The following is a 46,200-nucleotide window of genomic DNA, read 5'->3' as shown; positions in this document are numbered from 1 at the left end:
GGCTGCGCTCGCAACTGAGCGCAGCCGACACCGTCGATGAGGACCGCCCAGACACAATCCCAGGCGCTGAACTCACCCTAGAGTCAGTCGGTCTACTTCGCGCAGCCACTCTCCTCGAACGCGAGCTTGGACGTATATTGCCCGTCCGGCAAGTACTGCGCCATCACGGCCTTCTCGTCACCGGGCGTCTTGGTATCGTGTGCGGCGTGACTGAAGTCCTTGGCCGGCAGCATGTTCCGCATGATCAGAAGGGAATCGTCGAGATGCCCCGCGCCATCACCGGCCGGCGAGAGCGACAGCCATGACACCCCACATTCCTTCGTAGCGTTTGCGGGTCGGTCTTCAGGCAGCGACGCGACAATCGTGTAGCGACCATCCGCATCAGTGGCCATCTGCTCGTCGAACAGACACGTAGCTACCTTCGTCGTTGCCAGCGATTCATTGCTGCACATAGACCAGAACCGCATGTCGACAGCGCTGTCGAGATTCTTTGCGCCGGTAGTCGTCTTCGGAGTCCTCGGCAACTCTCCCCTAAGTACCAAAATATCGCCGAACCCACGGTTGACTTCGGCTGTGACGTAGCTGTTGTCGATGTTGGAGTACTGCCCGCCCACCCGCTGGGGTGTGCCATCACATTTGCCGAGATAGGTACAGCCGAGCGTGAACTCGGCGCTGTAGTACGCCCGCCAGACAGGTGTCTGCTCGGAAGGGAATGTCGCAGGCTTGCCCGGTTGATCACGCAATGCCTTGTACGTGTCCAACGGCAGCGAAGCCGGCTTCAAGATTCCGTTGTCCGCACCGACCGCTGAACACAGATCCTGCCCCCGCAGCACCTGACCACCGGCAAGGTGCAGCTCTGGCTCCGGCAGTCCTACGCCCCCGGTGAGATCACGCCCATTGTCCGGCAGGTAGATGCGATAAAGCAGGCTTATCCGGTCCTGACCTGGCACACCGGCATACAAGGTGTTGGGTTTCGGCTCAGCAGGCGAGGCCTCGTTGAGGACGGAAGCCGTGTATGACCTGGCACCTTCGTTCGATCGATCGGCACCGGGAAGATAGGTATTGCGCGAGCCTGCGTCCGGAGCAGTCGAAATGTCATTGAGGACGGCGGTCGGCATAGCGGTTGCCGCGTTGTACGAGTTCAACGACTGATAGCGCGCATGCGCATACTGCCCTCGGATAACCAACTCGGCATCCTCGGGGATTGTGAACTGCGCAGCCCAATAGATCGCCGCGGTGTCAGGAAAGGCGTAGTTGAGCTGCGGGTCCGCGCGCTCGGGATTGATCGGCACGGACCAGAAGCAGGTCGACACCGGATGCTCGACGTCCGGTCCGCCGGATCCGAAATCGACAGAACCAGAATGGGACCCGCTCGACGAACCGGTTCCGGATCCGCTCGACGAACCGAAGTCGACAGATCCGATCGCCGGCGCGGCAACCGCGGACCCAGCCCCGGCAAATACAGTGATCGCGCTCAGCGCCACCGCAGCTACGAGTGTTCTTGATGAATGCATCGCGCTCCTTGTTAGATAGCTGACAAACAATGATCGAACGATCAAGAGCGAGTACTCCCGGTCCAACGACGAGACACCGTCGCGAGGTCCGTACTCCGCACTACTACTTGGTGGGTTGAAAGTTGTTCGTCAAGGCGCCGCGAATCGCGTCGGTGTCCGACTGCGACCAGTTCTCGGGGTGCAGGATCTGCGCCCACATATCCGCTGCCTCGGCTCCGTAGTTGTGCCCGTGACCAGGCGGCACGTCAGCCGAGAAGACCATGTCGAGTGTCACCTGCCAGAACGTCACGAACGGTATCCACGTCATTCCCGGATCGACATCACGGCCGAGAGGCTCGGCAAGCCAGTCCGGTTTGTTCAGAAGCAGGTCGAAGGACCACCAGACGATCGGGTCGCTGGCATGCTGCCAGTACACAACGCGAGAGTCGTTCCACGGCGCATCCAGTTCGAGATCCTCCGGATAGGCAGCGAAACGGATCGACTGCCCGTCGTCGATCACCGGCACGGCTTCCTGTGAGCCGGAGTCACGACTGCCCGTGATCTCCTGCCATTGAGCGGTGAAGTTCGGAGTGCCCGACCACAATGCCCCATCCACACGTGTCGCCATGTCCTGTGCTCCCGCGAACGCGGCCTGTCCCCCGTACGATCCGAGGCTCTCGCCGAAAACGACAAGCTTGGGACGCTTGTCGAGCGGCAGATCGATCCACTTCGCGTAGACAGAGTTGAACAGCGCCCGGCCTGCGGCCATCGGGGTTTCGCGGTCGGCGATGAATGCCAAGGGGCTGGGAAGGAACGAGTACTGCATCGCCGCGATGGCGGTGTCGCCGCCTTGGACGTATTCGAAAGCGGACGCCACGTCGTCGTTGACCCAGCCGCGGCCGGTGGTGGTCACCACTGCCAGGACGGCACGGTCGAAGCCGCCGGTGCGCTCGAGTTCGTCGACGACCCGCTGTGCGACGCCGTCGACGGAATCGGACGACTCGCGGCCGGCGTACACGCGGATGGGTTGCTTCGCGTCTCGGCCGGTCACCGCGGCAATCTTGTCCGCAGACGGTCCGCTACCCATGAAGGTACGTCCTTCCTTGCCCAGTGAATCCCATGCCTCGGCAGACATCGGCGAACCACTGCGTTCGGCGATCAAAGGCTGGTCGATACCATCCGGTGTGTCGTTGTCCGCGCCGGAGAAACTCCAGTTCGCGAACGCGATGAGCCCGTTGTAGAGGGCACCGTTGACGACGAAGATCGCCAACGCGAAGACGACGACCAAACTTGCGACTTTCGCCGCTTCCTTGGGAACAAACCGCAGAGCAACAGCAGCGAGACTTCTGGTGAGATACCGCAGACCGCGAACCGCCTCGAGCAAGATCAACCACACCGCTATCGAAATCAGCAGCACCAGAAGATAGTTCGCCCGGTTGACGCGAGGTGCCTCGACCAGATCACGGACGATCTGCTGCCACCACGAACCCAAGATCAGAAAGAGAGGTACCGATATCACTGCCAGAACGGCGAGTACGGCCCAACCAATTCTCTTGGTCCGATCCGACCATGTCGGTTCGACTCCGCATTTGCGGATCATCCACGCCACGCTCACACCGATGCCGTACCCCGTGGCGACGGAAATACCCGTTGCCACGCCCTGCAGGTACCACGCGCGCGGTAAGAGCGACGGGCTCATCGAGAGGACGAAAAACACCAAGCCGAAAGACAACCCGACCGAATGCAGCGTCTTGCCATAGCGCCGCACACCTTCCCACACACGTTTCATGCCGGAATCGTAAGCGCGTCAGAAAGATGGAATGAGCCTCTCATCCCTTTCGAATGAGGCGCGAACTACGGGTGCACGCTGTGGCGTCATGGCACCCGTCCTTCGGGGATCGAGCTATTCCAGAACTCGCTGCGACTGCTGCGGGAGTTGGGTGGCCGAACTCGTCGCGCTGGGCCTGACCACCGCGCATTCGCAGCGAGACCGGTCATTTGTCAGCGCCCCGAAAGGCACTCTCAGCCTTCACGATCGGTGATCTCCCAGTGCCCAACGCCGTGCAGTTCGAGTTGTCGGTTGTGAAAAACGTCGAGAGTACTGCGATGGCCGACGCTGACAATGATGCTGTCGGGCAGTTCACGGCGAACGATGTCGTAGAGCGTGTACTCGAGGCCTTCGTCGATTCCGGATGTCGCCTCGTCGAGAAACGCGGTTCGCGGTCGGATCAGGAGGACTCGGGCGAACGCCAACCGTTGTTGTTCACCCGGCGACAGAATTCGAGTCCAATCAGCAGCCTCGTCGAGTCGACCGATCAAATGTGCGAGGTGCACTTCGGCGAGAGCGTCGTGGAGCCTGCGGTCGTCGAAGCTCGAGCGCCCGATGTTCGGCTGACCTGAGGGCAACTGATCTGGATATGCCAAACCCGCGCGCAGAGAACCCAAAGGTAGGTACGGCCGTTGTGAGAGGAACAGGACGTCTCCGACCGGGGTGGTCACGGAACCGTTTGTATACGGCCACAACTGCGCGATGCTGCGGAGCAGCGTGGTTTTGCCGCTACCGGACGGACCCTTCACCAGCAGTGCATCGCCGGGCCCCAGTGACAAGTCGAGTTCGGAGATCAATGCCTCACCACCCGGCGTGCGCACGTCGAGTCCCCGAACAACCAAATGACTGCCAGAGGAGAACGCGTCGAGCACGGGAAGTGCGCGGGCACGCCGATTGGCATCGGCGAGCCCGGTCAAACGGATCAGTGTGGCCCGGAAACTTGCAAAATCGGCATAGGACTCTCGAAAGAACGACAACGAATTGTGCACCTGGCCGAATGCTTGAGCAGTTTGCATCACGTCGCCGAAAGTGATCTGCCCGCTGAACAATCGAGATCCCTGGACCAGAAACGGAAACACCACCGCTGTCTGATCCACTGCCAGATTGAAGCCACTGAATTTGAGAGTCCGGAAGACGATCGCCCACATATTGCGGATCACTGCAGCAAAACGTGTTCCGAGTGTGCGCCGTTCAGCATCTTCACCGCGATAGAAGGCGATGCTTTCGCCGTACTCCCGTAGTCGAACCAGCGCGTACCGGAAGGTCGCGCCGAGTTTCTCGTTCAAGAAATTCAGCATGATCAGTGGCCGGCCGACCCAGAAGGCCAGTGCCGTGGTCACCAACACGTAGATGTAGACGAGGAAGATCATGGCCCGCGGAATCTCGGTACCGAAAACGGTCAACGGCCCGGACAGATCCCACAGGATCTTGGTGAAACTGACGATCGACACCATTGCCGCGACGGCGCCCATGGACAACGTGCGGGACGAGGTCACGAACGCTGTTATGTCTGCCTGAATACGTTGATCCGGATTGTCGACCGGGTTCTCCAAGAAATTTCCGCGATAGTAGGCGCGGCCGTCGAGCCAATCGTCGGTCAGTGTGTCATTGAGCCAACTGCGCCAGCTGATATCGAGTGTTTGGCCCACCAGGTAGACGACCAGGGAACTCACGACGTGGACTGCTGCCAAAATCGCGAACACTCGCAGATAGTGCCAGAAAGCGGTCTCGTCGAGGTTCTGGATGGCGTCGTAGAAATCCTTGTACCAGTACGAGAACAACACTGTCACGCGGACACCGAAAATCGTCAGCAACAGCAGTGACGCGAGAATCAACAGTGGAAGGACTGTGCGCCGGGGATCGAAGTAGGGCCATGCCATTCGACGAAACTGGTTGCCCCAGCGGGTGTACCGGCTAAGTAGCAGCCCGGCGATCACGAGAGCCACAACCATGATCGCGAAGGCCTCTGCCAACCACAGTGCGCTGTCCGGTACCGCGTTGTTCCAATTCACCGCAGCCTCCGTCCGGGAGAGGAACCAACGATCACGTATCGGTCGACAGCATCTGGTTCGCGATCTGCAATGCCGAGTCTTCCGCGGCATCCAACGCCTGCGACTGCTCGGCAGTGATGTTGTCGCACAGCCAATCCCAGTGCATCGTCACCACGGCGCCCGGGACGGGCGTCGCCGCAAGTGAGTGGCCGTCAACGCTCCATCGCACTCGTTGCGTTACCGGCGTGCCGCGTGCGAGTTTCTCACCGTCGAACTCGAGCGGGGACGAAACCACCAACGCGTGCTCCTCGCCGACGTCCTCGACCACTCCCCATCTGATCCGGCAATTCTGGAGGACCGACAGTGGGACCTCACCGCGCTTCCGAAGCAGTTTGACCCACGGATACACCAGAAGTACGTGAAAGCTGTGGTGAGCGAGCGCGCGGTCCCGATCCCCGAGGACGGGGAGGAACCCGGTGTTCTCGCGTTTACCGAAGGCCGTCCTCAGGTGCTGCAACAACTTCCCCGAATCGAGAGAGTCGAGGAGATCACCTCCCACCCAATAGGCTTCGATCACTCGCGAATCCAGGGGGTCGTCGATGCCCGCACTTACGGCCAAGGCCTCGAGGTACGGCCACGCACCGTCGAATTGACGAGCGCGGTCACGGTCGCCACTCGCCGAGATGCCGTGGGCCTGTCGAAGCAGCACTGAAGGATCGTCGGGTCCGCAGTAACCCAACTCGTTCGGCGGATACGCGTAACGAGCAAACAACACCGGCCCGTCCATATCGACGGCAGTCATCAGCAAATCCGCGGAAGTTGTTCACCCGCCGGCAAATCCACTACCCGATTGCCTCCCAATGCTGTTCGCGCCACCACCATTCCGCGATGTTCGGCCACGCACTCCCCGATCACGGCAGCTCCCATACTCAGTGGATTGGCGCGCATCGCTTCCAGAACTCGGTCGGCATCTTCGCGTGGAACAAAAGCGATCAACTTGCCCTCGTTTGCGACGTACAACGGATCCAAGCCGAGTAGCCCACAGGCATCGCGCACGTCAGCGGGAATCGGCAGATCTCGCTCCACCAGCGCAATCCCGATGTTCGACGCCTGAGCGATCTCGTTGAGGGTCGCGGCAACTCCGCCCCGGGTAGGGTCGCGCAAGACATGGATGTCGACGCCCGTAGCAATCATGTCGGCGACCACGCCGTTCAAGGAAGCGCAATCACTGCGCACCTCGGTCCCGAATTCGAGACCTTCGCGACAACTCATCACGGCCACTCCGTGAACGCCGATGTCGCCGCTGACTATTACGACGTCGCCTTCTTGTGCGCGGGTGGGATTGATGTCCACACCATCGGCGACAATCCCGATTCCCGAGGTGTTGATGAAGACTCCGTCGCCGTGACCGGCATCGACAACCTTGGTATCACCCGTCACCAGTCGGACGCCGGCAACGTGCGCGGCCCGCCCGAGTGCCTTCGCGATTCCCGCGATGTCGGTCAGCGCCGTCCCTTCCTCGAGGATGAATGCCGTCGACATCACCAATGGCTGCGCTCCCGCCATCGCCAGGTCGTTCACCGTTCCGTTGACAGCAAGGTCACCGATCGTTCCACCGGGAAACACCATGGGTTTCACGACGTACGAGTCGGTCGAGAAGGCGAGCCGCACCCCGCCGACGTCGAACACGGCCGCGTCACCGAGTTCTGCATCGGCAGCGCTTCCGAACGAGGGCAGGAACAGATGCTCGATGAGCTCGGCGGACATCGCTCCCCCACCACCGTGCCCCATGACGATATTCGGCGAATCACGCAGCGGCAGTGGGCAGACCCACGCCGACAAGTCCACGACAGCGGTCTCCTCAGCCGGCATGACCCGCCTCCTGAAGTTCCAGGCGCCGGTACAGGTAGTACGCAGCGCATGCCCCCTCGGACGACACCATCGTGGCACCGAGCGGATTCCGCGGAGTGCATTCCTTCCCGAAGGCACTGCACTCGTGTGGCTTGATCAAACCTTGCAACACTTCTCCGGAACGGCAGACACTCGACTCGTCAGTATGGATATCGGTCACCGAAAAACGCTCTTCGGCATCAAAATACGCATACTTCGGTGCCAACTGCCAACCGCTGTCCGGGATCGATCCGATGCCGCGCCAGGTCCGATCCGACACCGCGAACACGTCCTCGAGCATCGCCTTCGCTGCGGTGTTGCCCTCGGCCGTGACGGCACGGGCGTAGGCATTTTCGACCTCGTATCGACCCGATTCCAACTGCAGCACCGTCTTTCTGATGCCCTCCAGCAGATCCAGTGGCTCGAATCCGGTGACGACGATCGGGACCTTGTACTTCTCGGCCAGCGCCGGGTACTCCGACGTTCCCATCACACTGCACACATGCCCGGCCGCCAGAAATGCCTGCACGCGGCACTCTGGCGAGTCCATAATCGCGGCCATCGCCGGCGGGACCAGAACATGCGAGACGAGTAGCGAGAAGTTCTCGATACCCAGGCGATTGGCCTGATAGACGGTCATGGCGTTGGCCGGCGCGGTGGTCTCGAATCCGATCCCGAAGAACACCACTTGCCGGTCCGGATTCTCCTTGGCAACAGTCAGAGCATCCAACGGTGAGTACACCACGCGCACGTCGCCGCCGGCGCTCTTGATCCGGAACAGATCCGACGAACTCCCCGGAACTCGCAACATGTCCCCGAAGGAGCAGAAAATGACATCGGGTCTTGCCGCGATTTCGAGAGCTTTGTCGATGATCTCGAGCGGGGTGACGCAGACCGGGCATCCGGGTCCGTGGATCATCTCGATCTGTTGCGGAAGTAGTTGATCGATGCCGTGTCTGATGATCGAATGTGTCTGACCACCACACACTTCCATGATCGCCCATCGCCGTGTGGCCAGCGCGCGGATCTGATCCAGCAGTTTGCCGGCCAGTTCCGGATCGGAGAACTCGTCCAGATACTTCATGATTCTTTCTCCTTCGGTTCGATCCCCGCGGCCCGGGCAGCCCTTTCGAACCCGTCACCGAATTCCTCTTCGAGTACGCCGAGGTGCTCGAATTCCGCCAGCGTGCTGCGAGCGGATTCCTCGTCGAGTCGCTGGATGGCAAATCCGACGTGCACCACGACGTACTCGCCGACTTGGGCGCCCGGAATGTACTCGAGGCACACTTCTTTTCGGACGCCGCCGAAGTTCACCACCGACATCGTCGTTCCGTCGCGTTCCTCCAGGGACTCGATACGTCCTGGTACGGCTAGGCACATGGCACAACTCCTGATCTCATGACGAACTCCCGACCAGCACTTGGCCGTAGGCGAGACCGCCGTCGTTCGGTGGTAGCTCCAGTCCTGTCAGCGGCGTGAATCCAGCGGCTCCGAGCAGAGCACACGCCCGAACGAGCAGGCGAGGGTTCTGGAAGACACCTCCGGTGAGTACTACCTCGTCCACTCCCGCCAGTTCCCGGCCACGAATTGCCCACTCGAGCACCAGGTGCGCTACGGATTCGTGGAAACGGGCGCCGATCACTTCGGCGGGCACCTTCTCCCGGAGATCGCGGACGACAGCCCGAATGACCGACCGCGGATCTGCTGTCCACGAATCGTCGTCCGACTGCACCGCGTCGAAGGTGTACCGCGAACCGGCGCTGTCGATTCCCCTCGAAATCCCCTCCAACTCGATGGCACCCTGCGCTTCGTAGTCGACCCTCTGTCGGACTCCGGTCAGCGAGGAGACTGCGTCGAACAACCGCCCCATGCTGGAGGTGTCCACACACCCGAAACCGGTCTCCAACTGATGAAGTAGGACCGACTGCTCTCGGGGCGGACAGGCTGCCACGGGCGCGAGGTCGGATTCCCAGTCCAACCCCGCATGCCACAGGTGAGCGAGCGCCATTCGGTACGGCCGTTCCACTCCGGCATCGCCCCCGGGCAGCGGTACGTATCCCAGATGCGCGAGACGGCGATAACCCTTGTACGTCGCCAGCAGTAGTTCCCCTCCCCACACTGCGCCGTCCGCCCCGTAACCGGTGCCGTCGAACGCCATTCCGAGAACTGGTTCGCTCCCGTCCCGGCCGTTCTCCCCCATCACGGCAGCCACATGTGCGTGGTGATGCCCGACGACGCGCACCGGTCGGTCACCACTATGACTGCGAGCCCACGAGGACGAGCGATACCGCGGATGCTCGTCGCAGGCAATCTGGTGCGGCACTACTCCCGTGATCGATTCGAAGTGACTCTCCGACGCAGCAAAACTGTCGATAACAGCAAGGTCGCCCATGTCTCCGATGTGCTGACTCGGCCACACATATCCGCCCTCTGCAAGACAGAAGGTGTTCTTCAGGTCGGCCCCGACCGCCAAGGTAGGCGGTAAGTCGAACGGCGCGGTGACGGGCAGCGGAGCATATCCGCGCGAGCGACGAAGCAACTGTCGTCGGCTGGCCACTATTCGCATCACCGAGTCGTCACACGGCATCAAGATCGGACGGTTGTGCGTCAAGACTCCGTCGGCCAAGTCACCCAATCGATCGAGATCGTTGTCGGAGTACAGAATCGGCTCGCCACCGATGTTCGCCGATGTCATGACCAACACCGCCGGGCCCGCAGCATCTCCGGCCAAACCCAGAAGAAGGTGCTGAATCGGGTTGTAGGCCAGCATGATTCCGATATCCGGAATGCCGGGCGCAACCGAGGGCGAAAGCGCATAGCCAGACGCTTTGGCAACCAGCACTATCGGACGCTCGCGCGAGGACATGGCATCGGCCTCGGCATCCCCGACCGCACCCAGCTCTCCGGCTTCTCGCACATCTCGCACCATCACCGCCAGCGGCTTGCTTGCTCGATGTTTGCGTTCACGCAATTCGTGGACCACGCGATCATCGTGGGCATCGCAGGCCAGGTGGAACCCTCCAATTCCCTTGACAGCAAGAATCTTCCCGTCTCGTAGTAGCGATCGGGCTCGTAGCAGTGCGGCCTCGCCGCTCACCGCGTCCGTGCCCCGTTCCACGAATGAGAGCGTCGGACCGCACTCCGGGCAGGCAATCGGTTGCGCGTGAAACCGCCGGTCCGAAGGATCCACGTACTCCGCCGCACAGGTCGCGCACAACGGGAACCGTTTCATCGTCGTGGCGGCCCGGTCGTAGGGTAGCGACTCGATGATCGTGAATCGTGGACCACAATTGGTACAGGTGATGAAGGGATGACGAAATCGTCGATCGGTCGGATCGGTCAGTTCGCGGAGGCAATCGTCGCAGATCCCGACGTCAGCCGGCGCCAAGGTTCGTCCGACCGACCCTGCATCCGTCTCGATTATGCAAAACCCCTGACGACCTACCGGCCGCGAGTCCTCGCGCTCTACCGACTCCACCCGGGCCAGCGGTGGGTGGCGGTTGCGCACCCGAGCGACAAATGCATCGATTGCCTCTCCGTCGCCTTCGACGTCGATCACGACACCGAGCGCAGAATTTCCCACCGAACCCGAGAGTCCCAGCTCGGTGGCGGTCGCATGAACGAACGGCCGGAATCCCACCCCCTGGACTACGCCGCGAACGATGACACGGCAGGCGATCATCATGTCCCGACCTCGCCCGTACGAGTATCGGAGTCGTCGATCTGACCGTCATGATCACCACGGCCCATCAGTTCGAGGCCGGACCGAGCGTGGCGTGCTCCCTGCTCGTCGACCTTCTCGACTGCAAAGCCCATGTGGATCACTACCCAGTCACCTGCCGTGACGGCGCCTTCGTCGAGCATTCCGATGTTGACCTTGCGTGGTGCACCTTCCACGTCGACGAGGGCGAGTTGACCGCCGTATCCGTCCAGTAGTTCGCGTACCCGTCCCGGAATCCCCAGACACATGACTCACACCTCCGGCCCCAATGTGGTGGCATCACAATCCACGTCGATCGACCGGACGAGTGCCATCACCGCAGAGGCGGCTTGCCCGACCGAATCACACATCTCCGCACTCAATCCGATTCCGTCGCTAATCGATTTCGCGTGTGCCCCCACCACGAACGTCCGCGGGAGAGTTCCGCCGAGGGCCTGCAGACTGGCAAACACCGAACTCGGATGCATCGAGTGCGCGTCGAAACCTCCTTGCGGACCTTCACTTTCGGGGTCCACTTCGATGATTGCGAGCTTCCCCGGGACTCCGGTCACCGGTAAGGCGTCGATCAGCACCAGCGCGTCCCACGACTCCAACAAGTCGTAGGCCAGATGCACGCCTCGAATCCCGTAGTCGACCAAGCGAGCTCCCGACGGGAGAATCTCATGCTGCAGCGCTCGAACAACTTCGGGGCCGAATCCGTCGTCTTCGAGAAATATGTTTCCGACACCTGCAATCAGCACGCGCACAGCGTTTTACATCTTTCGCATTCGCAGATAGCGCTGGATGTCCGGCATCGACACCACCAGAACGACCGCGGCTGCGATCGCGGTGGCGCCGAGAAGTGCCGTCGACAGCAATCCCATGTTCCTCATGTCGAGTTCTCCTCTCGATAGCTGTGAAGTCCGATAGCTCTGAAGTGCGTCAACTCGCGCTGTCTCGCGGCATCGGCTCTATCTCGTCCGGCGCGAAGTACAGGTAGCGGCCGTACCAGTTGTGCAGATCGGCGGCCGGATCGTCCAAGAGTGTCACCCCAACATGAATGTCGCCGTCCACGTCTTCATGAATGGTGGCGACGTGGGCGATCCGGCCGTCGAAGAACAGGTCCTGAGCATCGGCGCGACGTGAGGGGTGAAGCCGAACTGTACTTCCACCACAGACGCGGACGCCGTTGATCAGAACTGCATCGGTGCGTGGTTGAACGCTGGTGTCTGCTTCCGGGGTCCACCAGTCCACGCCGTCAGGCACCTCGGGGATCAGATCAGAACCGGCGTGCGGATCTCGCAGCACACCGTGCAGGCCGGCTAGATCAACGTCCGTCAAGCGCTCACATCGGTCGATGATGTCGGCAGCTTTGGAGTCGGTTGCCCGCGCCCGCGCCTTTTCCTCGTCGGTCATGGCGAGGATTCTCAGGGTGAGAATTTCGTCGATCTCCGTCGAATCGAAGAGAGATCCCTCGCTCTGCGGCGCAATCTCGGGAAAGTCGTACAAGATGATCGGGGACACCAGAACGGTGGGCGACGTACCAGGGTGAGAGGGGTCCACGGTCCCCGCAAGCACCGGATAACAGCGATTTTGCCGCAGCGACTCCGAGTGATCTGCGTCTTCGAACAACGACAGGAACCTCGAGCCTGTGCAGTTCACAATGACGTGAGTGCCGAGCATCGATTGCGCCGTGGCCGTGCCCTTGTCCCTTGCGTCGACGCTCGTGGCGTTCATGATCTTCACGGAAATCACCGTGCGTCCACCCCCGGTGGAGGCGCTCACTGCCAAGAAGCCATTCACCGGAAGCCGTGTCCGAACGATCCGTCCGACCACCCTGCCCCGAGAGTCCGACAGAGTCTCTCCGTCGACAACTCCCGCCGCACAGAAGGTTTCTTCAACGCCGGCCTCGAGCTCGTCCAGACCCCACGGACCCAACACGATCTCGGATTCGGTGGCTTCGTCCCACGAGATCGACTCGCGCTCGTCGACTACCAACCGATCGACCGGGATCCACGCCCCGCCGGCGCCGAGTCGTTCAACCGTCCGCGACTGGTGGTGCAGAAATCTCACAGTCGCAGTCACTTCGACGCCGTTCCGCTCGAATTCGCCGAGCAGGCATTGGGCGGACATCGACGGTTCCTCGCCGACTCCGACCTCGGCGGCGCCTGGCGGTCCGAGAACCCCGAACTGCCAACGGGATTGATTCTTCGCCGAGCCGGCCCGGTAAGGATAGAGGAGATATCCCTCGTACAGGACAGCGTCGGCCACGGCCCGGACGTCGTGATCCATCTCCGTTCGGGTCATCGCTGCACCTGGCTCGCCGTCAGCAACTGCCGCACGGCTGAATCGAGGTCCGTGAGGCCGTGAGCTGCCTTGAATCGCACGAGATCGGCAATCGTCTCATGGTCGAGGCGTACCCAACCAGAGGCCGGATAATGCGTGGCCATCAGCTGTTTCCACACGTCGACCGGCAATTCGTAGGCAGCAGATCTGTCCCACGGGATCTGCTGGACCGAGAAACCGCGCTGCCCGTCGGTGAATACGGTTCCGCTCAGTAGAACCACGATCGGAATCGTTCCGTCACCGAGTGCGTGCAGGTACTTCGACGCCGTCACCGAGAAGTCGTACGTACACGCCATGGGTAAGGCCGCGACCGTGGTTCCGGTGAATCCTTGAACGACCGTGGAACATTCCATCCACAGGAAGGTGCGCAGCGTACTCGACCAACGCTCCCGCGGACCGAAGAGATCGCGCAGACCTTCGCCTTCCGCGTCTGAGTACGGTCGGCGGTGCGGTTCGATTCGAACCTGCGCGCGCAGAGAAACCGCACGGACGGTCGCGCCGGTGGATTCCGACATCCTCAATCTCACCGTCAGATTCGGCGTAACCGCGTACGGTTCCACCTCCACGTCGTCGACCGAGAAGTCGAGAACAGTCATGCCGACCTGCTTCGCGCCTCGACGCGCCCGAAGAACTCGTCCACTGCGCGTGCGGCATCCTGGCCACCGTCGAATCCGCGCCACACGCTGCGCAACCGTCCCACCAGTTCGTAACAGGCGTCGATGGGAACAACAAAGCATCTTGGCGATTGTCCTGACGTGGGCACCGACACGATCAACGCCTCGACGTCGGCCCGCATCTGTGAGAGCCCCGGATTCTCCGCCAGCACAGTCTCGAACGAGTCGATGGGCAACTCGGATTCGGTAGCTCCGGCCGGCCCCGGGTAGAAGACTATGTACTTGTCGAGAAGTGAGTTTCGAAAGAAGAATGCCAGGCCGACGGGGATTTCCAGAGACTCCCACCGGCCAGGTCCGAGGTCGAAGTTCGGAAATTCGAGATACCGATCGGGAACCGCCTTGTATCGAAGGTCCGCGTCGACCGGCGCAAAAAGTAGATAGCAGGGACGGCACACGCACATCAGGCTCCGGACCTGTACGTCCACGACGTGTTGGTGTTCGTCGCCTATGCCCGCCGCACACATCTCACACCGCGGTCCGGTCGGAACGGCACGCGCCGAGGCGATTCGTGTGAGCACCTCTCCCACAGTGACTTTCATGACCGGGCTGCGTTCACGGCTAGGTCACCGATATCGCTGAATCGTCAGCAAGCGCGACCGAGAGCACCCCGTCGCGAATCAGCACCGGCACAGGCGCCAGGTGCTCGGAACCGGTACCCACCCGCGCTCCCGCTCCGTACACACTGAAATGGGCAGAGCACGTCGGACAGGTGAGGACGGCGGCGTCTCGGGCAGGTCGGCCCATCATGCGTTCGAGCACAGCCCCCGCCATCGAGTGCTCACACACTGGGCAATGGTCGCGATACGCGTACAGATCGTCACCGGAGCGACAGACCAACAGATCGGTGCCCGATACCCGGAACCCCGCGACCTCGCCCACGTCGACTTCGGCGAATTCGGGGACCTCCACCCAGTGCGCACCTCCCCCGCCTGCGTGTACGTGCGAGAACAAGGACTCGACCGAGATCACACCCGACTTCACTTCGTGCGGGTCGGGTGTTTCGACGTCTATTCCGGTGGTCTCGGGTGCCGCCGCCTGCACCGCATCCTGAACGGCGGTTTCGAGGGTGACCGAGGACGAAGGACAACTGTTACAGCTCCCGAGAAGCCGTAGTCGCACCACGCCGCCCGCCACCTCGATCAGTTCGACGTCGCCGCCATGCGAACCGAGGTACGGACGCACGCTGTCGAGCGCAGTACGGACGCGGGTCTCCACGTCGTGCGGGTGAAGTCCGTGCACCAGTAGCAGGCTGGACACCAGATCGTCGCGAACCATCGCATCCATCGTGGCCGGATCCGCCAGCGCGACGGTGCGTTCGAGTGCTGCGCCGTACAACTGCACGACCTCGCGCACCAGTTGCTCGGCGCGATCTTTGGCCACCGGGCCTGCACCGGCATTGGCCTGCAACAACGTCTCGATGCGCTCACCTGCTCCGCGCCAGTAGTCGGCCGATTGTTCCATCGATCACTCCCCGGTCACGGACTGCGTCGGCGAGTGCAACTTCTCCAGGGTCTTACCGCCGCCGAGGTACATGTGGACGCCGCACGGCAGGCAGGGATCGAAACTACGCACGGTCCGCATGATGTCGATGCCCTTGAAGTGATCTCGATCGTTCTCCTCGAAGATCGGCTGACCCTGCACGGCATCCTCGTACGGACCGGGGGTTCCGTAGCTGTCGCGCGGGCTCGCGTTCCACGGCGTCGGTGGGTACGGGTGATAGTTCGCGATCTTTCCGTCACGAATCACCATGTGATGTGAGAGAACTCCGCGGACGGCTTCGGTGAATCCGCAGCCGATACCCTCGTCCGGGACCTCGAACGACTCCCACGTCTTGGTGCGGCCGGCCCGGATCTCGACAAGCGCCTTCTCGGCGAAATGAAGGGCAGCAGCCGCTGCGTACGCCTGGAAATAGGTTCGCGCACGGTTCCTTTCGAGAGTGTTGCTGCCGTGTTCTGGAATGTTCCACTCCAGCGAGACCGGACCCTTCAACGCTGTTTTCGGAAGATTGATCTTCACACTGTGTCCGGTCGACTCGAGGTATCCGATGTCGACCAGGCCGGCAAGAGCGGTGCTCCACAGACGAGCCAATGCTCCCCCGCCGGTGTCCAGAGCGAGATTGTCTTTTCCGTCGAACCATCGCGGAGACATGACCCAGCTGTACTTGTCCTCGAGGTTCCGCTTCTGCGGGTGGGGGTTGGTGTGTTGATTCCACGGGTGCCTGCGATCGACCGGGTTACCCAGCGGATCGGTTTTGACGAACATCTCCTGATCACTCCAGTCCTCGTAATACGAGGAGCCCAGCATGATTCGGATACCGAGGTTGATGTCCACCAGATCTGTTGTGACCAGCTTGCCGTCGACAACCACACCGGGAGTGACAAACATCTTCCGGCCCCAGTCGGTCATGTCCTTGTACGAGAAATTGCAGTACTCGGGGTCTTGGAACGAACCCCAACAACCCAGCAGGGTCCGCCGCAGGCCTACCTTTTCGTAACCAGGCAGCGCCTCGTAGAAGAAGTCGAACAGGTCGTCGTGCATGGGCACGACCTTCTTCATGAATTCGACGTACCGCATCAGCCGCGACATGTAGTCCGTCATCAGTTCGATCGTCGCGACCGTGCCGACGCCACCGGGATAGAGCGTCGACGGGTGGACGTGCCTACCCTCCATCAGGCAGAACATTTCACGGGTCGAACGCGAGACTTGCAGCGCCTCCCGGTAGAACTCACCCGTGAACGGATTGAGGGTCCGCATGATGTCGGCGATCGTGCGATAGCCATGCTGATCCTCGTGCGGGCAGCGTGTGTTCTCCGCCTGCGCCAGCACACCGGGATTCGTTTCGGAGACCATCTTCTCGCAGTAGTCGACTGCGACCAGATTTTCTTGAAAGATGTTGTGGTCGAACATGTACTCGGCGGCCTCGCCGAGATTGACGATCCACTCGCCCAGATGCGGTGGCTTGACGCCGTACGCCATGTTCTGTGCGTAGCACGAGCACGTGGCGTGATTGTCACCGCAGATGCCGCAGATACGACTGGTGATGAAATGCGCGTCGCGCGGGTCCTTCCCCTTCATGAACAGGGAATACCCACGAAAAATCGACGACGTGCTGTGGCATTCCACCACTTCGCGATTGGCGAAGTCGATCTTGGTGTAGATGCCCAGACTGCCGACGATTCGGGTGATGGGGTCCCACGCCATCTCGACAAGACCGTCGCGGTCCGCAGTCGAGGTGGGTTCGGGAACGATGGCCGTCATTGCAGTGCCTCCCAGAGACGTTGCTCACGAACTGATTTGAATGTATCCGGTCGGTCACCACGTACGCGTTGCACCGGTGAGCAACTTCGACCCGCGCTCGCGCCAGTGCGGTTCCTTGTCCAACGTGTGACCGGTGATCCGGCGCAGACTGTGAATCACGGACCCGTACATTCCCACCGCATTGGTGGAGAGTTTGCCGCCGGGCGGTTCATCCATGAACGGCATGAACTTGTCGGGGAACCCCGGCATCGTGCACCCGATGCAGATCCCGCCGACGTTGGGACACCCGCCAACTCCGTTGATCCAACCGCGTTTGGGGACATTGCATTTCACGACCGGTCCCCAACACCCGAGTTTGACGATGCACTTCGGTGACCCGTACTCCGTCGCGAACTCGCCCTGTTCGTAGTATCCGCCACGGTCACAGCCCTCGTGAACGGTGGCACCGAAAAGCCACTGCGGGCGCAGGGATTCGTCCAAGGGAATCATCGGCGCCTGGTCAGTGGCCATGTAAAGAAGATAAGTCAGGGTCTCGGAGAGGTTGTCCGGCTGAATGGGACACCCGGGAACGCACACGATCGGGATGCCCGCCTTCGATTTCCAGGTCCACCCTAGATAGTCCGGCACGCCCATCGCACCCGTCGGATTGCCGGCCATCGCATGTATTCCGCCGTATGTCGCACACGTGCCGACTGCGACTACCGCAGTGGCTTTCGGTGCCAGCTTGTCGAGCCATTCGCTCGTGGTGACCGGTTGGCCGGTTTCGCGATTGTTCCCGAAACCACACCAGTACCCTTCGTCGTGAAGTTTCTCGTTCGGTATCGATCCTTCGACAACAAGAACAAAGGGTTCCAGTTCTCCCCGGTCGGCTTTCCAGAACCACTCCAGGAAATCGTCAGCGCCACCCTGCGGTCCGCATTCGAAGTCGATGAGCGGCCAATGAACCGCTACCTGAGGCAGGCCGGGCAACGCACCGAGCGCAATCTCCTCGATACTGGGTTGCGTGGCGGCAGTCAGCGCCACCGAATCACCGTCGCAACTGAGCCCGGCATTGATCCACAGCACGTGGATCAAGGTTTCTTCCGCTTTCGCCGCCGCGCTTCGGGAGGTCGCTGCGCTTTCGGAGGCAGGTTCCGCCGTGGTGCCAGCAGTCGATTTTTGTGTGTCCATGTCAGCAGCTTTCACGGGTGCACTTGCGCCTTGACTCTCAGCGCCGCGACTGGCCTGACACGCTATGGCCTCAAAACTCTGTGGCCTCGAATTGCCGCGGCACCGAAACGCTGACGCCACCGGAGTCGAACCTCGGCCCACTTGCGTGGCACCCACTCATTTCATTAACTACCCGAGCAGATCAGTTGTCAACGGCCACCGGAGAAATCGCCGAACGCCTACCGATCCACTCGTACCACTCGTCCATGCCCTCACCTGTCGTTGCAGACAAAACAACTACGCGCACAGCAGGATTGAGGATTTTCGCCTGTGCGACACAGGCATCGACGTCGAACTCGACGTATGGGAGCAAGTCGATCTTGTTGATCACAACCAGGTCCGCGACGGCAAAGATGTGCGGGTACTTTTTCGGCTTGTCATCCCCCTCCGGTGTCGAAATTAGGACAACCTTGCCTTCCTCGCCCAGGTCGAAGAGCGCGGGGCACACCAGGTTTCCGACGTTTTCGATCAGAAGCAGCGACTCGTCTGCGGGATCCAAGGCGCGCAGCGCGCGGTCGATCATCTCCGCATCGAGGTGACAGCCCGCCCCGGTGTTCACCTGGACCACCGACGCACCGGTCTCACGAATCCGTTCGGCATCGAGGCGGGTTTCCTGGTCACCTTCGATCACTGCGACAGGTCGTTGCCGTTCGAGTTCCCGGATCGTTCGCGCCAGCAACGTCGTCTTCCCCGCGCCGGGCGAACTCATGATGTTGAGCGCCGTGATTCCGCGCGCCCGCATCCCCTCACGATTGTGAAGTGCAATGCCGTCGTTCTTGGCAAGCACCTGCTGCTCGAGAATCACTGTGTGGTCGGGGTGGCTGTGCTCATGGTCATGCCCGTGACCGTGACCCTGTTCCTGCTCGTGTTGTCCGTCTGCGACTACCGACACCCGGGGTCCTGTGGTGTCCCCGCACCCACACGTCGCGCACATGCTCAGCTCACTTCCATCGACAGGATCCGCAACTCTCGGCCGGCAAGCACCTCGACATCAGCACTGCCGCATTCACACAGCAAGAACATGTCGGGCGGCGAGAACGTCACGCCGCAGCTTTTACATCGCGCGCTGGTTGCAATCTGATCGATGTGCAAGCTGGCACCTTCGGCGTGAGTACCCGCAGTGACGACGTCGAAGCAGAACAACAGGGAATGTGGAACCACCGCGCAGAGTTGCCCTACTTCCAGCCGCACGCTCGATACTCGTCGCTCGCCGGCACGCTCACACACGGCTTCGACCACACTCTGCGCAATAGACAGCTCGTGCACGGTGAAACCCACGATTCGTGATCCGGAAACCTCCCTTCCACGATAAGCACCAATGGTCGGCGTACGGAACCCGTACACGAAAACAGGCTGCGATCCGCAACTGATTGCGGATCGCAGCCTGTGACAGCGTTATTCGTGTGACGAACGGAAACCTGACGGTTACCCGGCCGCAGTTTGCGTCGTCGTCGTTGTCGTCGTCCCGGTCGCGGTCGCGGTCGGCGGCGCACTTGACTCGACTGAAGTCGACGGCGCCACGGTTGAAGTCACACTCGGCGACGCAGCCGGGGCAACGGATGTCGTCGTCGGAGCCGCGGGAACCGGTGCTGCAGATTCCGAACCAGCGGGTGCGGGTTGTACCGCTGCGGCCGTGGTTGTCGTGGTCTTGGCCGAGTCGGTAACCGAAGGTGAGGCAGCCAAGGCATCGATTGCATTCGCCATTTCTTCGGCGGTCGGCTTCGCCGACGAATCGACAGGCTTGCCGTCCTGAGCCTGCTTGGCCAGATAGGTCAGCCACGCGGCTGCGTACTCCGCTGATGTCAGGGGCTTTCCGTTTCCAACATCCGAATCACGCCAGTAGTCGAAGTGGTGGCCGACGTCCGGACCCAAGGTCAGGCCGTACGGGTCGTTCATGACTACGGGGATCGTGTTCTGGTTCGTGGCGATGAGCCCCACGATTTCCTTGAACAGCTTCTGCGGCAGGTACGCCAACGGCGACACTTCCTCAGTGGAAACCGAGTCCTTCGCGACTGGCTTGGTGGTGGCCTCGCTCGGCTTGTATGCCGGGTCGGACACCTTCAGCAAGACCTGGAGGAAGGTTTCGTCGCTCTGCATCCAGGTGGGATTGCTCGAGATGTCGTTGAACGCGTCGAACATCACGCGTCCCATCACCACCGCGATATCCATGCCGGTGGCCGGCGTCAGATTCTGCGCTTGCAACTGATCGACATTGAGCTGCCGACCGACGTTTGCCGCCATGATCAGAAGGGAAATGTTCTCGGGGGCTGCGCAGGTGAGGTCACCGTCAGAGCAGAAGGACGCAATTTTGCCGTTCAGGGCACCAAAATCTCCGCTGGTTCCTGGCAGTGCCCCGGATCCGGAAGCGGTGTTCTTTCCGTCCTGATACTTCTCGTTGAAACCGTCAGGGTTCGTGTAGGGGTTTTTCGCGCCGGGGAATGGTCCCTCACCCGCGAGTCGACCAGCGTCGGCGAAGATCACAACACCAACGACGTTGTCTGGATTGATGCCGGAGGTACTCGACTCCGAGCCGATGTCCATCGCGACGCGGCGCACGACGTCAGCGCCCTCGCTGTACCCGACAATCGAGAACTTCGTGTTCGGGCACGCGGCGCTGATCGCCTTCATGACAGCTCGCGTATTGTCCGCGCCCGTAGTCACGGCTTCTTCGTAACTGTCCATGTTGGCGGGGTACGCGATGTAGACGGAGGCGTACGAGCCGTCCTTGACCGAACCGGCGGGTGCCTTGAGCACCCCGTCTACCCAGTGGCTGCTGTAGTCGTCTGAGAGCGCTGCCGGCAGGAGTGTCTTTCCATCCGCACCGACGAGCATCTTCGTCGTGCCCTCGACCGGCGTGTCACCGCGACCGGCAACACCGATCCCGACCGTGTCGTGGCACTCGGTGACAGACGCGGTCAACTCGGTCTCGATCGTCTGTGATTGCGGAGAATCCACGGCAACTGCGACCGCCACCAACGCGGCCACGCCGAGCGCTGCAGGCGCTACTGCACCCGCCAGTATTCGATGTCGCGAAAAGAACCCACGAACCGGCATATCTTCTCCCCAATCAGCTTTTGGAAAAACGTACGACCGACCCCCGGGGCGTCACGCAACGTCATTCGAGTAGTCGTCCAGTACGAGATGAGCGTTACAGGAGGTAACGATTTTCCGGGGCGGCTCGCGTGGATTCTCATCTCGTTGCAGTCGCAAAACACTTGCATAACGCCAGCGTGGAGCTACTCCGATTCGAAGATAATGACCTGTCGGATTGCTTTTCCGTCGGCAAGTTCGTCCATGCCCGAATTGATGTCGGCCAATTCGATTCGCGAGGAGATCAGCTTCTCGACCGGTAGCTTCCCGTCGCGCCACAACTGCGCGTAGATCGGGATGTCGCGGGACGGGACCGCAGATCCCAGGTAGCTACCGATGATGGTCCGCGCTTCGGCGACCAGCCCGAGAGGTGAGATCGACGAGCGCGCGTCAGGCGCCGGCAACCCGACCGTGACGGTCGTGCCACCCGCTGCCGTCGCAGCCACCGCGGTCTCGAAGGCCCGAGCATTTCCCGCAGCCTCGACGACGATGTCTGCGCGAACGCCACTCTCGGACAGGCCGGACGGTGTGAAGACCTCGGTCGCGCCCAGTTCCAGGGCCTGGGCCAACTTCGACTCCAGTGCGTCGACGCCGATGACATTCTCGACCCCGAGTGCGCGCGCCGTCAGAATTGCGGCCATCCCGACTCCGCCCAATCCGACCACCATCACCGTGTCAGCCGGGCGAGGCCTGGCCGCGTTGAGCAGCGCTCCCCCGCCGGTCAACACCGCGCAGCCGAGTACGGCTGCAATTTCGGCCGGGATGTCGTCGTCGACGGGAACAACCGACTTGGCGTTGACCACAGCATGCGTCGCGAAACCCGAAACACCGAGATGATGTTTGACGTTCTCGCCGGAGCGCCGCAGTCGTTGCGCGCCACCGAGCAAACTGCCGTCGTTGTTGGCGGCGCTGCCCACCGCGCACGGCATCCGGCCGTCGGTGGCGCATCCCGCACAATCACCGCACCGCGGAAGAAATGTCATCACGACGCGGGCGCCAACCGACAGCGAATCGACTCCGTCGCCGAGTTCGACGATTCGACCAGCAGCCTCGTGTCCCAGCAACATCGGCACGGGACGCACGCGATTCCCGTCGACCACGGAGAGGTCGGAGTGACAAAGCCCGGCAGCTTCGATCTTGACGAGGATCTCGCCGGGGCCCGGGGATTCGAGATCAAGCTCCGAAATCGAAATCGGGGTCGACTCCGCAAAGGGACGCTCCCGGCCGATCTCTTCGAGCACTGCACCACGGATCTTCAACTGCACACCCCGATTTCGATTGTTCGAGCTACTTTCCCACGATCCCGCGTACCGACGCGGGGAGGTCACGAACCCGCTTGTACGGGCCGACGACGGCCGCTGCAAACGGCCTCGTCAAGAGCACCTGCGCCACCTCGAGCACCTCTTCGGAGGTGACTGCGTCGATGGTCGCGAGCGTCTGCGCAACACTGCGATGGTTGCCGTAATTCAATTCACTGCGACCGATACGGTTCATGCGTGAGCCTGAATCTTCCAGTGCCAGAACCAATCCGCCGCGCAGCGATCCCTTGGCGCGGGCGATCTCGGCATCGGTGATTCCGTCCCTCGCCACGTTCGCGAGCACCTCGCGGATCACCGTGGCGACCTCCCCGAGGTTCTCCGGCTGACAACCCGCGTACACGGAGAACGCTCCGGTGTCCGCGAAGGTGTCGACGCCGGAATAGACGGAGTACGCGAGCCCCCGCTTCTCCCGAATCTCTTGGAAGAGACGAGAACTCAGTCCGCCACCAACTGCGGCATTGAGAACCGACAGCGCCCAGCGATGGCCCTCGTGCCGGCCGAACGCACGAACCCCGAGCGCAAGGTGGACCTGCTCGCTGTCGCGATGGGTCAAGCTCAGTTCAGGCATCGTTCGCAAACGCAAAGTGCCTTCGCGCCGCGGCGCCGGCTTGACCCCACGCTCGAGATGCCCGGCAAATGCGCGGCGAGCGAGCGTCACAACCTGCTTGTGGTCGACGTTTCCCGCTACAGCCAGCACCATCCGCTGCGGCGTGTAACGCCGAACGTGGAAGGAATGCAACTGATTGCGCGACATCGACTCGATCGATTCGACGCTACCGATGATCGGACGGCCGACAGGATGGTCGCCGAACAACGCGGTCAGGAACGCGTCGCCGAGCAAGTCTTCCGGATCGTCGTCACGCATCGCGATCTCTTCGAGCACTACTTGCCGCTCGACGTCGACGTCCGCGGTTCTGCAACGCCCGCGCAGCACGACGTCGGCGACAAGGTCCACCGCCATCGGAAGGTCGTCGTCGATCACATGCGCGTAGAAACAGGTGTGTTCCTTCGACGTGAATGCATTGAGTTCGCCGCCCACACCATCCATGACCTGGGCGATGTCCAACGCTGTCCGTGACGGCGTCGACTTGAACAACAGGTGCTCGAGAAAATGCGCGGCACCGGCCACACTCGGCTGCTCGTCGCGGGAGCCGACTCCGACCCACACACCGACGGAGGCCGAACGCACACCGGGGATGAATTCGGTGACGACGCGCAGCCCGCCGGGAAGGACCGTGCGCTGCACTCCCGATTCAGGAGACTTCGCATCGATCGGCGATTTCAGCACAGCGCTGCGGCTGCGCGTGGTGTTGGGAGTGGTCTTTGACATGAAAAGGTTCAGCAGTCCTCGGTACAAGTGGTCAATCAGGTATCTACAGGCTCGTGTCTACAGACAGTACAGATGCGGCCCCGCACGGAAATCCGCGCGGGGCCGCATCAGAGTACGAAGTGAGATCTACTCGGAAGCAGCCTCGTCGGCGGCCGGAGCGGCAGCCTCGTCGTTGCCCTCTTCGACCGGGATCAGCGAGATCTTGCCGCGAGCATCGATGTCGGCGATCTCGACGCGGATCTTGGATCCGACGTTGACCACGTCTTCGACCTTGGCAATGCGCTTACCGCTGCCCAGCTTCGAGATGTGCACCAGTCCGTCGCGTCCCGGCAGGAGCGAAACGAAGGCACCGAAGGCGGTGGTCTTGACGACCGTGCCCAGGAACCGCTCGCCGACCTTGGGGAGCTGCGGGTTGGCAATGGCGTTGATCATGTCGATCGCGGCCTGTGCAGACGGTCCATCGGTGGCGCCGACGAACACGGTGCCGTCGTCTTCGATGGAGATGTTGGCACCGGTCTGCTCGGTGATGGAGTTGATCATCTTGCCCTTGGGGCCGATGACCTCGCCGATCTTGTCGACAGGGACCTTGATGGCCGTCACGCGGGGAGCGAACGGGCTCATCTCGTCCGGGGTGTCGATGGCCTCGGCCATGACCTCGAGGATCGTGGTCCGTGCGTCCTTCGCCTGCGACAATGCGCCGGCGAGGACCTGCGACGGGATGCCGTCGAGCTTCGTGTCCAGCTGCAGAGCCGTGACGAAGTCCTTGGTGCCTGCGACCTTGAAGTCCATGTCGCCGAAAGCATCTTCGGCGCCGAGGATGTCGGTCAGAGCCACGTAGCGGGTTTCACCGTCGACCTGGTCGGAAACCAGACCCATGGCGATACCGGCAACCGGAGCACGCAGCGGCACACCGGCGTTGAGCAGTGCGAGCGTGGAAGCACACACCGAGCCCATCGAGGTGGAGCCGTTGGAGCTCAGAGCCTCGGAGACCTGGCGAATCGCGTACGGGAACTCTTCGACGCTGGGCAGAACCGGCATGAGAGCGCGCTCGGCGAGTGCACCGTGACCGATTTCGCGACGCTTCGGCGAACCGACGCGGCCCGTCTCACCGGTGGAGTACGGCGGGAAGTTGTAATGGTGCATGTAGCGCTTGCTGGTCTCGGGACCGAGCGAGTCGACCTGCTGCGCCATCTTGACCATGTCGAGAGTGGTGACACCCAGGATCTGGGTCTCGCCGCGCTCGAACAGTGCGGAGCCGTGTGCGCGCGGGATGATCGCAACCTCGGCAGAGAGCGAACGAATGTCCGTGACGCCGCGGCCGTCGATGCGGAACTGATCGCGCAGGATGCGCTGGCGAACCAGCTTCTTGGTGAGCGAGCGGAACGCTGCTCCCAGTTCCTTTTCGCGGCCTTCGAAGTTCGGTGCAACCTGCTCGAGAACCTCGACCTTGACCTCGTCGGTCTTGTCGTCGCGTTCTTGCTTGCCGGCGATTGTCAGTGCGGCATTGAGCTTTTCGGATGCAGCGGCCTCGACGGCAGCAAAAACGTCGTCCTGGTACGCCGGGAAGACCGGGTAGTCACCCGTGGGCTTTGCAGCCTTGGATGCCAGTGCTGCCTGTGCAGCGCACAGGCGTGCGATGAACGGCTTGGCGGCCTCGAGGCCTTCGGCGACGATGGCCTCGGTCGGTGCCTGAGCGCCGTCGGCGATCTTCGCGATGACATTGTCGGTGGCCTCGGCCTCGACCATCATGATCGCGACGTCGGCGTTGTCACCGCTGCCGGACACGACGCGGCCGGCAACGACCATGTCGAAGACGGCGTTCTCGAGCTGATCGACCGTCGGGAATGCAACCCACTGGCCGGCCTTGTTGTCCTCGGAGACGATGAGTGCAACACGCACGCCACCGACAGGGCCGGAGAACGGTAGGCCCGCGATCTGGGTCGACGCGGAAGCGGCGTTGATAGCCACGACGTCGTACAGATCCTGCGGGTTGAGGCTCATGACCGTGACGACGACCTGGATCTCGTTACGGAGACCGTCGACGAACGACGGGCGCAGCGGCCGGTCGATGAGGCGGCAGGTCAGGATCGCGTCGGTGGAGGGGCGTCCCTCACGACGGAAGAACGAACCGGGGATGCGGCCCGCTGCGTACATGCGCTCTTCGACGTCCACCGTCAGGGGGAAGAAGTCGAAGTGCTCCTTGGGGTGCTTGCTGGCGCTCGTGGCGGACAGCAGCATGGTCTCGTCGTCCAGGTAAGCGACGACGGCGCCGGCGGCCTGCTGAGCAAGGCGTCCGGTCTCGAAACGGATGGTGCGGGTACCGAAAGACCCGTTGTCGATCACGGCGGTGGATTCGAACACGCCTTCGTCGACCTCTACTACGGAATTGTCTGTCATTCTTTTCTCTTCACTTCCCTCTCGTCTTCGCCGTACCCGCGCGGGCGTTTCCACCCTCCTGGTGGAAACTGCGCACCGAGGGACGTCCCCCTCTTGAATTGCAGACGCTCCTACTATGCGAGCGATTTCTGCCTCGGGACGTCACGACGTTCGGGCGGCCGTCGATCGAAGTCCGCCGGAGCTTTCGGGCACTTGCCCGGTCCGGAGAACCACTACCGACAACCGACACCACGTTCTCTGGTGCATACGGTGTGCTGACTTCGCTCTGCACAACTGCGCATAGGCAACTGTGCATGTGCGCCGACAGCGGAAACTGCCTTGCGGCAGCTAACGCCGAAAGCCAGCGAAGCCCAGTATATGCGTGGCTTCGCCGGCTGACGGAGTGTTCGGCAAACCGAAGCGTGCCGTGTTGCTTTCGATCAGCGTCGTAAGAAAAATCTAGCGACGCAGGCCGAGACGCTCGATGAGCGTGCGGTAGCGAGCGACGTCGGTCTTTGCCACGTACTTCAGCAGACGACGACGGCGACCGACCATCAAGAGCAGTCCACGACGCGAGTGGTGGTCATGCTTGTGGGTCTTGAGGTGCTCGGTGAGATCGGTGATGCGCTTGGTGAGCATTGCCACCTGAGCTTCGGGCGATCCCGTGTCGGTCTCGTGCAAGCCGTACTCGCCGAGAACGACCTTCTTTTCTTCCGTGGTCAATGCCACTTGATTCACTCCTGTAATGACGTTTGCGTGAAAGGAACTAGATCGGGCGCGGCCACCGCAAACCGCAGCACGCACCGAGAGAAGATCCTACCAGCAGTAATGCGGCGCATTCGCACGCCGGCAGCGAATGTGGCCGCCGCCACTAACGAGGGGCTCAACCCACGCTGCGCTCTGCATCCTCACTCAAGATTTCGCGTGCGCGTTCGACGTCCCGGTTCATCGCCGTGACGAGCGACTCGATCGAGTCGAACTTCTCCATCCCGCGAATCCGCGAAACCAGGTCGACCGCGACATGCTGCCCGTACAGGTCGGCTTCGGTGTCGAGTACGTATGCCTCGACGGTGCGGGTCCGGCCGGAGAACGTCGGATTGGTCCCTACAGAGACTGCGGCTTGGTATCGACGACCGGGAACGACGGTTCCGAGTTCCTCACCGGCGCCGAGCACCGTGAACCACGCTGCGTACACACCGTCGGCCGGAATGGCCGAAAACATCGGCGGTGCAACGTTCGCCGTCGGGAATCCCAACTCGCGTCCACGCTTGTCACCGTGCACGACTACACCTTCGACACGATGCGGACGGCCGAGAGCTTCGGTAGCCGCTTCCATGTCGCCAGCGTCGACGCACGAACGGATATAGGTGGACGAGAACGTCACCGCATGCTCGGCGAGCAGCTGGACGCCGTCGACGGCAAAGCCGAAGCGAGCGCCCATCTCACGCAGGAGATCAACATTTCCGAGCGCCTTCTTCCCGAAGGTGAAGTTGTCCCCCACCACCACCTCGGCGACATGCAGGCGTTCGACGAGAATTTCGTGGACGTAGCGCTCGGGCGTCAGCTTCATGAAATCAGCGGTGAACGGCATGACGCAGAAGACGTCGATGCCCAGATCCTGAGCCAATTCCGCACGCCGTTGCAGCGTCGTCAACTGGGCTGGATGACTACCCGGCCGCACAACCTCCATGGGATGCGGGTCGAACGTCATCAACACGCTCGGAACACCACGTTTGCGGGCAGCGGTAACCGCTCTCGCTATCAATTGGGCATGCCCACGATGCACACCGTCGAACACACCGATAGTGAGCACACAACGACCCCAATCGGCCGGAACTTCGTCGAGACCACGCCATCTCAGCACGATTGGCAGCCTACGGGTCCACTAGCGGCGGGTCACGTTCGGACCCGCCCAGCGAATCACCGCTGTGCTGCCGCTCACGTACGGAAGTTCCGGATTTCGTAGCCTAAGCTAAGCGTTGTGGCAGCTCACAAGACCGGAACCTCGGAAGCATCATCGGCGTCGGACAGCGACAACACTTCGGCGCACGACGCGGCAATCGACACGCTCGCGCTCTCGTCGGTGGCTCAGGATTACCTCAAGGTCATCTGGACGATCCAGGAGTGGTCCCACGAACGGGTTTCCACCAAGCTCCTGTCCGAGAAGATGAGCGTCTCGGCCTCGACCGTGTCAGAGGCCATCCGCAAACTCTCGGACCAGGGCCTGGTCGATCACGCCCGCTACGGTTCCATCGCCTTGACGGACAGCGGCCGCGCCGCTGCTGTGTCGATGGTCCGGCGCCACCGGTTGATCGAGACCTACTTGGTTCAGGAACTCGGCTACGGCTGGGACGAAGTCCACGACGAGGCCGAAGTCCTCGAACACGCCGTTTCCGATTTGATGATCTCCCGGATGGACGCCAAACTCGGCTTCCCCGAACGCGACCCACACGGTGATCCCATTCCCGCCACCGATGGTTCGGTACCGACTCCCCCGGCCCGCCAGCTCAGCGACTTCGCCAACGGCGAACGGGGCCGCGTTGCCCGGATCTCCGATTCCGATCCCGAAATGCTCCGGTACTTCGATTCCGTCGGCGTCAGTCTCGATGTCGAGATCACTGTCGAGGAGCGCCGCGATTTCGCCGGTACCGTGTCCGTGCGACTCGGCGACAGCCCGAACACCATCGACTTGGGAAGCCCAGTCGCTCAAGCAATTTGGCTTGTCTAACCGCTCAGAGCGGCAACCGGTATCGACGTTCCACAGGCCGGACGCCGTCTGCCCGGGTCCAGTCGGCGAGCCTCTCGTCGACGTACTCCCAACCTCGACGCTCGTACAGCGCGATCGCCGGCAGAGCATCGTCGACGACGTCGAGCACCAATCCCAACTGACTCTCGGCTGCAAAATCCGTCACAGCGTCGAGTAGCGCACCGCTCAGGCCCTTCCCGCGTACACGGGGATGAACGAATAGTCGCGACACAGCTGTCGATCCCGCGGTTACCGGCGCACCTCCGACCTCGCTGTCGACGGCGACATGACCGACAACACGGCCGTCACTCTCACCGACCCACGCCTTCACCAGTGTGGGCGAATTGAGCCAGCGGTGCGGGTTCAGCGGCCATGTGCTCGGATATCCGTCGCACTCGTGGACCCGCGCCAGCACATCGACGCAACCGTCGAGGTCGCCGTCGACACGCTCGCGAACGATCATCCGCGCAGCGTCGCCGGCCGCACGACCATCACCGAGCTGGCGCGTCGACCCTTCTCCTGCAGGAGCGCAATCGTGTGACCGGTGGGATCGATGGCCGCACAGATCCCCTTGATGCCGATCGGCTCGAGCCAGCGCCCCTGGCTGATCGCCTCGGCTTCTTCTGCGGTGATCTGCCGATGCGGAAAGGCCGTCTGCGCGGCCTGATCGATGTCGAGGCTCACACCCGGCTGCTGCGCCAGATCTTCGAGCGTGCGCGCATGTTCGAGAGTGAACGGCCCGACGCGGGTGCGGCGCAGTGCCGTCAAATGACCGCCGACGCCCAACTCACGACCGAGATCCCGTGCGAGCGAGCGGATGTACGTACCGGACGAGCACTCCACGTCGACATCCAGATCGACGAATCCACCCGGGACATCTCGCCGCGCCAGAACCTCGAAAGTCGACACCGTCACCGGGCGAGGCGCGAGCTCGACGGTTTCTCCGGCTCGTACCAGTGCGTGTGCGCGCTGACCGTCGACCTTGATAGCGCTCACGCTCGCCGGGATCTGCTTGATGTCTCCGGTCAGCGTGGCCACGATCGCCGCGATCTCCGCGTCCGTCACCTGCGAAGCGTCTGCGGAAGTCAGGACCTCCCCCTCGGCGTCGTCCGTGTCCGTCGATGCCCCGAGACGAATCGTCGCCGAATACGCCTTGGTGGTCAGCGCCAGGAGTCCGAGCAACTTGGTCGCACGCTCCACGCCGAGAACAAGGACGCCGGTCGCCATGGGATCCAGCGTCCCGGCGTGTCCCACCTTCCGGGTGTTCAACAACTTGCGGCACCGAGCGACCACGTCGTGGCTGGTGATACCCGCCTCTTTGTCGACGATCAGGATTCCGGCGCCGACAAGACCGGAGGAAGGCTTTTCACGAGCTGACACGTGTGCCGATTCTGCCAGTCGCGCTCACTGCACCGAAATTGCCGTCAGGATCAGCCCGTCCGACACCAACCACCTGCCGTCGAAAGAGGTGAGAGGCGGACCGGACGTCGCCTCACCGGGGACGAGCAGACGTGACGTGAAAGTTCCGGAAGTCTCCGAATCCGCCTCGAACGTGATGTGGGCGTCCTCGAACCCCAGCCAACGCCCGGTGAGCGGAAACCACGCTTTGTACGTGGCTTCCTTCGCGCAGAAGAGCACTCGATCCCAATGCACCGGACCGCCGGTCTCCTGGGCACCCAGCCACGTTCGTTCCGCCTCGATGCTGACCGCGGGCAAAACCCCGTCCGGCAGCGGGCCGTGCGGTTCGGCGTCTATCCCGAGTGAGCGGACCTGCATGGAGTACGCCAGGACAGCGCCGCGGTAACCGTCGCAATGGGCGAGGCTCCCGACCACTCCTTGCGGCCACAGCGGGGCACCACGCTCGCCGCGCATGACGGCAGCAGACGGAACACCGAGCTTGCCCATCGCCTGACGCGCAAGGTGCCGAGTAGTCACGAACTCGCGACGACGCTTCTCGACGGCGCGGCCGATCAACGCCTCCTCGCTGGGATGCGGTACCAGACCGGGCGGATCGACGAAGGCCTCGGCCGTCGCGACCCCACCGGGAAGAATCTGTTCGATCACGTAGCGATACCTCTCAGCGTCCGGCGCGCATGCGCTCGACTTCGGCTTCCTGCTCGGGCGTGACCTTGAAGTGGCCACCCCACTTGTTGAGCGTTCCCGGCGGGTACTCCGGCACGGGAAGAATCTGACGCAACAGCTTCTCCGGCAGACCGCGCCGACGCCATTCGCGCGGGTATCCGAGTGAGACTTCCTCGAAGCGGACGCCGTCGTAGTACGTGGTTCGGGGAATGTGCAGGTGTCCGTACACCGAGCACACCGCGTTGTACTTCACGTGCCAGTCGGCCGTCGCAGTGGTTCCGCACCACAATGCGAACTCCGGATACATGAGCACGTCCGTCGGCTGCCGGACCATCGGGAAATGGTTCACGAGAATGGTTCTTGTGCCTTCGGGGAGCGCGTCCAAGCGTGCCTGGGTGTATTCGATTCTCGCCCGGCACCACGCGTCGCGCGTTGCATACGGCTGCGGTGAGAGTAGGAACTCGTCGGTGGCGACGACGTTCTTGTCCCGCGCGATCTCGAGCCCGTGTTCCTTGTCCCGCGCACCTGCGGGCAGGAACGAGTAGTCGTAGAGAAGGAACATCGGGACAACCGTGACCGGCCCCTCGTCGCCCTCCCAGACCGGGAACGGGTCCTCGGGCGTGATGACGTCGAGTTCGCGGCACATGTTGACCAGGTATTCGTACCGCGGCGCTCCGTGAATCTGAACCGGATCCTTGGCGGTCGTCCACAGCTCGTGGTTGCCCGGAATCCAGATGACCTTTGCGAATCGGCTGCGAAGGAGCTTCAACGCCCACCGGATGTCGTCCGTCTTCTCCGAGACGTCACCGGCGAGGATGAGCCAGTCGTCAGGCGAATCCGGAAACAGTTCTTCCGTCATCGGCTTGTTGCCGTTGTGACCGACATGAATGTCGCTCACCGCCATCAACTTTGCTGCCACGATCCCTCTGCTTCCTCAGTTGAACTTCCGCGCCTCGCCGTCGCCGGACCTGTCACCGCCCACTTGCCGGAAAACGCTCGCCACGACACCGCGACCATCCGAAGTACTACGAACACGGTAAGCCCTGCCCAAATTCCGGCCAGACCCCAGTCGTAGGCGAGGGAGAGCCAGATCGCGGGCAGAAACCCGAGAACTGCGCAGAGCATGGTCGCGTTGCGCAGAAACACCACATCGCCGGCGCCGAGTAGAACACCGTCAAGTGCAAACACGATTCCCGCTACCGGCATGATCGCGACGAAGAACCACCACGCGATCGACATCTGACCGAGCACCTCGGCGTCAGAGGTGAAGAGTCCGGGGATCACGGAGTGGCCGGCGGCAAAGAAGATCGCGAGCACCACGGCAAATACCGTCGACCATGCGGTGATCCGCCAGGTCATCTTCTTCGCCGCGGCTGCGAATCCGCCGCCGAGCGCCGCTCCGATGAGCGTCTGAGCGGCGATGGCCAATGAATCGAGAAGGAGCGAAACCAGGTTCCACAGTTGGAGGACAACTTGGTGCGCACCCACGACGGCAGCACCGAACCTCGACGCCACCGCGGCCGCAGAGACGAAACACGCTTGGAATGCGAGGCTGCGCAGAATCAGGTCACGGCCCATCAGCATCTGCGCCCGCATGATCGCAAAATGCGGTCGGGCGGAGACCGGTTCACGAAAGAGCGCCCAGGCGAACAGGACACCCGAAACGCTCTGGCCAACCAGATTCGCGACAGCCGACCCTTCGAGCTCCATACGCGGAGCACCGAGCAAACCGTGCACGAGAATCGGGCACAAGACCGCCGAAATACCCAGGCCGACAAGGACGAACCGCAGCGGTCGCACCGTGTTCTGAACCCCGCGCATCCACCCGTTGCCGGCCAGGGCTACCAGGATCAGTGGTACACCCAATACTGCTATCCGAAGCCAACTTTCCGCAGCCGCGGCGATGTCGGGAGTCCCGGCCACCGCCGAAGTCAACGGGCCGGCGATCACCTGCACGATCACTACCAAGGCCAAGCCGATCGCGGCCGCCAGCCAGGTCGCCTGAACGCCCTCGCCCACCGCGTCGCGCTCGCGGCCCGCTCCGTGCAGCCGTGCCGCGCGCGCCGTCGTCCCGTACGACAAGAAGGTCAGCTGCGTACTCACCAACGACAGGATCAGACCACCGACCGCCAACCCGGCCAGCGGAAGCGCCCCGAGTCGGCCGACCACGGCGATGTCGAACAACAGATAGAGAGGTTCGGCCGCCAGCACCCCGAGCGCCGGAAAGGCGAGGGAAAAGATTCGTCGTCCAGTGACGTCGAAATCAGCTGCTGAAGATCCCGCCGAGGTGGCGTCGGATTCGCTCAATGCCGCGGATTCAGCCGAGTGCCGCGACGAGCGCGGCAACAATCTCGTCGCTGGACGTGGTCGAGGTATATCCGGCCGACAGCCGGTGCCCGCCGCCACCCAGACTTTCAGCGACAGCCGACACGTCGATCGCCGACTTTGCCCGCAACGAGATCGACCAGCTTCCGGAGACCGACTCCTTGAGTACCGCGGCAACTTCGGCTTCCGAAGTGGTTCGCACGATATCGACGACACTCTCGATCTCTTCGGAACGAAGATCACCGATGTCACTGCGTCGGATCACCGCGTACACCAGCCCACGGCCGTCTGCGGCTTCCGGAATCAGCACCGCGGACCCGAGTACCGAAGCCAGCATCGGCAACCACCCGAACGGATGGGTGTCCAGCAGCTTGCGCGCAATACCGTCGCCGTCGATGCCGGTTGCCAGCAAACGCGCCGCGAGCACGTGAGGAAGCGGACCTCCCCACCGGAAGGAACCGGTGTCGGTGACCAGTCCGGCATAGAGACAGTGCGCAAGATCGCGATCGATCGCGACTCCCCACGCATCGAAGAAGCGTGCGATGAGTGCCGTCGTCGACGCCGCGGTTTCGTCGACGACGTTGATCGTTCCGAATTCGGAATTGGAGCGATGGTGATCGAGGACGATCGTGCGATTCGCGCCGGCGAGTCGACTCGCCAACTCACCGAGCCGGCCCTCGCTCCCGACATCCACGGTCACCAGAACGTCGACGCTTTCCCGAACATCGGTGGGCGCCACGAGCAAGTGGACACCTGGGAAATCACCCATCGACTCGGGCAGCGCTGACGGCCGACTGAACGCGACCTGCACCGAAACGCCCCGACGCTCGAGAACGAGGCCGAGTGCAAGTCCGCTACCGATCGTGTCCGCATCCGGCTGCACATGGCAGAGAATTGTCACCGTGTGTGCTGCTTCGAGAACCTCGGCCACCTGAGCGAACTTCGCCTCGCAGGGGTCGACGTCCGAAAGTGCGGTGATCGTCATTCTCGGTGCGCGTCAGTCGGCTTCACGAACATCTGGCGACGCCTCGTCTTCGTCTGCAGCTGCTCGCGGCTCCTTGTACGGATCTGCATCTCCGGCGGGCTGAGCGTTCTCACGCGCCTTGGCGACCTCGTCGTCGGCGGCCTTGGCACGGGCCAGCAGTTCTTCCATATGACGCGCGGTGTCGGGAACAGTATCGGCGACAAACGTCAGAGTCGGTGTGAAGCGGACTCCGGTTCCGGCACCGACCTTCGAGCGCAGAACACCTTTGGCCTTCTCGAGACCTGCGGCTGCGGCTTCCACATCAGGCGCGGAATCGACCTTCTCGCCCATGACCGTGTAGTACACCGTCGCGTCGTGCAGATCGTTGGTGACCTTGGTGTCCGTGATGGTCACAAATGCGAGTCGCGGATCCTTGATCTCGTGATCGATCGCGGTTGCGACGATGGTTCCGATACGCTTTGCCAACTTGCGTGCCCGGGCTGGATCTACCATGACTGTCAGTCTCCTCTACCTGGCCACTCGAATCGAGGTGACTCGATCGATCAAAGTTCTGGTTAACAAGAATTATTACCGACACCAGTCTCGTCCATCGGCTACCCGGCAACCAAATCACCATACGCAGAGGTTCTCGACCACATTCACACCGCTGGCAGGGTCGTCGTCGATCTCCACGGCAACCGGGCGCATCGGGCGTGAGCATCGACACATCAGCCCCACCTGATCGCATCGAGGAGAGTCCTGTGACCGATATCGATTCCGTAGTCGAGAACGAGACCACCGTCCCACTTCTCCCGTGCGCGGACGTGTCGAGCTACGGCGAGGTCCTCGCCAAGGGCGCGCCTTGAATCACGCGCTTCCGGCCGGGTCAGAGTCGGTTCACCGTCGTCGATCCCTCGGGCAATAACATCATCTTCATTCAGCGTGACGAACCCGAAGACCTCGAGTACGGCGGATCGAAGTCGTTGAAAGGGTTGGCAAGGGCCGTCGACAACGCCCGCATTCTTCGGGAATTCAAGAACGACGATCGCACTGCCGCTCGGGTTTTGGACGTCGGACTACGTCGATTCCCCGGCGCCGACGCGGTGGATCTGGTGAAAGCGCTGACCACTCGCGCCGAGATCGCCATTGCGCTGGGCGAAATCGAGATTGCGCGAAAAATACGCGATGCGGTGGACGCCGTCACACTGGGTCCCGGAGACGCCGAATCCCTTGCCGACGAACTCGATTCGGTACGGCGCCTGGAAGCGTGGCTCACTGACACCGATCGGTGACGCTCAGTCTTCCGGGCCGAAGATACGCCTTCGCACTGCCAGCAACTGAATCTCCGGACGCTCGGCCACTGCCCGTTCACAATGATCGAGAACATCGTGCAGGTGATCGACGGACGAGCTGACCACACCGACGCCCACGAGCGCACGACGCAGGCGTCCCTGCTCCCCCGCCTCCGCTGCACTCACGCCGAATCGACGGAGTTCCGTCAGGATCGGCGACAGCATCGAACGCTTTTCCTTGAGTGAGTGGACATCCCCGAAAAGGATGTCGAACTCCAGTGCCCCTACAAACATTTTCCCCCTAGACAGAGCCGAATGGACTCTCCCGGACTTGAATGTTCAAGTCCGGGAGAGTCCATGTCAGCTAGTACTCACGTGCGTCCGCCCCAACGCCCGTGTCGACATAATCAGTCGCGCGGCTTCTCGCGAAGCTCGTAGCACTCGAGAACGTCACCGATCTTGATATCGGAATAGGTGACGGTCAAACCACATTCGTAGCCTTCGCGAACCTCGGTTGCGTCTTCCTTCTCCCGCTTGAGCGAGGAGATGGTGACCGTCTCGGCGACGACCTTGCTGTCGCGGATGAGACGTGCCTTGGCGTTGCGACGGATGCTGCCCGAAGTGACCAAGCAACCGGCAATGTTGCCGATCTTGGACGAACGGAACATGGCGCGGATCTCTGCCTTGCCCAGCTCGACCTCTTCGTACACCGGCTTGAGCAGACCCTTGAGCGCCTTCTCGACCTCGTCGATGGCCTGGTAGATCACCGAGTAGTAGCGAATGTCGACGCCCTCGCGGTTCGCCAGCTCCGTTGCCTTGCCTTCGGCGCGGACATTGAAGCCGATGATGATCGCGTTGGACGCAGCAGCCAGGTTGACGTTGGTCTCCGTGATGCCACCGACACCGCGGTCGATGACGCGCAACTGCACCTCGTCGTCGATCGGAATTGCGAGGAGAGCCTCTTCGAGGGCCTCCACAGTTCCCGAGTTGTCACCCTTGAGGATCAAGTTCAGCTGTGAATGTTCCTTCAGAGCTGCATCGAGATCGTCGAGGCTGATGCGCTTACGACTCTTCGCTGCAAGCGCGTTGCGCTTACGTGCGTTGCGACGGTCTGCGATCTGGCGAGCAATACGGTCCTCGTCGACCACGAGCAGGTTGTCGCCTGCACCGGGGACCGACGTGAAGCCGATGACCTGGACCGGACGTGAAGGCAGTGCCTCGTGGACGTCCTGACCATGCTCGTCCACCATGCGGCGGACGCGGCCGTAAGCATCTCCGGCAACGATCGAGTCGCCGACCCGCAGCGTTCCGCGCTGGATGAGCACGGTAGCGACGGGGCCGCGGCCACGGTCGAGGTGCGCCTCGATGGCAACACCCTGAGCGTCCATGTCCGGGTTGGCGCGCAGATCCAGGGAAGCGTCGGCCGTCAACAGCACTGCTTCGAGCAGTGCGTCGATGTTGAGGCCCTGCTTCGCCGAGATGTCGACGAACATGGTGTCTCCGCCGTATTCCTCGGCCACCAGTCCGTACTCGGTGAGCTGCTGCCGGATCTTGTCCGGGTTCGCGCCTTCCTTGTCGATCTTGTTCACCGCGACCACGATCGGCACGTCCGCCGCCTGGGCGTGGTTGATCGCTTCCACCGTCTGCGGCATGACGCCGTCGTCGGCTGCGACAACAAGGATCGCGAGGTCGGTGGCCTTGGCACCACGAGCACGCATGGCCGTGAAGGCCTCGTGACCCGGGGTGTCGATGAACGTCACGAGACGCTCGTTGCCCTCGAGCTCGGTCAGCACCTGGTAAGCACCGATGTGCTGCGTGATGCCGCCGGCTTCGCCCTCACGGACATTCGCCTTACGGATCACGTCGAGCAGACGGGTCTTACCGTGGTCGACGTGGCCCATGACGGTCACCACAGGCGGACGGGACTCGAGGTCCTCTTCTCCGCCGGCGTCCTCGCCGTAGGTGAGGTCGAAGCTGTCGAGCAGCTCGCGATCCTCGTCCTCCGGGCTGACGACCTGCACGACGTAGTTCATTTCGCCGCCGAGCAGCTCCAGCGTCTCGTCGTTGACCGACTGAGTTGCCGTGACCATCTCACCGAGGTTGAACAACGCCTGCACGAGTGCTGCGGGGTTCGCATCGATCTTGTCCGCGAAGTCCGACAGCGATGCGCCGCGAGCGAGACGGATGGTCTCACCGTTGCCGCGTGGCAGCCTGACACCGCCGACTGCGGGAGCCTGCATGCTTTCGTACTCGGCGCGCTTCGCCCGCTTCGACTTACGTCCACGGCGAACTGCTCCGCCGGGACGACCGAATGCACCTGCCGCTGCGCCGCGCTGACCGGGACGGCCACCGCCGCCGGGACGACCGCGGAATCCACCGGCCGGAGCTGCTCCACCGGGAGCACCTGCACCGGCACCGGCGCCGGGAGCGCCGCCACCGCGGTATCCACCGCCGCCGCCACCCGGACGACCACCGGGAGCGCCACCGGGACGACCCGGACGTCCGCCGCCACCGGGCGCGGGACGAGCGGAACGAGCAGGCATTGCACCCGGGTTCGGGCGAGGAGGCATGGAGCCGGGGCTGGGACGGGGTCCGCCCTGGCCTGCAGGCGGACGAGGTCCACCCTGGCCGGGAGCCGGACGGGGACCGCCCTGACCCGGAGCCGGACGAGGTCCACCCTGGCCGGGAGCCGGACGGGGACCGCCCTGACCCGGAGCCGGACGAGAACCGCCCTGGCCTGCACCCGGACGCGGTGCGCCGGGAGCCGGACGAGGAGCCGGACGCTCGGCGGGAGCCGAGGAGTACGGGTTGTTACCGACGCGAGGTGCCTTCGGTCCCGGACGCGGTCCGCCGGGCTTTGCGCCGGTGGACGGTGCGGCCGGAGCCGCGGGGGCTGCCGGTGCCGACGCTGCGGGAGCAGCCGGAGTCGGGCGTGCCGGCTGTGCTGGTTTCGGAGCGTTGAACGTCGGGGTGGGGACCGGCGCCGACGGTGCTGCCGGAGCAGCGGCTGCGGGAGCCGCGGGGGCTGCCGATGCCGGTGCTGCGGGAGCGGCCGGTGCGGGTGCGGCCGGCTTGGGGCCGGGACGCGGGGCGCCGGGCTTTGCAGCTGACGGCGACGGTGCAACGGGCTTTGCCGCGGGGCGGGCCGGAGCGGATGCGCCGGTCTCGGTCTTGGTTTCTGCTCCGCCGGCCGACGGGAATGACTCCCGCAGACGACGGGCGACGGGCGCCTCCACTGTGGATGACGCAGACTTCACGAACTCGCCTTGCTCTTTGAGCGTTGCGAGTAGTTCCTTGCTGGTGACACCGAGTTCTTTAGCCAACTCGTGCACGCGGGCCTTGCCTGCCACTGCTCTCCTCACTGATGAGGTCGAGCAGGAGGCATCCCACAGATATGGGTCCCGCACGACCTCGGGTTATCGCCGATGGACGTTCATCGTTGGTGCTTCACGGTGTGCTCATGAGTGCTTGTGCCTGTTCTTCTCGAGAGGTACTGCTTTTGTGTGAACTGCGTCGACCAGTTGGTCGACAGCGGACGTGTCCAGATTTCCGGACACTCGCAGTGCTCTGCTGAATGCTCGGCGCCGCTCTGCCAGGCTCAGACAACTCGGATCCAGGTGCAGCCATGCACCTCGACCGGGGAGTCTTCGCGATACGTCGGGGATCAGCGGGGAACCCTCCGGCCCCTGCTCACCAACCACGACCCTCAACAGATCGACAGCCGACCCTTGTTCCCTGCACCCCACACACGTTCTGACCGGCGAACCGGGTTTCACGCGCGCAGAATCCGAGGACTCACGTCGAACCATTGTCCACTCTACCGCCGAACCGTCTCGATCACTGCATTCCACCGTTATCCGTTGGACGTGGCGGGCCGCTCGGACGCATCTCCAGCGGGTGCCGCGTCGCTACGAATGTCGATACGCCAACCCGTCAACCGCGCAGCCAGGCGGGCATTTTGGCCCTCCTTTCCGATGGCCAGCGAGAGCTGGAAATCGGGCACGATGACGCGGGCCGCACGAGCTTCGGGATCGACGACAGTGACGGAGACCACTTTCGACGGGGAAAGTGCGTTGCCGACAAAGGTCGCCGGATCTTCGTCGAAGTCGATGATGTCGATCTTCTCCCCCGCGAGTTCACTCATGACGTTGCGGACGCGCTGACCCATCGGGCCGATGCACGCGCCCTTCGCGTTGAGTCCCTGCACGCGTGAGGCAACGGCGATCTTGGAACGGTGTCCCGCTTCACGCGCGACGTTGATGATCTCGACGCTGCCGTCCGCGATCTCCGGAACCTCGAGGGCGAACAATTTGCGTACCAGGTTCGGGTGGGTCCGCGACAGGGTGATCTGTGGGCCACGGGCGCCGCGAGCAACTCCGACGACGTAGCACTTGATGCGCTCACCGTGTTCGTAGTTCTCGCCGGGAACCTGTTCTGCCGGCGGCAGCAGCCCTTCTGCGCCGTTGGATTCGCTGCCGATGCGAACGACGACCATTCCACGAGAGTTCGCTCGCGTGTCACGCTGGATGACACCGCCGACGATCTCACCCTCATGGGTGGAGAACTCACCGAAACTGCGCTCGTGCTCGGCGTCGCGCAGGCGCTGCAGGATGACCTGGCGTGCGGTTGTCGCCGCGATCCGGCCGAATCCTTCAGGAGTGTCGTCCCACTCCTCGCCGATCATGTTGCCGTCTGCATCGGTGTCGTGCGCCATCACTCGCACGGAACCGGTCTTGATGTTGACGTCGATCCGAGCGTTCTGCTTGTGCCCCTCGGTGTGGCGATACGCCGTCAGCAGCGCGGTCTGGATCGTGGCGATCACAGTTTCGATCGAGACACCCTTTTCGGCTTCGATCGCTCGCAACGCTGCAATGTCGATATTCACTTGTCGAACCCTTCTTCGTTTTCTACGTCTTCTAATTCTGCTTCGTCGTCTTCAGCGCCGTCGACACCGACATCAGTCGCATCCGACGGGACTGCACGGCCCTCCGGGATGCCGCCCGCGAGTTCCAACTCCGCCTCACTGGGCTTGGAGAACTCCACCTGAACGACTGCCTTCTGCACGTCGGCCAGGGCAATCGCTCGCACGCTCAGTCCGCCGCGCCCACCGATGACAACCGCAACCGAATCCTCGTTCAACGTTCCGATACGGCCCACCACGGTCTCGCCGGCCAGATCGATGCGCGCTTTACGTCCCCGCGCTCGACGCCAGTGACGCTCGAGCGTCAGCGGACGATCGATTCCCGGCGAGGTCACCTCGAGGGTGTACGGCGTTTCACCGATTTCCTCGAGACTGTCGAAGAGTTCCGAAACGAGTCTGCTGACCTCTGCGGCGGCATCGAGTTCGATCCCGGCATCGCTGTCGACCATGATGCGCACCGCGCTGTGCTTGCCCGCATTGGTCACGACTACGTCTTCGACGTCGTAACCCTGGGCGTGCACGAGTTCGGAGATCAGCTCGATCACCCTCTCCCTGGATGGCACCGGCATCTCGCGAACTCCTCATTTCAGTTGTCGTCGATTGTCCGACTTGTGTCGACGGTCGACGTGGGCGGCTGCGAGCATGAAAAGACACCAGGTGCCACATGCTGCAAGCATCCAAGAGTACCGCTCATTGCGCGCCTCCGTGACCAGAGTGCCCGACGCACGTCACAGTTGAACACGACCCGCGGATTCGAACGATCGGCCGACCACCTGGCACGATGGACTGGTGCTGACGCCCATGACCACTACCCCACTCTCCCGGCGGAGTGCGATCAAGATGACGGGAACCGCAGCAGCGTTGGGCGCTGCAGCCTTCACCTTGTCCGCCTGCACCGACGACGGCACAGCGGAGGCGGCTGCAGAAGTCGACCAGCTGACGGCCCAGGCCGAGAGAGCTCGTTCGGACGCGGCCTCGGCAACCGCCGCGATCGCTCTTGCACCGGACAAGTCGGCCTCGCTGACGACGATCAGCGCCGAACGAACAGCGCATGCACTCGAACTCGACGCCGAGATCGCGCGGGCAGCGGGCGGCAGCGCTACGACCACTGCATCGCCGTCGACCTCGGCCGCGAACGCTCCTACGGGCGTCGACGCGCTGGGTACCTCGCTGGCCGATTCGGCGCGCAGTGCCGCAGACCTGGCGCGGACGATGTCCGGCTATCGCGCAGGCTTGCTCGGCTCGATCAGCGCGTCGTGTTCAACCCAGATTGCGGTGTTGCTTCCGTGATCACCTCGCACACCCGTCGATCCGAGAGCTCTGCCTTGCTGACCGCCATCGAATCCGAGAATGCCGCGATCTTCGCTTACGGAGTAGTCGCCGCGTTTTCGAACCCTGCCCGCGTCAACGAAGTTGCCACGCATACAGCTGCGCACCGCGCTCGACGCGATGCTCTGGTGGCACTCTCGACCGAAGCCGGCGAGACCCCGCCGACAGCCGCGGCGGCCTACGAGATTCCGTTCCCGGTGACCGATGCCGTTACCGCAGCACAACTGGCTGCGCAGATCGAAGCCGACACTGCCGTGACCTACCGGGCGTTTGTCGAACAGGTCGACACCGACCAACTCCGCACGTTCGGAATCGACGGCCTCACCGATGCGGCAATCCGCGGTGCCGGTTGGCGTTCCGCGCTGGGAACCGCTCCGGCCACCTCAGCGTTCCCAGGGGACCCGACTACGTAACTGCTGTGCGCCTTTATTAACGGCAGGCTCACGTGGTTGTCGCAACGAGCGATGCGTGAAACCTTTCCAACGGAGTATCCCATTGGAGGGTTTTACGGGGCCGTGAGTTGAGTAAAGCGGCAACCTCATCGAGCCTGTCGGGGCCGTGGACCGACAAGTCAGTACCCTTCGGGAAGTACTGACGGAGCAACCCGTTGGTGTTCTCGTTCGTTCCCCGTTGCCACGGGGAGTGCGGATCACAGAAATAGATCTGCACCCCCGTGGCGATGGTGATCTCCTGGTGCCGGGACATCTCCCGACCCTGATCCCAGGTCACCGAACGCATCAGCACCGCAGGTAGTTTTGCGATCTTCGCGATCATCGCCGCCGCGACCTTGTCCGCGGTATGACCGTAGGGAAGATGCAACAACATCACCAACCGACTACTGCGCTCCACCAACGTCCCGATCGACGACGCACCGTCCCTTCCGATGATCAGATCACCCTCCCAGTGCCCCGGAACACCCCGATCGGCCACAGCATCGGGCCGTTCGGAAATGTTGACCATCCCCGGAATCTGCGACCGACGCTCCGCCCCACGACGTTGACCTTGCCGCAGCGCCCGGCCCGTACGCAGATGCGCAGTCAACTCCCTGTTCAAGCCACCTTTTCCCTGAACGTACAGACTGCGATAAATCGTTTCGTGCGACACGTGCATCTCCGGGTCATCAGGGAATTCTTTCCTCAGTGTCGCCGAAATCTGTTCCGGGGAGAAGTCGCGATACAACAAATTCTGGACAGTGTCGCGCAGGCGAGAGTTGACTTCGAGTTTCGAGGGTTTCGGTCGCCGAGCATTCACCTGTGCATCCCGATCCGCCTGATACGGGAGGTACCTGCCGCGAAAGTACTTATGCCGTTGCAACTCCCGACTGATCGTCGACACCGCTCGGCGCAGAGCGTGCGCGATGGCCGTCAACGTCCACCCGTCCCGGGTGTAATCGGCGATGAACTCACGTTCGAGGATCGAGAGGTATCTTCCGGTCGGCGGTGGTGTCACCCGAGGGCGCACACCACCGCGTTCGCGTACCCAGTTCCAGCCGGTGCCCTCGCTGACCTCGACCGCCGCCGCTGCGGCCTTGACGGTCACACCACTACTGCGCAACGACCAGAACGTCATCCGAACCTCATGCGAATACGCTGGACGACCCACCATCAACACCATCACCCGTCGATAATCAGGCACGTTGCGACAACCGTCCGAATCCGCCAACCGCCGGCGGTTAATAAAGGCGCACAGCAGTGCTCAGGCCTTTCGATGCGAGGGCACGAACCACGCCGCGACCACCGCGACCAACACGAAGCAACCGCCGACGCGCAGAGCGGGTGTCAGTGCATCGCCGTAGCCCAGCGGAGTGAGCGCACCGCCGGCTGCAAGGAAGACCGCTGTGAGAACGGCGATTCCCAGAGCAACACCGATCTCACGAAGCGTGGAATTCGTCGAACTGGCCGTTCCGTGATCGGGTTCGTCCATGTCGACGAGCACAGCTGTCGAACTCGGCGCGAAGGTCAAGCCCATGCCGATGCCAGCCATCAGCAGCGCCGGAACCAGCGACCCGTACGTCACGTCGGGACCGATCAACGCGGCCAACCAGAACAGGGCTCCGGCCTGGAGCAACAGTCCGGTCAGCAGGAGCGAACGGAGCCCGACCTTCGGTGCCAGAAAACCGGCGAGAGGCGCGAAGATCATCGGCGCTGCCGTCCACGGAAGCGTTCGCAGGCCTGCTTGGAACGGGCTGTAGCCCATCACGATCTGGAGGTACTGCGACAGCAGGAACACCGCCCCGAAGATTCCGATCGAGAAGGTCAAGCCGATGACGTTGGCCATCGAGAAGCTGCGTGAGCGGAACAGACGTAGGGGCATCACCGGATGCGACGTCTTCATCTCGCGAAGAACGAACAGCGCCAAGGCAACTACGGAACCCACCAGCGACGCCACCACTCCGAAGGATCCCCAGCCCTCGTCGTTGCCGTGAACGATTCCCCATACCGCCAGAAACACGCCGAGCCCGGCGAGCGCGACACCGGGAAGATCGAGAGGCTGTGTGCGACCAGTGGATTCGCGCAGCGCGTACAACGCGAGAGGAACAGCGACGATCGCAACCGGCACGTTGATCCAGAAGATGCCCTGCCATGAGAACCCGTCGACTACTGCTCCACCGACAACTGGACCCATCGCGATTCCCAGTCCGGAGACTCCACCCCACACGCCGATTGCCATGGCGCGCTTGGCTTCCGGTACCGCTGCCACGAGGAGAGTGAGCGAGAGCGGCATGATCGCGGCAGCGCCGGCGCCCTGAAAAGCTCGGGCCGCGATCAGCAGGCTCGGTGTCGTAGACAACGCAGAAGCAATCGACGCCGCCGTGAACAGCCCGATCCCGAACACGAACATCTTGCGGCGCCCCCACCGATCGCCGAGCGTCGTCGCCGAAAGCATCAGCGTCGCAAAGCAGAGCGTGTACGCGTTCATGAACCACTGAAGTTGCCCGACGGACGCGTTCAGTTCCTTCTCGATCACCGGCAGCGCGCTCGTCATCACGAGGTTGTCGAGGGTGGCCATGAACATAGGCAGAGAAGCAGCAACCATCGCTATCGCGATCGGAACCTTACGTCCTCCACTGCTTTCCGACCCGGATGCGGCGTCCGATCCGGACTTCGTCAAAACGGTCATCGTGATTCCTCGAGTGAAGGTGCCTTAAGGCATCGAATGATTACTTAAGTCGAAACTAAGCTATCCGGTGATAACGTGTCAACATGTCGATCGGTGCAGCTGAACCACGTACCCGCAGGATGAGCGCACCGGAACGTCGCGCGCTCGTCCTTGCCGCGGCAACGCGAGCATTCGCAAAGGGCGGATACTCCGGAACCAGTACGGACGCCGTCGCCAAGGAAGCCGGTGTTTCGCAGCCCTACGTCGTGCGCATGTTCGGAACCAAGGCAGATCTGTTCCACGCGGTGTTCACGCGCGCGCTCGACGAAATCGTGCGCACCTTCAACGACAAATTGGATACGGTCACGATCGATCCGAGCAATCCGCAATTCTGGGCCGAGCTCGGATCCGCCTACGGCGAACTGGTTCTCGACCGAGATCTACTGCTTGTCATGTTGCACGGCTTCGCCACCAGCACCGATGATGTCGCCGCCGTGTCCCGGAACGCCATGTCCGGCATCTACACCTTGCTGCGCGAGCGCACCGGCTGCACGCCCGAGCAAGCGCGTTTGTTCATCGCGAACGGGATGCTGATCAACAATCTGCTCGCAATGATGGCGCCCGAACACGCCGAAGAAGATCCGGCCCTCGGCGAGCTCTGGGGCAGCGTCTTCAGCGACTCGACTGCGATCACGCTCACCGGCGACGAATCCCCGAGCGAAACCGACACCATTTCCTGACCGGTCACTGGGAAAAACTACACACATGTGACTGAGGACACCCTACAGTCGATCCGACATGTCTCCGGGAAACCCAGACGAAAAGGACCGACGTTGGATCTCGCACAACGCCTCGACGCGCTCGAACAGATCGAGGAAATCAAGAAGCTCAAGCACGGCTACTGGCGAGCTTGTGACGCCAAGGATCCAGTTCAGTTC

The 46,200-nt window shown here is 62.5% G+C and carries 44 protein-coding genes and 1 pseudogene; 6 read left to right on the top strand and 39 right to left on the bottom strand.

Annotation, left to right across the window (positions count from 1 at the left end; translation table 11 throughout):
* Nucleotides 1-92: 92 nt before the first annotated feature.
* The 25 genes from ACFQ6H_RS26065 to ACFQ6H_RS25945 form a co-directional block, all read right to left on the bottom strand.
* Entirely contained in the window at nt 93-1,514 is a 1,422-nt protein-coding gene (locus ACFQ6H_RS26065; protein ID WP_378533558.1) for a hypothetical protein, read from the bottom strand.
* Between the two features lie 103 nt (nt 1,515-1,617).
* Nucleotides 1,618-3,282 carry an alpha/beta hydrolase gene (locus tag ACFQ6H_RS26060; protein WP_378533560.1) on the bottom strand — a complete coding sequence of 555 codons (1,665 nt, stop codon included), beginning with the start codon at nt 3,280-3,282 and terminating at the stop codon, nt 1,618-1,620.
* Nucleotides 3,283-3,515: 233 nt separating this feature from the next.
* On the bottom strand, nt 3,516-5,333 hold the full coding sequence (locus ACFQ6H_RS26055) for an ABC transporter ATP-binding protein/permease (protein WP_378649476.1): 1,818 nt from the start codon (nt 5,331-5,333) through the stop codon (nt 3,516-3,518).
* Between the two features lie 31 nt (nt 5,334-5,364).
* Nucleotides 5,365-6,114, bottom strand: a complete 750-nt coding sequence (locus ACFQ6H_RS26050) for a DUF6390 family protein (RefSeq protein WP_378649474.1) — start codon at nt 6,112-6,114, stop codon at nt 5,365-5,367.
* Entirely contained in the window at nt 6,114-7,184 is a 1,071-nt protein-coding gene (hypE, locus tag ACFQ6H_RS26045) for a hydrogenase expression/formation protein HypE (RefSeq protein WP_378649472.1), read from the bottom strand. Before hypE ends, ACFQ6H_RS26050 begins: the two co-directional genes overlap by 1 nt.
* Nucleotides 7,174-8,286 carry a hydrogenase formation protein HypD gene (gene hypD, locus ACFQ6H_RS26040; RefSeq protein ID WP_378533568.1) on the bottom strand — a complete coding sequence of 371 codons (1,113 nt, stop codon included), beginning with the start codon at nt 8,284-8,286 and terminating at the stop codon, nt 7,174-7,176. The genes hypE and hypD overlap by 11 nt, the downstream gene beginning before the upstream one ends.
* Nucleotides 8,283-8,582: a HypC/HybG/HupF family hydrogenase formation chaperone gene (locus ACFQ6H_RS26035; RefSeq protein WP_030535597.1), complete on the bottom strand. Its 300-nt coding sequence runs from the start codon at nt 8,580-8,582 to the stop codon at nt 8,283-8,285. The genes hypD and ACFQ6H_RS26035 overlap by 4 nt, the downstream gene beginning before the upstream one ends.
* A 16-nt stretch (nt 8,583-8,598) precedes the next feature.
* Nucleotides 8,599-10,887 carry a carbamoyltransferase HypF gene (hypF, locus tag ACFQ6H_RS26030; protein ID WP_378649470.1) on the bottom strand — a complete coding sequence of 763 codons (2,289 nt, stop codon included), beginning with the start codon at nt 10,885-10,887 and terminating at the stop codon, nt 8,599-8,601.
* Entirely contained in the window at nt 10,884-11,171 is a 288-nt protein-coding gene (locus tag ACFQ6H_RS26025) for a HypC/HybG/HupF family hydrogenase formation chaperone (protein WP_378649468.1), read from the bottom strand. Before ACFQ6H_RS26025 ends, hypF begins: the two co-directional genes overlap by 4 nt.
* A 3-nt stretch (nt 11,172-11,174) precedes the next feature.
* Complete coding sequence (locus ACFQ6H_RS26020; protein ID WP_378649466.1) at nt 11,175-11,669, bottom strand: hydrogenase maturation protease; 495 nt, start codon at nt 11,667-11,669, stop codon at nt 11,175-11,177.
* A gap of 6 nt (nt 11,670-11,675) precedes the next feature.
* Nucleotides 11,676-11,795 (bottom strand): DUF6893 family small protein, encoded by a 120-nt coding sequence (locus ACFQ6H_RS26015; RefSeq protein ID WP_374227973.1) that lies wholly within the window; start codon nt 11,793-11,795, stop codon nt 11,676-11,678.
* A gap of 49 nt (nt 11,796-11,844) precedes the next feature.
* Nucleotides 11,845-13,209: a hypothetical protein gene (locus tag ACFQ6H_RS26010; protein ID WP_378649464.1), complete on the bottom strand. Its 1,365-nt coding sequence runs from the start codon at nt 13,207-13,209 to the stop codon at nt 11,845-11,847.
* Nucleotides 13,206-13,844 (bottom strand): DUF6084 family protein, encoded by a 639-nt coding sequence (locus ACFQ6H_RS26005; RefSeq protein WP_378649462.1) that lies wholly within the window; start codon nt 13,842-13,844, stop codon nt 13,206-13,208. Before ACFQ6H_RS26005 ends, ACFQ6H_RS26010 begins: the two co-directional genes overlap by 4 nt.
* A complete protein-coding gene (locus ACFQ6H_RS26000) occupies nt 13,841-14,461 on the bottom strand; it encodes a DUF5947 family protein (RefSeq protein WP_378649460.1) in 621 nt (206 codons plus the stop codon). The genes ACFQ6H_RS26005 and ACFQ6H_RS26000 overlap by 4 nt, the downstream gene beginning before the upstream one ends.
* A gap of 19 nt (nt 14,462-14,480) precedes the next feature.
* Complete coding sequence (locus tag ACFQ6H_RS25995; protein WP_378649458.1) at nt 14,481-15,383, bottom strand: NifU family protein; 903 nt, start codon at nt 15,381-15,383, stop codon at nt 14,481-14,483.
* A gap of 3 nt (nt 15,384-15,386) precedes the next feature.
* Nucleotides 15,387-17,180, bottom strand: coding sequence for a nickel-dependent hydrogenase large subunit (locus ACFQ6H_RS25990; protein WP_378449941.1), 1,794 nt, complete (start codon nt 17,178-17,180; stop codon nt 15,387-15,389).
* A 54-nt stretch (nt 17,181-17,234) separates the two neighbouring features.
* Nucleotides 17,235-18,350, bottom strand: a complete 1,116-nt coding sequence (locus tag ACFQ6H_RS25985) for a hydrogenase expression protein HypE (RefSeq protein ID WP_378449942.1) — start codon at nt 18,348-18,350, stop codon at nt 17,235-17,237.
* Between the two features lie 181 nt (nt 18,351-18,531).
* A complete protein-coding gene (gene hypB / locus ACFQ6H_RS25980; RefSeq protein WP_378649456.1) occupies nt 18,532-19,323 on the bottom strand; it encodes a hydrogenase nickel incorporation protein HypB in 792 nt (263 codons plus the stop codon).
* A gap of 2 nt (nt 19,324-19,325) precedes the next feature.
* Complete coding sequence (gene hypA, locus ACFQ6H_RS25975; RefSeq protein ID WP_283303994.1) at nt 19,326-19,655, bottom strand: hydrogenase maturation nickel metallochaperone HypA; 330 nt, start codon at nt 19,653-19,655, stop codon at nt 19,326-19,328.
* A gap of 159 nt (nt 19,656-19,814) precedes the next feature.
* The gene (locus tag ACFQ6H_RS25970; protein WP_378649454.1) at nt 19,815-21,443 is read right to left on the bottom strand and encodes a cutinase family protein; all 1,629 of its coding nucleotides are present in this window, start codon (nt 21,441-21,443) and stop codon (nt 19,815-19,817) included.
* Nucleotides 21,444-21,625: 182 nt separating this feature from the next.
* Nucleotides 21,626-22,738: an alcohol dehydrogenase catalytic domain-containing protein gene (locus tag ACFQ6H_RS25965; RefSeq protein ID WP_378649452.1), complete on the bottom strand. Its 1,113-nt coding sequence runs from the start codon at nt 22,736-22,738 to the stop codon at nt 21,626-21,628.
* Between the two features lie 28 nt (nt 22,739-22,766).
* Nucleotides 22,767-24,128 (bottom strand): M16 family metallopeptidase, encoded by a 1,362-nt coding sequence (locus tag ACFQ6H_RS25960; protein ID WP_378649450.1) that lies wholly within the window; start codon nt 24,126-24,128, stop codon nt 22,767-22,769.
* Between the two features lie 126 nt (nt 24,129-24,254).
* Nucleotides 24,255-26,525: a polyribonucleotide nucleotidyltransferase gene (locus ACFQ6H_RS25955; RefSeq protein ID WP_378533586.1), complete on the bottom strand. Its 2,271-nt coding sequence runs from the start codon at nt 26,523-26,525 to the stop codon at nt 24,255-24,257.
* A gap of 438 nt (nt 26,526-26,963) precedes the next feature.
* Nucleotides 26,964-27,233: a 30S ribosomal protein S15 gene (gene rpsO, locus ACFQ6H_RS25950; RefSeq protein ID WP_003942254.1), complete on the bottom strand. Its 270-nt coding sequence runs from the start codon at nt 27,231-27,233 to the stop codon at nt 26,964-26,966.
* A gap of 154 nt (nt 27,234-27,387) precedes the next feature.
* Nucleotides 27,388-28,368 carry a bifunctional riboflavin kinase/FAD synthetase gene (locus tag ACFQ6H_RS25945; RefSeq protein WP_283303848.1) on the bottom strand — a complete coding sequence of 327 codons (981 nt, stop codon included), beginning with the start codon at nt 28,366-28,368 and terminating at the stop codon, nt 27,388-27,390.
* A 117-nt stretch (nt 28,369-28,485) separates the two neighbouring features.
* Here ACFQ6H_RS25945 and ACFQ6H_RS25940 point away from each other — a divergent pair, with 117 nt between their 5' ends.
* Entirely contained in the window at nt 28,486-29,232 is a 747-nt protein-coding gene (locus tag ACFQ6H_RS25940; protein ID WP_283303847.1) for a metal-dependent transcriptional regulator, read from the top strand.
* Nucleotides 29,233-29,236: 4 nt separating this feature from the next.
* Here ACFQ6H_RS25940 and ACFQ6H_RS25935 read toward each other — a convergent pair whose 3' ends face one another.
* The 7 genes from ACFQ6H_RS25935 to rbfA are packed head-to-tail and all read right to left on the bottom strand — an operon-like array spanning nt 29,237 to nt 35,134.
* Nucleotides 29,237-29,713 carry a GNAT family N-acetyltransferase gene (locus tag ACFQ6H_RS25935; protein ID WP_378649448.1) on the bottom strand — a complete coding sequence of 159 codons (477 nt, stop codon included), beginning with the start codon at nt 29,711-29,713 and terminating at the stop codon, nt 29,237-29,239.
* Nucleotides 29,710-30,630: a tRNA pseudouridine(55) synthase TruB gene (truB, locus tag ACFQ6H_RS25930; RefSeq protein WP_378533590.1), complete on the bottom strand. Its 921-nt coding sequence runs from the start codon at nt 30,628-30,630 to the stop codon at nt 29,710-29,712. Before truB ends, ACFQ6H_RS25935 begins: the two co-directional genes overlap by 4 nt.
* Nucleotides 30,631-30,654: 24 nt before the next feature.
* Nucleotides 30,655-31,314 carry a 4'-phosphopantetheinyl transferase gene (locus ACFQ6H_RS25925; protein WP_378533592.1) on the bottom strand — a complete coding sequence of 220 codons (660 nt, stop codon included), beginning with the start codon at nt 31,312-31,314 and terminating at the stop codon, nt 30,655-30,657.
* Nucleotides 31,315-31,327: 13 nt separating this feature from the next.
* The gene (locus tag ACFQ6H_RS25920) at nt 31,328-32,251 is read right to left on the bottom strand and encodes a metallophosphoesterase family protein (protein ID WP_378545713.1); all 924 of its coding nucleotides are present in this window, start codon (nt 32,249-32,251) and stop codon (nt 31,328-31,330) included.
* The gene (locus ACFQ6H_RS25915) at nt 32,236-33,639 is read right to left on the bottom strand and encodes an MATE family efflux transporter (protein WP_378545715.1); all 1,404 of its coding nucleotides are present in this window, start codon (nt 33,637-33,639) and stop codon (nt 32,236-32,238) included. Before ACFQ6H_RS25915 ends, ACFQ6H_RS25920 begins: the two co-directional genes overlap by 16 nt.
* Before the next feature lie 10 nt (nt 33,640-33,649).
* The gene (locus ACFQ6H_RS25910; RefSeq protein WP_378649446.1) at nt 33,650-34,642 is read right to left on the bottom strand and encodes a bifunctional oligoribonuclease/PAP phosphatase NrnA; all 993 of its coding nucleotides are present in this window, start codon (nt 34,640-34,642) and stop codon (nt 33,650-33,652) included.
* Nucleotides 34,643-34,654: 12 nt separating this feature from the next.
* Nucleotides 34,655-35,134 carry a 30S ribosome-binding factor RbfA gene (rbfA, locus tag ACFQ6H_RS25905; protein ID WP_230813034.1) on the bottom strand — a complete coding sequence of 160 codons (480 nt, stop codon included), beginning with the start codon at nt 35,132-35,134 and terminating at the stop codon, nt 34,655-34,657.
* A gap of 470 nt (nt 35,135-35,604) precedes the next feature.
* Here rbfA and ACFQ6H_RS25900 point away from each other — a divergent pair, with 470 nt between their 5' ends.
* Nucleotides 35,605-35,913, top strand: coding sequence for a hypothetical protein (locus ACFQ6H_RS25900; protein ID WP_378649444.1), 309 nt, complete (start codon nt 35,605-35,607; stop codon nt 35,911-35,913).
* Nucleotides 35,914-35,916: 3 nt separating this feature from the next.
* Here the strand turns inward: ACFQ6H_RS25900 and ACFQ6H_RS25895 are convergent, their stop codons facing one another.
* From ACFQ6H_RS25895 to rimP, 5 genes are all read right to left on the bottom strand, one after another.
* Nucleotides 35,917-36,207, bottom strand: coding sequence for a DUF503 domain-containing protein (locus ACFQ6H_RS25895; protein WP_003942205.1), 291 nt, complete (start codon nt 36,205-36,207; stop codon nt 35,917-35,919).
* Nucleotides 36,208-36,320: 113 nt separating this feature from the next.
* Nucleotides 36,321-39,263 (bottom strand): translation initiation factor IF-2, encoded by a 2,943-nt coding sequence (gene infB, locus ACFQ6H_RS25890; protein ID WP_378649442.1) that lies wholly within the window; start codon nt 39,261-39,263, stop codon nt 36,321-36,323.
* 108 nt (nt 39,264-39,371) lie between these two features.
* Complete coding sequence (locus ACFQ6H_RS25885; protein WP_095970750.1) at nt 39,372-39,722, bottom strand: YlxR family protein; 351 nt, start codon at nt 39,720-39,722, stop codon at nt 39,372-39,374.
* Between the two features lie 44 nt (nt 39,723-39,766).
* Nucleotides 39,767-40,798: a transcription termination factor NusA gene (gene nusA / locus ACFQ6H_RS25880; protein WP_283303835.1), complete on the bottom strand. Its 1,032-nt coding sequence runs from the start codon at nt 40,796-40,798 to the stop codon at nt 39,767-39,769.
* On the bottom strand, nt 40,795-41,403 hold the full coding sequence (gene rimP, locus ACFQ6H_RS25875; RefSeq protein ID WP_378649440.1) for a ribosome maturation factor RimP: 609 nt from the start codon (nt 41,401-41,403) through the stop codon (nt 40,795-40,797). Before rimP ends, nusA begins: the two co-directional genes overlap by 4 nt.
* A 271-nt stretch (nt 41,404-41,674) precedes the next feature.
* Here rimP and ACFQ6H_RS25870 point away from each other — a divergent pair, with 271 nt between their 5' ends.
* Nucleotides 41,675-42,124, top strand: a complete 450-nt coding sequence (locus tag ACFQ6H_RS25870; RefSeq protein ID WP_378649478.1) for a hypothetical protein — start codon at nt 41,675-41,677, stop codon at nt 42,122-42,124.
* On the top strand, nt 42,121-42,576 hold the full coding sequence (locus ACFQ6H_RS25865; protein ID WP_378649438.1) for a ferritin-like domain-containing protein: 456 nt from the start codon (nt 42,121-42,123) through the stop codon (nt 42,574-42,576). The genes ACFQ6H_RS25870 and ACFQ6H_RS25865 overlap by 4 nt, the downstream gene beginning before the upstream one ends.
* A 28-nt stretch (nt 42,577-42,604) precedes the next feature.
* Here ACFQ6H_RS25865 and ACFQ6H_RS25860 read toward each other — a convergent pair whose 3' ends face one another.
* Both ACFQ6H_RS25860 and ACFQ6H_RS25855 read right to left on the bottom strand, forming a co-directional pair.
* Nucleotides 42,605-43,732, bottom strand: coding sequence for an IS30 family transposase (locus tag ACFQ6H_RS25860; protein WP_378649436.1), 1,128 nt, complete (start codon nt 43,730-43,732; stop codon nt 42,605-42,607).
* Between the two features lie 126 nt (nt 43,733-43,858).
* Nucleotides 43,859-45,283 (bottom strand): MFS transporter, encoded by a 1,425-nt coding sequence (locus ACFQ6H_RS25855; protein WP_378649434.1) that lies wholly within the window; start codon nt 45,281-45,283, stop codon nt 43,859-43,861.
* Nucleotides 45,284-45,366: 83 nt separating this feature from the next.
* On the opposite strand from ACFQ6H_RS25855, the gene ACFQ6H_RS25850 reads away from it, so the two are divergent.
* Both ACFQ6H_RS25850 and ACFQ6H_RS25845 read left to right on the top strand, forming a co-directional pair.
* The gene (locus tag ACFQ6H_RS25850; RefSeq protein ID WP_378649432.1) at nt 45,367-46,002 is read left to right on the top strand and encodes a TetR/AcrR family transcriptional regulator; all 636 of its coding nucleotides are present in this window, start codon (nt 45,367-45,369) and stop codon (nt 46,000-46,002) included.
* A gap of 93 nt (nt 46,003-46,095) precedes the next feature.
* A pseudogene (locus tag ACFQ6H_RS25845) lies at nt 46,096-46,200 on the top strand (nuclear transport factor 2 family protein); the annotation flags it as partial.

This window comes from Rhodococcus sp. NPDC056506, from assembly GCF_042794945.1.
Taxonomy (GTDB): Bacteria; Actinomycetota; Actinomycetes; order Mycobacteriales; family Mycobacteriaceae; genus Rhodococcus_F.
This window is presented reverse-complemented; position numbering and strand designations above follow the sequence as displayed.

What these genes read in the sequence shown, in the direction of transcription:
- ACFQ6H_RS26065 (WP_378533558.1), bottom strand. Translation starts at nt 1,514, where the DNA reads ATGCATTCATCAAGAACACTCGTAGCTGCGGTGGCGCTGAGCGCGATC.
- ACFQ6H_RS26060 (WP_378533560.1), bottom strand. Translation starts at nt 3,282, where the DNA reads ATGAAACGTGTGTGGGAAGGTGTGCGGCGCTATGGCAAGACGCTGCAT.
- ACFQ6H_RS26050 (WP_378649474.1), bottom strand. Translation starts at nt 6,114, where the DNA reads ATGACTGCCGTCGATATGGACGGGCCGGTGTTGTTTGCTCGTTACGCG.
- hypE (WP_378649472.1), bottom strand. Translation starts at nt 7,184, where the DNA reads ATGCCGGCTGAGGAGACCGCTGTCGTGGACTTGTCGGCGTGGGTCTGC.
- hypD (WP_378533568.1), bottom strand. Translation starts at nt 8,286, where the DNA reads ATGAAGTATCTGGACGAGTTCTCCGATCCGGAACTGGCCGGCAAACTG.
- ACFQ6H_RS26035 (WP_030535597.1), bottom strand. Translation starts at nt 8,582, where the DNA reads ATGTGCCTAGCCGTACCAGGACGTATCGAGTCCCTGGAGGAACGCGAC.
- hypF (WP_378649470.1), bottom strand. Translation starts at nt 10,887, where the DNA reads ATGATGATCGCCTGCCGTGTCATCGTTCGCGGCGTAGTCCAGGGGGTG.
- ACFQ6H_RS26025 (WP_378649468.1), bottom strand. Translation starts at nt 11,171, where the DNA reads ATGTGTCTGGGGATTCCGGGACGGGTACGCGAACTACTGGACGGATAC.
- ACFQ6H_RS26015 (WP_374227973.1), bottom strand. Translation starts at nt 11,795, where the DNA reads ATGAGGAACATGGGATTGCTGTCGACGGCACTTCTCGGCGCCACCGCG.
- ACFQ6H_RS26010 (WP_378649464.1), bottom strand. Translation starts at nt 13,209, where the DNA reads ATGACCCGAACGGAGATGGATCACGACGTCCGGGCCGTGGCCGACGCT.
- ACFQ6H_RS26005 (WP_378649462.1), bottom strand. Translation starts at nt 13,844, where the DNA reads ATGACTGTTCTCGACTTCTCGGTCGACGACGTGGAGGTGGAACCGTAC.
- ACFQ6H_RS26000 (WP_378649460.1), bottom strand. Translation starts at nt 14,461, where the DNA reads ATGAAAGTCACTGTGGGAGAGGTGCTCACACGAATCGCCTCGGCGCGT.
- ACFQ6H_RS25995 (WP_378649458.1), bottom strand. Translation starts at nt 15,383, where the DNA reads ATGGAACAATCGGCCGACTACTGGCGCGGAGCAGGTGAGCGCATCGAG.
- ACFQ6H_RS25990 (WP_378449941.1), bottom strand. Translation starts at nt 17,180, where the DNA reads ATGACGGCCATCGTTCCCGAACCCACCTCGACTGCGGACCGCGACGGT.
- ACFQ6H_RS25985 (WP_378449942.1), bottom strand. Translation starts at nt 18,350, where the DNA reads ATGGACACACAAAAATCGACTGCTGGCACCACGGCGGAACCTGCCTCC.
- hypB (WP_378649456.1), bottom strand. Translation starts at nt 19,323, where the DNA reads ATGTGCGCGACGTGTGGGTGCGGGGACACCACAGGACCCCGGGTGTCG.
- ACFQ6H_RS25970 (WP_378649454.1), bottom strand. Translation starts at nt 21,443, where the DNA reads ATGCCGGTTCGTGGGTTCTTTTCGCGACATCGAATACTGGCGGGTGCA.
- ACFQ6H_RS25960 (WP_378649450.1), bottom strand. Translation starts at nt 24,128, where the DNA reads ATGTCAAAGACCACTCCCAACACCACGCGCAGCCGCAGCGCTGTGCTG.
- ACFQ6H_RS25955 (WP_378533586.1), bottom strand. Translation starts at nt 26,525, where the DNA reads ATGACAGACAATTCCGTAGTAGAGGTCGACGAAGGCGTGTTCGAATCC.
- ACFQ6H_RS25935 (WP_378649448.1), bottom strand. Translation starts at nt 29,713, where the DNA reads ATGATCGTTCGCGAGCGTGTCGACGGCGACCTCGACGGTTGCGTCGAT.
- ACFQ6H_RS25910 (WP_378649446.1), bottom strand. Translation starts at nt 34,642, where the DNA reads ATGACGATCACCGCACTTTCGGACGTCGACCCCTGCGAGGCGAAGTTC.
- rbfA (WP_230813034.1), bottom strand. Translation starts at nt 35,134, where the DNA reads ATGGTAGATCCAGCCCGGGCACGCAAGTTGGCAAAGCGTATCGGAACC.
- ACFQ6H_RS25895 (WP_003942205.1), bottom strand. Translation starts at nt 36,207, where the DNA reads ATGTTTGTAGGGGCACTGGAGTTCGACATCCTTTTCGGGGATGTCCAC.
- ACFQ6H_RS25885 (WP_095970750.1), bottom strand. Translation starts at nt 39,722, where the DNA reads ATGGTTCGACGTGAGTCCTCGGATTCTGCGCGCGTGAAACCCGGTTCG.
- rimP (WP_378649440.1), bottom strand. Translation starts at nt 41,403, where the DNA reads ATGCCGGTGCCATCCAGGGAGAGGGTGATCGAGCTGATCTCCGAACTC.
- ACFQ6H_RS25870 (WP_378649478.1), top strand. Translation starts at nt 41,675, where the DNA reads ATGACGGGAACCGCAGCAGCGTTGGGCGCTGCAGCCTTCACCTTGTCC.
- ACFQ6H_RS25860 (WP_378649436.1), bottom strand. Translation starts at nt 43,732, where the DNA reads ATGACGTTCTGGTCGTTGCGCAGTAGTGGTGTGACCGTCAAGGCCGCA.
- ACFQ6H_RS25855 (WP_378649434.1), bottom strand. Translation starts at nt 45,283, where the DNA reads ATGACCGTTTTGACGAAGTCCGGATCGGACGCCGCATCCGGGTCGGAA.
- ACFQ6H_RS25850 (WP_378649432.1), top strand. Translation starts at nt 45,367, where the DNA reads ATGTCGATCGGTGCAGCTGAACCACGTACCCGCAGGATGAGCGCACCG.